Source organism: Chromobacterium sphagni, from assembly GCF_001855555.1.
GTDB classification, from domain to species: domain Bacteria; phylum Pseudomonadota; class Gammaproteobacteria; order Burkholderiales; family Chromobacteriaceae; genus Chromobacterium; species Chromobacterium sphagni.
Map to the genome: position 1 here is coordinate 1 of NZ_MKCT01000026.1, position 44,939 is coordinate 44,939.

Genomic DNA, 44,939 nt, shown 5'->3' on the forward strand with positions numbered 1-44,939 from the left:
AACACCTCCAGATAACGCGCCAGCGCCAAGTACGGCAAACCGGCGTCGGAAGCGTGGCAGTAGCTGTAATGCCGATCGTCGTCCAGCCAAACCACCGTCCTCATGCTGGCGCGCCAGCATGCAGGCCACCCGCTCGGCGGCGGCGTCGGCGTAATCGCCATCGCCGGTGGCGGCATGCAGCTCGCAAGCCGCCAGCAAGGCGCAGTAATCGTCGATCAGGTTTCCCGTCCATCGGCCAGATAAGACAAGCCATGTTCCTGCAAATGGACGAAGCCGAGGCGGGCGGCGCCGAGGCAGGCCTCGCGCGCGAACTCGCCATCGCGCGGCAGGCGGGATGCCGCGGCCAGCGCCGCCACCGCCATGCCGCCCCCTGGCGCCAGCCGGCCTGCGACGCCGGCGAGCGCAGTCCTGCTGGGTGGAATAGGCGCACAGGCTGCGCCGGGTTTCGTCCTTGCTCCAGCCGTCAAACAGCGTCTGATAGAAAAAGCCCGACTCATGCTGCATGCGCAATAGGAAGGCCGCGCCATGCAGCGCCTCGTCCACCATCCGCTCGTCAAACCACTTGGACTGCGCCGGCATGGCCTGGCGGGCGCGGGCAAGACTCCACACCAGCAGCGGGGTCTGCTGCGGATTGAGATGGTTGGCGTAGGACAGGTGGCTGAGGTATTTCGAACAATCGCCGGAGGCGTCGAACCAGCCGCCGCGGACATCGCGCCGCTCGTCCGTCCCTCCACCCGCGCCAGGCGGTCGGCCTGGTCGTACAGGCCGCTGCAGCGCTGCGACTTGAAATATGCAGCAAATCGGACAATAGCGGCGCGCCGAACAGGCTGTCCGCCACTTCGAACGGCGCGGACACCAGCGGCGGCGTACTGCCCTCCAGCCATAGCTGGTAGCGGCCCGGCGCGCGCAAGGCGCCGATGTCCGCCCGCCAGTAGTGCCAGTCGCGCCAGCCATCCACCCTGCCGGCCGCATGCAAGGGGCTGCGCAACACCAGCCGCCGCTCGGCGTCCAGCACCGCCACGCCGTCCACCACAGCCTCGGCCGGCCCTTGCAGCAACACCTGCTTGGCGGCGGCGGCCTCGAACCCCAGATGATTGAACAGGAACTGCAGCGTCATCATGCCCTCCTCTGCCGGATATCAAGAATGGTCGGCCGCGGTCGATTCCGCTCAGCCCCGGCCGTTTTCAGCAACACCTCGTACTGCGGATTGAACTCGTCGAAAATCGTCAAGGCGGCGGCGCCGAGCGCCACCACATCGCGGCCGGCGCTGCCCAAACGCAGGCGCTCGCCGTCGCGGTGCCGGGTGGAGACCGGCAAAGGGTGCAAGCGCCGCACCAGCTCCGCCATCCAGGCGGGCGGCAACAGGCCGCCGATCACCACCGCCTCGATGTCCAGCAGGCACTCGAGGATGTTCACCGCCTGTCGCAACGGCGCGGCCGCGCTGTCCAGCCAGGCCTCGCCCTCCGGCTGGACAGCCAACCGCGCCAGATGCTCTGGCGTGGCCCGCTCGCTGCCCGCCAAATCCAGCGCCTCGTACAGCGCCTGCAGCGACACATATCGCTCCAGGCAGCCCCGATTGCCACATTCGCACTGGCGCCCTCCGGGCGCCACGATCATGTGGCCGATCTCGCCGGCGTTGTGGCGGCCGCCGGCGTACAGCCTTCCATCCAGAAACAGGCCGGCGCCCAGGCCGGCGCCGATGAACAGATAGACGAAGTTCTGCAGCTGGCTGGCCATGCCGTACAGCCGCTCGCCTATCGCCGCGGCGGTGGCATCCTTCTCCAGCAGCACCGGCAGACCCAACGCCCTGCTCAGCGCCTCGCCATCCATCCCTTCCCAGCCCGGCAGCGTGGTCGGCCCCACCGAGGTCATGCCCTCGACGCCGAACGGACCCGGCATCACCAGCCCCATGCCCAGCAACCGGTTCCAGTTCAGCGCCGACTCGAGCCGCAGCCGCTCCACCGCGGCTGCGATCAAGGGCAAAGCCAATTCGGGCGTCGGGCGCTGCACAGCCAGCTCCACCCTGGAACGCACCTGGCCGGACAAATCCACCACCACCGCGATCAGCGTCTGCTGGTCCAGCTGCACGCCTATCGAATAGGCCCCATCCGGATTGATGCTGAGAGGGATGGCCGGCTGGCCGCGTGCGCCTTCGCGCAGGGGCTCCCCGCCAGCAGCATGCCGGCATCCAGAAGCTCGGCGGCGATATTGGACACCGTCTGCGGCGTCAACGCCGTCATCCTGGAGATGTCGGCCCGGGTAAGCCGCCGGTTGAGGCGTATGGTTTCCAGCACGGCCCGGCGGTTATGCGAACGCGCATGCTCGAGATTGGTTCCGGACACCATCAGCGGATCCGGCTTGGCGACGGGCAGTTTCATGAGGCGGGAGTATGGCGCGGCCCACGCCGCCAGACAAGCGTTTGTCATTAAAAGCCTTATTAAATAAATCAACTTGACGAAATAAATAACGAATGGTTTACTGCAAGCAATCCAAATGTCATTATTTATTTGCGAGGCGGCTTGCAAGCCACACCACCATGCTCACTCCCGTTCGATTCTTGATTGGCGTCGATGGCGGCGGCACCGGCACCCGGGTTCTCGTTGCCGCGGCGGACGGCAAGCCGCTCGCCCAGGCGGAAGGCCCCGGCTCGGCGCTGTCGCTGGGCATAGAAAAAGCCTGGCAAACCATCCTGAACACGCTCGGGCAAGCGTTTGCTCAATTGGATTCCCCCTGCCGCCATACGGCGACTGCGGGCTGGGAATCGGCCTGTCCGGCGTTCACAACAGCCAGTGGGCCCAACAATTCAAGTCGCTGTCTCCCGGCTTCGCCACGCTGAAGCTGGCCACTGACGGCTTCACCACCCTGCTGGGCGCGCACGGCGGCAAGCCCGGCGTGGTGGTGGCGCTGGGCACCGGCAGCATAGGCGAGGCGCTGTACCCGGACGGCAGCCATCGAGAAGTCGGCGGCTGGGGCTACCCTAGCGGCGATGAGGCCAGCGGCGCCTGGCTGGGACAAAGAGCCGCCCAGCTGACCCAGATGGCGCTGGACGGCCGCAACGCCCACAGCCCGCTGACGCGCGCGGTGCTGGAATTCGTCGGCGGCAGTTGGCAAAGCATGATGGGCTGGAACGGCCGCGCCACCCCGGCGCAATTCGCCCAACTGGCGCCGCTGGTGTTGGCCGCGGCGCCCACCGATCCGCAAGCCGACGCGCTGCTCCGCCAGGCAGGCGAGGACGCCTGGGCCATCGCCCGCGCGCTGGACCCGCAGGGAGAACTGCCTGCGGCGCTGTGCGGCGGCCTGGGACAGGCGCTGCACGACTGGCTGCCGCCCGGCTTCCGCCGCCAACTGGTGCCGGCGCAGGGCGACGCCACCCGCGGCGCGCTGCTGTTGCTGCAACGTTGAGAACCATAAGGAGAAGGCAACGATGAAACCGAACCGACTGGCGCTGGCCAGCCTTGCCCTGCTGGCCTGCGGCCTTGCCGGCCAGGCCCATGCCGACAGGATCAAGCTGGAATTCTGGACCGACTCGCTCAAGCCGCGCTTCGACGGCTACTTCGCCACGGTCAAGAAGAGCTACGAGGCGCAACACCCGGAGGTGGAAGTACAATGGGTGGACGTGTTCAACGAGAACTTCGAGACCAAGCTCAACGCCGCCATCGCCGCCGGCAAGCCGCCGACGCTGGTCAACCACGACGTGCCGCGGCTATTCAAGTACGCGCAGAAGGGCACGCTGATTCCGCTGGACAGCGCGCTGGGCGCGGACAAGGCCGCCTATTTGCCCAACGCCCTGTCCGACCTGAGCTTCGGCGGCAAGCTGTACGGCCTGCCCTGGTACAACAACGTCAACGTGCTGGTGCTCAATGGCGAACTGTTCAGGAAGGCCGGCCTGGACGCCAGCAAGCCCGTCACCAGCCTGGACCAGGAGCTGGCGTTGGCGAAAACCATCAAGGCCAAGACCGGTGTGGCCGGCCTGCTGCCGCAACTGGGCCAGATCGACGGCATCATGCTGGGTCAGGGCCTGCCGCTGTTGCAAAACGGCAAGGCGGTGTTCAACAGCCCGCGCCACGTCGCGCTGATCCGCAAGTTCGCCGACGCCTACCAGGCGGGCGCGCTGGCGCGCGACAGCCTGTTCGCCGACGACAACTACCAGGACAGCATCAAGCTCTACAACAGCGGCCGGCTGGCGATGATGGAAACCGCGCCCACCGCCGCGCAAAAAACCCAGGAGGACGCCCACCGCATCTACGCCGCCACCGTGGTGCAGCCGGCGCCGCTGGGGCCCACCCGCATCGTGCAGGGCGGCTATCTATTCAGTTGGGCGATATCCAAGGGCCTGCCGGCACGGACTCAGCTGGAGGCGGTGAAGTTCGCCCGCTTCCTCACCAGCGACAGCCAGCAGCTGGCTTTCGCCAAGGTGACCGGCGCCACCTTCCCCTCCACCCACGCGGCGCTAGCCGACAGCTATTTCGTCAAGACATCGACGGGCGGCGGCGCCATCGAAAGCTCGCGCATAGAAGGCGCCAAGGTGGCGCGCAATATCCGCACCTTGGTGCTGACCGGCGTGCCCAATGTCGCCGATCTGAAAAAGAGCCTGGTGGACAATGTGGAAGCCGCCGTCACCGGTAGGAAAGACCCGCAGAAAGCGCTGGACGACGCCGTCGCATTCTGGAACCGGCAGTTGAAGTAACAACGGAAGCCGACGCCACCCCGTCCTCGCCCCTGCCGGCACGCCGGAAAGGGGCGCTTTTCAGCGCATACGGAAAGTATCATGAAATCGTCGGAACGCAACGCCTGGCTGTTCCTGGTCCCCGCCCTGCTGCTGATGGGAGTGTTCACCTTCTGGCCGCTGCTGTTCGGCAGTTTCATCGCTTTCACCCGTTATGACCTGGTGTCGCCGCCCCAATGGGTGGGCATGGACAATTTCCGCTATCTGCTGGACGACGTGGTGTTCTGGCAGGCGCTGGCCAACTCGCTGAAATACCTGCTGGTGGTGCCGGCCATCCAGCTGTCCGGCATCGCGCTGGCTGTGCTGGTGAACCGCAAGCTGGCCGGGATCAGGCTATTTCGCGCCGCCTTCTACCTGCCGGTGATCACCACCGTATCGGTGGTGGGCATCATGTGGAACTGGATGTACGCCGACTACGGCGTGCTCAACAGCGCGCTACATTACCTGAAGCTGCTGGCGGTGGAGCGCGACATCGGCTTTCTCAGCGACGACAGCCTGGCGCTGTATTCGGTGATGTTGGTCACTTACTGGCGCGGCCTGGGTTACTACATGGTGCTGTACCTGGCCGGCCTGCAATCGATACCGGCCGAGATGCAGGAAGCGGCGCGGCTGGACGGAGCCAATGGCTGGCAGCGCTTCTGGCGCATCACCCTGCCGATGCTCAAGCCCACCATCCTGTTCTGCAGCCTGATTTCCACGCTGGACGCGCTGAAGGCTTTTGAAGAAGTGCTGGTGATGACGCGCGGCAGGCCGCTGAACTCCACCTACACCGTGCTGTATTACGCCTTCCACCAGGGCTTCAACCAGCTGGACTTCGGCCGCGGTGCCGCCGCCGGCCTGGCGCTCACCGGTGTCTGCCTGCTGCTGGCCTGGCTGAACTTCCGCCTGATCCGCGCCGACCACCGCTGAGGACGCCATGACCGCCGCCGCCCTGCTCCGCCCCGCCGTCCGCCGCCGCGCGCTGCGCCATCTGCCCGACTACCTGTTGCTGCTGGCGCTGTCCATCGCCTGCTGCTACCCCTTCATCTGGACGCTGGGCATCGCCTTCGGCAACGGCGAGCAGGTGTTCGACTTCCCGCCGCCCTTGTGGCCGCGCGACGCCGGCTGGCGGCACTTCATCGCAGTGTGGGACAGCATTCCGCTGGCGCGATTCTTCTGGAATTCGCTGTGGATCTCAGGGCTGACCACCATCGGCACGCTGGCGGTATCCGCCCTGGCGGCGTTTCCGCTGGCCAAGCTGAGATTCCGCGGCCGGCGACTGGTGTTCTACGCCATCATCGCCACCCTGCTCTTGCCCAGCGAGATCAACTTCATCAGCAACTACGTCACCATCTCGCGACTGGGGCTGGACGATACCCGCCTGGGCGTGGTGCTGCCTTCGCTGGCCGGCGCCTTCGGCATCTTCCTGATGAAGCACGCCTTCGAGGAGATTCCGGACGAGATCGTCGACGCGGCGCGGATGGACGGCGCCAGCGACTGGCAGGTGTTCTGCCGCGTCTGCCTGCCGCTTTCCCTGCCCCACCTCGCCACGCTGGGCATCTTCACCCTGGTGTGGTCGTGGAATGTCTATGTCTGGCCCAGCGTGGTCTTGAAGACGCCCGAGCTATACCCGCTGTCGGTGGGCGTGCTGTACCTGAAAGGCGCCTTCGCCACCTCCACCCGCATGGTGGCGGCCGGCGCGGTGATCACCATCCTGCCGGTGCTGCTGGTTTTCGTCTGCTGCCAGCGCTTCTTCATGCGTGGCATGGACGGCGCGGTGAAGTGAGGGCGAATCAGTTGTATTGTCAGACAGCAGTGGCTCATTTACTCTGGCCGCAGCAGCCGATATTCAAAAACCATATGGTCTGCGCATAACTAGACATAGAGGAAAGCCACCGATGGACAACCGCACCCTTACCCTTCCCTCAGCTCGCCCGCTAGGGCGCCAGGACTACAAAACCCTGGGGCTGGCCGCGCTGGGCGGCGCGCTCGAGTTCTACGATTTCATCATTTTCGTGTTTTTCGCCGTGGTGCTCGGCAAGCTGTTCTTTCCTCCCGCCATGCCCGACTGGCTGAGCCAGCTGCAAACCTTCGGCATTTTCGCCGCCGGCTACCTGGCGCGGCCGCTGGGCGGCATCGTGATGGCGCATTTCGGCGACCTATTGGGCCGCAAGCGGGTGTTCACCCTCAGCATCCTGCTGATGGCCCTGCCCACCCTGGCGATGGGCATGCTGCCCACCTATCACGACATCGGCATTCTGGCGCCGCTCTTGCTGCTGGCGCTGCGCATTCTGCAGGGCGCGGCGATAGGCGGCGAAGTGCCGGGCGCCTGGGTGTTCGTGGCCGAGCATTCGCCCAGCCGCCACACCGGCTTCGCCTGCAGCGTGATTACCTCCGGCCTCACCGCCGGCATCCTGCTGGGTTCGCTGATCGCCACCGCCATCAACCTGGCCTTCACCCCGCAGCAGATCGCCGACTGGGCCTGGCGGCTGCCTTTCCTGATCGGCGGCGTGTTCGGGCTGGTGGCGATGCAGCTGCGCCAGTGGCTGCATGAAACGCCGGTGTTCGCCGAGTTGAAGGCGCGCAAGGCGCTGTCCGAAGAGCTGCCGCTGAAAACGGTGCTGAAGAAGCACAAGACCGGCGTGGCGTTGTCGATGTTCGCCACCTGGTTTCTTGCCATCGCCATCGTGGTGGCCATCCTGATGGCGCCCGCCTATCTGCAGAAACAGTTCAACATCCTGCCGGTGGACGCGCTGCGCGCCAACAGCCTGGCCATCGTGGCGCTGACCCTGGGCTGCCTGGTGGCTGGCCTGCTCTCCGACCGCATCGGCAGCGGCCTCACCTTCATCGGCGGCAGCACGCTGCTGGGCGCCAGCAGCTATGCCTTTTATACCGTCCTGGCCAAGGACAGCAGCCAGCTCTACCCGCTATACGCGCTGCAGGGCTTCTGCGTGGGCATCGTCGGCGCGGTGCCGCTGGTGATGGTGCGCGCCTTTCCGACGGCGGTGCGCTTCTCCGGACTGTCGTTTTCCTATAACGTCGCCTACGCCTTCGCCGGCGGCCTGACGCCGGTGATCCTGTCCATCTGGCTGAAATACGATGCGATGGCGCCGGCCTATTATCTGCTGCTGCAATGCCTGATCGGCCTGCTGGTGGGCTGCTATCTGCTGGCGCAGGAGAAAAGTGCCAAGCGGGAGGCGCTAGCTCAGTGATCGGGCGGCGGAGGCGGCGGCAACAGGTCCGTCTCCGCCACCTCGGGCAGACGCGCGGCCGGGTCCTGCTTGTAGAACAGGCTCAGTTGCCGGTACAAAGCCGGGTAATCGCGCCGCACCAGATGGGGTATCTCGAAAAAAGCTTCGCTCAGTACCGCGAAGAACTCCGCCGGATTCTCGCTGGCATACGGGTCCAGCCAGCCGTCCACTCCGGCGTCCACCGCCCGGCAGAACTGGCGGTAGGCCTGGTTCCAGGCGCGGCTCCACAAGGCGCGGTCCATGCCCTTGTGCAAGGGCGGCGCGCCGTTGGCCGGACCGTCCAGCATGTCGAACTGGTGGGCGATCTCATGCAGCGCCACGTTCCAGCCGTCCAGCAGCGGCGACTCGTTGACATCCGGCCACGACAGCACCAGCGGCCCCTGATAATGCGCCTGGCCTATCAGCACCTGCTCGGCCTCGTGGGTCAGCCCCATGCCGTCCTGCCAGCGGTTGCGCACCACGAAGGGGGCCGGATACAGCACCACCTCGCGCCAGTTGCCATAGGCGCTCATGCCCAAATTCATGCCGGGCAGGGCCAGCTGCAGCGCCACCCGGCAACGCATCGCGTCGTCCACTGCCATGTCTTCCAGCGCGGTGATGGTCTTGGCCAGCAGCAACTCGCCGGCCAACTGTAGCAGGCGGCCGTTTTCCTCAGCCGACAAGCCGATCAGCAAAGGCATCGCCGCCGCTTCGTTCCGCAGTTTTTCCAGCAACCCGGGCGGCACCCGCTTGCCGCCCAGGCGGCGCATCCAGTCTAGCAGCATGAACTCTTGGCCTTGAATCGCGTCAGTCATAGATACCTTTGGGCGCGGCGGCGCAATTCAATGGCCTCCCCGCCCTGCACCACAGGAGAAAATCATGACCGTCCCCATCTGGCACGATCTGATGCTGAACCCGCTGGCGGCGTTCGGCATCTTGCTGGCCCTGGGCGTGATAGGCGGCCAGATCGCCGTCCGCGTCGCCCGCCTGCCAGCCATCACCGGCTACATCCTCACCGGCCTGGTCATCGGCCCGCATAGCCTCAATCTGCTGGACCAGCAGCTGCTGAACGAGGCCTCGCTATTCGTGCAGCTGGCGTTGGGCATCGCGCTGTTCGAGGCCGGCCGCCGCGTCGACCTGCGCTGGCTGAGAGTGGAGAAAACCCTGCTCGCCACCACCCTGCTCTACTGCCTGCTGGTGTTCGGCGGGCTATATGCGCTGCTGAGCGGCAGCGGCTTCGGCGCCGCCGCCAGCCTGATGCTGGCCGCGCTGGGCATGGCCACCTCACCCATCGTAGTGCTGGAGATCGTGCGCGAATCGCGCGCCGACGGCCAGGTGAGCGAGCGCCTGCTCGCCGCCACCGCGCTGTCCAGCCTGCTGGCGATGATAGGCTTCGCGCTGGCGCTGTCCTACAGCCATCTGTCCGCCAACCACAGCGTGGAGGACGGCATCCTGATGCCGGGCTGGCTGATTCTGGGCTCGATCGCGCTGGGCCTGGCGGCCGGACTGGTCACCACCCAGCTCAACCGCTGGCTGGGCGGCCGCCAGCGCGACGCGCAGCGGGTCATGCTGTTCGGCCTGATCGCGCTGATCGTCGGCCTGGCCGACATGCTGCAGCTGCTGGCCCTGCTGGCGCTGCTGGTGGCCGGCATGAGCACCCGCAGCCTGCGCCACGGCTATACCGTCAGCGAGCCCGGCATCTTGTCGTTGAGCCATGTTTTTACCGTCGCCTTCTTCGTCGCCGCCGGCGCGCAACTGGCGCCGCAGGCGCTGGCCTCCCACTGGCAACTGGCCTTGCTTTGTCTCTTGCTGCGCAGCGGCATCGGCATGCTGGTCTGGTGGCTGGCGGCGCGCGGCAATGGCCTGTCGCGGCAACAGGGCGCCTGGCTGGGCCTGGCGCTCAGCCCGCTCACCGGCGGTTCGGCGCTGCTGCTGGGCCTGGGCATGGTGTCGTTGGGCACGGCCGCAACCACGTTCAGCGCGGCGCTGATGGCCGCCTTGCTGATCAATGAAATCGTCGCCCCCATCCTCACCCGACTGGCCCTGCGCCTGGCCGGGGAAACCGCAGGAGCCAGCCATGCTTGAATTCAACCAAAGCCAGCCGCTTACTCTGGGTGTGGAGCTGGAGCTGATGATACTCAACCGCCGCGACTACAACCTGACGCGCGGCTCCGACGACCTGTTGCTGCAGATCAACCGCAAGCCGCACGGCTTCGACATCAAGCCGGAAATCACCCAGGGCATGATAGAGATAGGCACCGCCATCCACCATGACGTCAACCAGATGCTGGAAGAGCTGCTGGCCATCCGCAAGCTACTGGTGGACAGCGCCCACAAGCTCAACCTGGGCCTGGCCGGCGGCGGCGCCCATCCGTTCCAGCACTGGGACGACCAGCGCATCTACCCCAAGGAGCGCTACCAGCTGGTGTCCGAACTGTACGGCTATCTGGCCAAGCAGTTCACCGTCTACGGCCAGCACATCCACATCGGCTGCCCGGACGGCGACGCCGCGGTGCGGCTCACCCACTATCTGGCGCGCTACATTCCCCACTTCATCGCGCTGTCGGCGTCGTCGCCGTTCTATCAGGGTGTGGACACCTCGTTCCAGACTTCGCGGCTGACCAGCGTCAACGCCTTCCCGCTGTCCGGCTGCATGCCGGTGGTGGATAGCTGGGACGGCTTCAACGAATACTTCCAGCGCATGGCCTCGCTGGGCATCGTCGCCAGCATGAAGGACTTCTATTGGGACATCCGCCCCAAGCCGGAATACGGCACAGTGGAGATCCGCATCTGCGATACCCCGCTGGCCATAGACACCCCGGTGCTGCTGGCCGCCTACGCCCAGATGCTGGCGCGGCGCTGCTTTGCCGAAGACTGGCGCGATATCAGCGCCGAGCCTTATCTCACCTACAGCTACAACCGCTTCCAGGCCTGCCGCTTCGGCTTCGATGGCGTGCTGGTGGACGCCCGGTCCAACCGCCAGCAGGGCCTGCAGGAAGACCTGCTGGACACGCTGCGCGAACTGGAAGAACACGCCGAGACGCTCAACTGCCAGGCGCAACTGGCCCAGTTGCGCCAGCGCGCGCTCAAACGCCATAGCGACAGCCAATGGCTGCGCCAGGTCCACGACCAGAGCGGTTCGCTCAGCGAGGTGGTGCGGCGGCAAAGCGAACACTGGATGTACGCTGGAGCCGGAGTGGGCGTAAACTGAGCGCTTCCCATCATGACTTTCGCATCATGTCTTTCGAACTCCCGCAACATCCGGCGCCGGAACTGCCCGAGCGCTGGTGCATTTTCGATGGTTCCCGGCTGTGGCTGCGGCACAAGACTCTACCGGAATCCGCGCCGGCCGGTTGCGCGCTGACCGGTCAACGCTTCCTCGGCATTCATGAGCAACACAATCTGTTCATGGCGGATCTGGTGGGCGCGCCGCCGACCGGCGGCGAATGGCTGGCGCTGCGCCCCGCGCTGCTGGCCCTGCCCGCCACTCAGGTCCAGGCGGTGGCGCGCGCCGCCCAGCTGCGGCAGTTTTTCAGCAGCCACCGCTTCTGCGGCCACTGCGCCACGCCTTTGCAAACCAATAGCGACCAATTGGGCAAGCACTGCCCCAGTTGCGGCCAGATCTACTATCCGCGCATCTCGCCGGCCATGATGGTGCTGGTCCACCGCGGCCGCGAACTGCTGCTGGCGCGCAGCCCGCACTTTTCGCCTGGCGTGTACAGCGCGCTGGCCGGTTTCGTCGAACCCGGCGAGACGCTGGAGGAATGCGTGCACCGCGAAACCTGGGAGGAAGTAGGCGTGCGGGTGAAGAACCTGCGCTACGCCTTCTCGCAATCCTGGCCCTTCCCCCACTCGCTGATGCTGGCCTTCATTGCCGAATACGATGACGGCGACATCCGTCCGCAGGAAGGCGAAATCGAAGACGCCGGCTGGTTCGACATCGATGCCCTGCCCGCTCTGCCAACAGCCATCTCCATCGCCAGCCACCTGATTGCGCATGGCCGCGAGCTAATCCGAAACAGATAATTGTGAATAAGGCCAGTTATTATTAAATTTTAGTTAAAACAACAATTCGGTAAACCAGACCGACTATTGCTCCGTTCTGTAGCATGCACCCCGCCAAAACGCGCGGGAATCCTCCGATGTTTGCCAGAACGGAACGCAAGATGAAACTGAAACACGCCCGCGAACTCACCCTGACTCTATGCCTGGGCGCGGCATGCGCCACCGCGCAAGCCGCCGCCATGACCGTGGATAGCATGAACGGCCCGGTCACCCAGAATGAAATCCAGTCCTTCGTAGACTTCGCCCAAGGTCTGCAGCCCGCTGTTTCCGGCGCAGGCGAGGAATGGGCGCAAGGCAACAGCGGCGTGGACATGAAGGCGCTGGCGCTGGTTTACGACATCGCCCCGCGCCAGGCACTGTTGGACAAGATGGTGTCCTTCTGCGATACCCTGCTGTCGCAGCGCAACGACATCCTGCCGGCCCCTGCCGGCCGCCGCGTGATCTGGACCGGCCGCGTGGACCCGGTATGGCCCAACAAGCCCGACATCAGCCCGATCCAGACCGGCGGCGAACAGGGCGACCCGGTGGGCCACCTGGGCAGTTGCGCCCGCCAGATACTCAAAACCACCGCCGTCTACAACCAGAAAGTGGCCGGCGGCGACCCTTTCCACTTCGGCGCCACCTATCTGCAACGCGCCAAGACCTATCTGAGCGAAGCCGACAAGACGGTTGATCAGCACATCCTCAAATCGTTGCTCAACCTGAGCGACGGCAACCACATGTACTTCGCCGTCAATTCGCCTTACCAGGGCGGCAAGCCGGTGCCGTGGAACCAGCAGATGATGTTCGACTACGGCTTTCTCAATCTGGCCCAGGCCCATGAACTGCTGAAGGACGACCCCGCCCGCGTCAAGCGCTACGACCAGATCGTGCAAGCCAACCTCGACTGGTTCTTGCAGTCCGGCCTGACCCGCTACACCGACAAGGCCGGCCGCCCGGCGTACAACTGGGCCTACGCCATGCCCGCCATCACCGGCGAAGACAGCAACCACGGCAGCCTGGACGTCCCCGGCTTCTACCGCCTGTACCTGAGCGGCCGCTACGGCCTAGCCGCCAAGCAGATAGAGCCCTTTGGCGACACCGTGTTCGACGTGATGCGCCTGGGCAACCGCGACTACTCCGGCCGCGTGGACGGCACCAGCGACAACGACAGCAAGCACGGCGGCGAAACCAACTACCTGCGCAACGGCTTCCTGGTCACCGCGCTGTCGCGCCCAGATGCCTACTACGCCATGATGAGCGACGCCGGTATCCAGGACGGCGCAAGCACCAACGCGCCAGAGGCCTATTCGAACTTCCTGCTGGTAAAATCGCAACGCGCTGAAGCCGCCAGCGCCAAGAAGAAAAAGCAACGCTGACCCACTCAACCACGAGTCGAATTAAGAAACCGCGCAGCCTGGGTTGCGCGTTTTTTTTGCGCCGCGGCGCAGGCGACATTTTCCCCGCCCCCCGACAGGGTCAAATAGAATGGGAAACCGGGGCTAAATATTACAATCAGATTCTCGCGACACCCTGCCAACCATGTTTCCGGATGAGAGACTCGACAATGAAACAGAAAACCCTGCTGCAATCGGCCTTGGCGATTGGCCTGGCCGTCGCTTGCGCAAGCGCGCAGGCCGCCGCCATGACCGTGGACAGCCTGGACGGCCCGGTCACCCAAAATGAAATCCAGTCCTTCGTCGACTTCGCGCAAGGTCTGCAAGCCGGCGCCTCCAATGTCGGCAACGAGTGGGCGCAAGGCCACAGCGGCGAAAACCTGAAGGCCATGGCGCTGGTTTACGATATCGCTCCGCGCCAGGCGCTGTTGGACAAGATGGTGTCCTTCTGCGATGCGCTGCTGTCCGAACGCAACGACATCCTGCCCGCCCCCGCCGGCCAGCGCGTGATTTGGACCGGCCGCGTCGATCCGGTATGGCCGAACCAGCCCGACGTCAGCCCGATCCAGACCGGCGGCGAACAGGGCGACCCGGTGGGACACCTGGGCAACTGCGCGCGCCAGATCCTCAAAACCACCGCCGTCTACAACCAGAAAGTGGCCGGCGGCGACCCGTTCCGCTTCGGCGCCACCTATCTGCTGCGCGCCAAGACTTATCTGAGCGAAGCCGACAAGACGGTTGACCAGCACATCCTCAAATCTCTGGTCAAGCTGAGCGACGGCAACCGCATGTACTTCGCCGCCAACGCGCCCTACAAGGGCGGCCTGCCGGTGCCATGGAACCAGCAGATGATGTTCGACTACGGCTTCCTCAACCTGGCCCAGGCCCATGAACTGCTGAAGGACGACCCCGCCCGCGTCAAGCGCTACGACCAGATCGTCCAGGCCAACCTCGACTGGTTCTTGCAGTCCGGCCTGACCCGCTACACCGACAAGGCCGGCCGCCCGGCCTACGACTGGGGCTACACCATGCCCGACACCTCCGGCGAAGACAACAGCCATGGCAGCCTGGATACCGCCGGCCTGTACCGCCTGTATCATAGCGGCCGCTATGGCCTGCAGGCCGCGCAACTGGTTCCCATCGCCAACACCGTCCTCGACGTGATGCGCCTGGGCGACCGCCACTACGCCGGCCGCCTCAACGGCACCACCGGAGCCGGCAATAGCAAGGACACCAACTACCTGCGCAGCGGCTACATGCTGACAGCCCCGTTCCAGGCCGCCGCCTACTACACCATGATGAGCGACGCCGGCATCCAGGACGGCAGCGCCACCAGCCGCATCGACGCCTACTCCCGCTTTCTGGAAGTCAAGTCGGTGCGCGCCGCCGCCAGCGCCAATAAGCCAGGACAGCGCTGACGCCGCCGACATGCCCAAAGCAAACCGCACAGCCGTAACTGTGCGGTTTTTTTACGCCGAAAGCGGATACGCCCTGGCTATCGGTCCAGATCCCGCAAGATGTGCAGGCTCCAGGCGCCGGCGGCGGATCACCATCCAGCAAAGCGTCGGCGCTACAAGCGGAAACTGGAAACCGAATCCTTGAACTGCCGGGCCAGATCGGCCAGCGCGTCCACGTCGCCATTCGCGGCACACGCCGAGGCCTGCGACTCTCCGACCATCCGCGCAATCGACTCGACATTCTCCGCCACGCTGCGTCCCACCTGCCGCTGCTCCACCACCACTCTGGACATGTCGCGTATCTTGTCCAGCGCCAGCGCCGCTCCCTGGTTGATCTCGCGCAGCGCCACCGCCGCCTCCCGCGCCCTATCCACACCCTGCAATACCAACGGCCTCACCTCGCTCATGCTGCCGACCACCGAATCGGTGTCCACCTGTATCCTCTCAACCATCCCGGCAATCCGCTGCGTGGCCTCGGTGGTGCGCTCGGCCAGCTTGCGCACCTCGTCCGCAACCACCGCGAAGCCCCGGCCGGTTTCCCCCGCCCGCGCCGCCTCAATCTCCGCGTTCAAGGCCAGCAGATTAGTCTGGTCGGCGATTTCCTTGATTTCCATCGCCAAGCCGTCGATCTCGCGCGAGCGCTGCGCCAGGCTGCCTATCAGATTGGAGGCGCCCTCTATCCGTCCTGAGACCCGCTGCATCTCTTCCGCCGCCTGGTTGACCAGCGCCTCCCCCTCTCCGGCCAGCTTGCAGGAGCGTAGCGAATTGTTCTCCGTCTCCTCCGCGCAGACCGTCACCTGGCTGGAACAAGCCGACATCGACTCGATCTCCATGCTGGTGGCGCTGGTTGCCTGCGTCGATTGCAGCGCCGCATCGTTGATCCGCCGCATCTGGCCGCTCAATCCGTTGACCGATTGCGCCAGATTCATTGCGCCGTCCTGCAAGCGCTCTATCATGTCGCGCAAACTGCCCTGCATGGCGGCAATCGCCCCCATCAGGCTGTTCCGATCGCAATTATGGATATCCAGGGTCAGGTCTCCCGCCGCAATCCCCAGCGCCGTGCTCGAGGCCTGATCGGGCTCGCCTCCTATCACCCGGTAGATGGAGCGCGCCACCAGCCAGGCCAACGCCGTCGCCACCGCCAGGATAGCGAAACCGATCAACAGCAAATTCAACGCCAGGCTGTCGAACGCCTGGTCGATATCGTCGAGAAACACGCCGGTCCCAATCGTCCAATCCCAGCCGGGAACACGCATCACCGCATTGAGCTTGGGTAGCGGCACGCTGCCGTTTGGCCGGCGGGTGCATATCTGCACGAAACCGAAATCCGCATCCCGCAGCACATCATGATAAGCCTGCACCAGGGTACGGCCGTCCGGCAGGGTTTCTCCAGGGTCGGCTTTGCCCAGCTTGCGCTTGTCCGGATGCACCAGCACCAGATTGTTGCCATCGCGGGCAAACACATAAACGTTCTTGTCGCGCAAGCCGCTCATCGCCTCGATTGCGCGCCGCTGCGCCTCGGCGCGAGTCAGCCTGCCGCCTTGCTCCTGATCCTGGAAATGGGCAACCTGCTTGCCGGCCAGCGTCAGCAGCGTTCGAATCTGGCTGCGATGATTTTCCATCAGGGAAACGTGCAGGCTGTACAAGGCCGCGCCGGCCATCAACGCCAAGCCCAGCCCCGCGTTCAACACCAGAATGCCCAGACGGGTGGAAAGCTTCATTCCTGCCGCTCCTCATCCAGCGCCGCGGTCGCGGCGGCCTCAACGCTCGGCGAAACCGCATCCGGGAAAACTCCCCGAAAACGCCCGGGCCAGGCAGGTCGCTGGCCCTGTGCCGCACTCATGCTAATATAGGCAAATATGGAGTGCGACCCTGGTCGTTTTATCCCACCACCATTTCAAGCCAATATGAAACTCATTAAACTCATCAGCCCGCTGATCGCAATCGGACTGGCCCTGTCCAGCCCGCTGAGCCACGCCGAACCGGAAGACCAGCCCCTGCCCGGCGACTTCCAGCCGGTACCCACCGCCAAGCCTCTACACCAACCGCACGCAAGCAAACCCGCCAAAGCTCAGCCTGCGCGCAGCAAATCGGGACACGCCAAGCCCGCCCGCCCGCACCATCAAAAATCCAAAGCCAGCCATGGCAAGGCCAAGCCCGGCAAAACCCATGCCCATGCCGCCAAGCACCGCCACGCCGGCAAGAAACATACGAAGAAACCGCATAGCGCGCATTCCCCTGCCAAGAAAGCCCACAAACCGACCAAGGCGCATAGGAACAAACACCATAAAAACAAAAAGCTAGCCAAGAAGCATCACGCCAAGCACAAAAAAACGCATTGATACTCTTGTCACATAAAGGGAAGCCGGGCATAATGGCCATCTCTTCGCCGGTGTAGCTCAGTTGGTAGAGCACCTGACTTGTAATCAGGGGGTCGCGAGTTCGATTCCTGCCGCCGGCACCAAGATTCATTCCCAGAAGCTCCAGGAAATACCGAAAAAGCCCGCAGACATTAGCTCTGCGGGCTTTTTCATTTCCAGGACCGTCCAAGGCCGTCTCATGGATTCCAGCGCAAAATCGGGGTATATTTCGGGGTATAACCCAGTTCGATTATTGAGATACCCCGATGGCCCTGACCGCCCAGACCGTGAAGCACATCCAACCCGCCGAAAAACTTACCAAGAAAGCCGATGGCGGCGGGTTGTTCCTCTGGGTCTACCCTAACGGCGCAAAATACTGGCGCTGGCGCGGCTACTTGGCCGGCAAAGAAAAATTGCTCGCCATAGGCGTCTACTGCGGGCCGGCTCAGTACGACGAAAAAGGCGCGCTACAGCCGTCAGCCATCCAAATGGGTTTGAAAGAGGCGCGAGAAGCCCGAGACGCAGCCAAGCGATTACTGGACGAGGGCAAAGACCCAGGCAAAAAAAGGGCCGAGGCCAAAAAACTGGCTCATGTCTCGACTGAAAACAACCTAGAGGCCGTGGCAAGGGAATGGCACCACAAGAGCCTGGCCAAGTGGGTTCCAGATCATGCAAACCGGATACTCCGCCGGTTCGAGATGGATGTATTTCCCCACATCGGGGCCGAGCCGGTTGATGCCCTCAAGACCCACCACCTACTAGACATCCTGCGCAAAGTCGAAGCGCGTGGCTCTCTCGACGTCGCCAGCCGACTGCAACAGCACCTTGTCGCTGTGATGCGCTACGCCGTACAGACTGGCCGCATCAGCACCAACCTGGCGCTTGACCTGCAGGGCGCGCTGATCGTACCGGAGAAGCAGCACCGCGCAGCCTTACCCTTGAACCAGCTTCCAGAGCTGATAGACCGCATAAACAACTACCATGGCCGCCTACTGACCCGCGCAGCCCTGCGGCTTACTCTGCTGACCTTCCTGCGCTCCAGCGAGCTGCGCATGGCCAGGTGGGGGGGGAAATCGACTTCGAGCGCGGCATCTGGACTATCCCCCCACGCGCGAAGCCATCGAGGGCGTGCGCTACTCCAATCGCGGCACCAAGATGAAGACCGCGCATGTTGTTCCCTTGTCCCGCCAGGCGCTGGCCGTGCTGCAAGAGATTCACCCGCTGACAGGCCGCTTTGAGCTGATTTTTGCCGGCAATAGCGATGTCACCAAGCCCATGAGTGAGAACACGATAAACAAATCCCTGCGCAATCTTGGCTACGACACGCAGGCCGATGTCTGTGGCCACGGCTTCCGCACCATGGCTTGCTCAGCACTGAATGAATCCGGCCTGTGGTTCAAGGATGCGATTGAGCGTGCGATTGAGCGCCAGATGAGCCACGTCGAGCGCAACAGCGTGCGTGCCGCCTACATTCACAAAGCCGAATATCTGTCCGAGCATCGATTGATGATGCAATGGTGGGCAGACTTCCTGGATGCCCAAAACCCACACACCTATATTGAGCCATCAGAATTTGCCAAGCTCAGGAACGATAGCGCAGTGATTTTGCGGTAGACTGTTCTCGGCCAGTTCCAGCCGTTCTCGGACTCAATAAAGGGCACCTCGAAAACCCTTAACCTTCAAAAATTCCACATAACAAAACCAATGGCTTACGCAGTAATTTTTGGCGACACGTTCACTACAGCAACGAGTTAGAGTTTTTCTCTGCAGCGTTCGTGGTATCTTTCATCAAATTTCCGAAAAACAGTCGCTACATAGACCTCGTCTTTCTCCTTAACCAGCGCCATAACATATGCGCTACCACTGCCGTTCTTTCTCTTGAAAGCATTATAAAAGAAGAAGCCAACATTTCCATACTCGTCTTTGTTTGGAACAATGGATTTACATTTTAGATCTGATGCATAGTCGGAAAAATATTCCTTCATTGATGCAGCAAAACTCTTCAATTCAATTTCAGAACTGTCTCTTTTTGTTAAGGGTGATATTAGCTTAATGAGCTCATCATCTTGAGAGTTTTTGGCGGCATCTATAAATCTTCTTTCTACTTTTTCATATACACTCTCATCCCCTCGAATAAAAAAGGAATTTATGCCTGAATCAGCACCAGACATGGTCTTATCACTAGCTTGAGCGCTTGAGAAGCAACCTAATATTACCAGAATGACTGAGATTAGTTTTAGCATGTACAACCCTCAACAGTTTTTTATACAGGCACGTGGCTCGTATATCAATTGATATTGCAGACGTCCATTGTCACACCCAAACACCATATCTTCAACACGTTCGTCATAGTCTCGCCCATATAACAACCCCAAATTTACAGTTGCCATATACTTCACCGCCGTCGCTTCCTGATCCAAATTGATCACGACAGCTTCGGGTCGATACCTGCCCGCATGCGTACCAATGCTCAAGTGACACCCCCTACTTAGACCCGCTAACAAAACCTATCGATAAATCGCAGACAGATCAATGAGATAGCCAGTTTAAGCAAGGCGTAATGCGTATCCAGCCGCCGTTCAAAGCGGATGCGCAACTTGCCGAAGCCCGCTAGCCAAGAATGGGTATGTTCTACCACCCAACGGTGGCGACCCAGTCTCTCGCTGCTTTCCACTCCGCGACGAGCAATTCGCACCAAGATTCCTCGCCGGCTCAGGTATTCACGGCAACGGCGGTAGTCGTAGCCTTTGTCAGCATGCAGTTTGTAAGGCTTTCGCCTGGGTCGCCCTGGCAAACCAGGAACGGCAGGAATCGCATCGATCAAAGCTTCGAAGACCATGGAGTCGTGTCGATTGGCGCCGGTCATGCTCAGTGCCAGTGGTAGACCTCGGCGATCTACGATGATGTGCCGTTTGCTGCCGCATTTCCCTCGGTCGGTGGGGTTGGGACCGGTCTCTTGGCTCCCCGGGGGCTGGCAACGCTAGCCCCATCAATGCTGGCCCGGCTCCAATCAATTTGATCGTGTTGGCGCAGTTGTATCAGCAGAGCTAGGTGTAGGCGGTCCCAAATGCCTTGCGATTGCCAATCCCGCAGTCTTCGCCAGCAGGTCATCCCGCTGCCAAAACCGAGTTCCTGCGGGAGGTCCTCCCAAGGAATGCCGGTGGCGAGAACAAACAAGATGCCGTTGAGGGCTGCAAAATCATCCAGCCGTGGCCGCCCACCCCGGCGGGGGCGAGGTGGCGGAGGGAGTAGCGGCTGCAATGACTTCCAGAGCTTCTGACTGACGACTTTCCGTTTCATCTTCGCTAGATGCGGGCATACGTATCCGGCATCAAGAGGTTTCGTTAGCGGGTCTAAGTGTGGTTCCGCACAGACTACCATTGAGCAAGCATCGAATGCTTGGCTAGCTACGCTCGCAATGTGGCGATATGTGGCCTTTTGGGAGAATTGACCATGTACGGATGCACTGGACGGCGTATTCGCGTGCTCATTAATGATGACACTCTAGAACCGAAAAGTGAGGATATTGATGATGTATCAGGCATTTTCCGGTCTGAGGAAGAGCAAATGATGACTGAAAAGGATAATTGGTTTCGGCCATTTGTTCCTTTAGATTTTCAGGCGCTGGCACAAGAGGTGTTTGCGTATCGCCCCAATCATCGCGATGTTGCCTACCTAGCGGATTTGCTCCAGCCGTTGGTCAACGGGTCGCTTGCCGCGAATCGGGTCATTCCGGCAATACCGGAAGCGAGAACCGATGAGCCAGGTTCGCCGACATGGGTTGCGGGGCTACTGGACAAGGTAGGAGCCGATGCTCTGCTGTTCCAGGGCGATCAACTGGACATAGAGCGCCTGAAAAAGGTTTTACCCCAAGTGGACACGCCGCAGAGCCAAGTCATGGTTCCTAGTTTGTTTTATAAGGCCAATACCGGCCATACAGAAGGCAACACCTTCGAGTTATTGATGTCAGTCCCGGGCGGCAAGTTGTCGGGCGGCCTCTTCTGGTGACTTGGTACTGCCACACCGGTCCCAATCAACAGGACTTTATGATCTTCGAAGCTTTGATCGCTGCGATTCCTGCCATGCCAGGGCGTGCTAGGCAAAAGCCTTACAAACTGCATGTAGACAACGGTTATGACTACCACCGTTGCCATGACCATTAGAAAGACTTTGCCACACAAATCAGCAAGCCTGTACAGAGTTTTGTATAAACAGGCATTTGGCAGGAAACTGTCGCTTAGTCTGGAATCCACATGTCTACCAAGAAACATGCCATTCCGGATGAGCTGGTTGCCCTGCTACTGGGCAACTATCAGCAGCCTGCCGCCCCAGCTAAGCGGCGGCGAAGTAGTCCGTGGCTTTTTCCAGGATTTCTAGCTCCACTTTGAGCCTGGCATTCTCGGCTCTCCGGCTGGAGCGCTCCATCCGCTCCGGCATGATGGCTTTACCATTTCCGGCCGCTAATTTACCGGCCTTGCTGGCCTTGCGCCAGTTGCTGAATCTGCTCGGCAATGCCGAGATCTCGATCGACGTGGGCGGGAGACCTGCCTTTGGTCTCAATCAACCGGACCGTCTCTTGCTTGAACTCTGTGATATAGCTTTGCTTCGGGATTTTGTACATGGACACCTCCGCATATCAGTTTATCTGACTACGCTTGGTATCCGAAATTCGCGGTCAACCTCAATCAAAAGGGAGAGGCGATAACTGCCCCTCCCTTTCGAAAATCCCCGCCAAACGCGTACGGCTTACTTCTTGCGCCCTGCCTGCCACAGCACGTCCGGCACTCCGCCCTGACGATTCAGATAGCGCGCCAGCACAAACAGGAAGTCCGACAGGCGATTGAGGTAGCGGCGCAAGGCGTCAGAGATACCCTCCTCCCCCGCCAGCGTCACCACCGCCCGCTCCGCGCGCCGGCAAACCGAGCGCGCCTGATGCGCCAGCGCGGCGCTACGCAAACCGCCAGGCAGAATGAATTCGCGCAACGGTCCTAACTCTTCGTTCATAAAAGCCACCAGGCTTTCCAGCGCCTGGACATGGGAGTCGGAAATGGCCTGGTAGCCGGGTACGGCCAGCTCCGATCCCAGATCGAACAGATCATGCTGAACCTCCAGCAGCCACTGCGCCAACGGTTCTGGAAGCGCTTCCGCCAACAACACGCCCATCACCGAGTTCAACTCGTCCACATCGCCCAAAGCCTGGATGCGGGCGCTATTCTTGGCCACGCGGCTACCATCGCCCAATCCGGTGCTGCCATCGTCTCCGGTGCGGGTGACGATATTCGACAATCTGTCAGCCATGCCCATCCTCATCCTTCCTGGACGAACCAACATCGTCCAAAGCCTGACGCAGGCTTTCCTTCAGCGCGTCGCCAAACAACATTTCGTAGTCTTCCTTCAACTGATGCATCATCCCGGACAACATCTGCTTGGCCTGAACCTCCACCGCCTCCTGCAACCATAGCGACAGCTCCACTTTCATCCGCGGCAGCATCTGCTCGTACAGGGAGTTGAACAACGCCTGCTCGTCGAATGGGGAAGCCGCGCCCTGGATACGGCCTACGCTGCCGGCCGCCGCCATCGAAGCGATCTTCACCACCGAAACCGGGCCGGCATCCATGGAAGCGGCAGATTGCAGCGGCTGCTCTATCGCGGCAAGCGGCTCAAAGGCCCCATGCATGGACGCCGCCTTATTGCCCAACAAGCCTGACAAGGCCGGTAGATCCTCTTCCCCGGCGTGGCCGTCCAAAACACTCGGAACATGCTCAGGCGGCACCGGCGCGGATAATGCCGGCGCCATTGGCTGCTCAAGCGTTTCCTCTGCCTCAGGCGGCACAGCCACGGCTTGCGGAACCGTTTGATCCTCAAGCTCGACAACCGCATTTTCTGTCGTCAGGCTGGCAAAATCCTCCGATTCCGATACAGACTGAAGTTCGGCGGCGTCCGATACCGGCAGCTCCGCATCCATAACCGGGATGCCCGCCAACTCCGGCTCAATGGTCTGAACAGCCTGTTGCGGCTCAATCGCGGGCTCGAGCTCGGACAATGCGGCGGCATCTTCCGCCATTTGGCGGTCAAACTCTGCCAACTCCGGCGCAAGCTCAGGCTCGACAATCTCCAGCACCGGCAGCTCGTCATCCACAACCGGAATGTCCACAGACTCGGGATGGGCGGCCTCAGCGGCCAATTTCGGCTCAATCTCGGATTCGAACCCGACGGCATCTCCCACCATCTGACCGTCAAACTCCGCCGACTCCGGCGCAAGCTCAGGCTCGACAACCTCCAGCACCGGCAGCTCGTCATCCACAACCGGAATATCCACAGCCTCGGGATGGGCGGCCTCAGCGGCCAATTTCGGTTCAATCTCGGCTTCGGACCCGACGGCATCTCCCGCCATTTTGCGGTCAAACTCCGCCAACTCCGGCGCAAGCTCAGGCTCAACAACCTCCAGCACCGGCAGCTCGTCATCCACAAGCGGAACGTCCGCGATCTCCGGCCGGGCCGCTAGTTGCGACTCAATCGCAGGCTCGACCCCGGCAACCTCAGGCACTGGCAACGCATCATCCAAAACCGGAACGCCGGGCTCAAGCGGCAGATCGGCCTCGGCCTTCCATTGCCCCTGCTCCAACGATGGCGCTTCCGGTTTGGGCAGCGTGGACAGCCACCCCAGCCCGCTGTCAGCCTGCTCGGGTTCGCGGCCGACGCCGCCGCCCAGCACACCGCTGGGCAGGCTATCGATGGAGATGGAGGTAAAAACCGGAGGGGGCGGAGCAACTGGAACATTGGTCCGCTCCGGCAAACGCTCATCGGTCGACAGCGCAACCTGATCCAGAGCCATGGGCTCGGCAAGGGCGGATTCCGGCGCCTGCGAGGCCGCCACCACCACGTCTTCCCAGCTCAGATCCGACGATTCCGCCTGGGCGACAGCCGGCAACGCCGGCGCGTCGACAGGCTCGACCACCGGCTGCTTAACCTCCGCCGCGACAGCGCCTGCGACCGCCTCTTCATCAGCAGACGCCTGCGCCATGGCCATCAGCGCCGCCAACCCATCCTGATCGGACTCCGGCTCGGGCTGGACCGGTTCGCGCGGCTGCAGCACAAAATCCAGCCCGCCGGCCGGCTCCGCCAACAGATCGGCATCCGCCAATTCCAGCGAAGGCAAGGCGCTGATGAAGTCGAGCTCCGCAGTCGATGCGGGACCGGCCTCCTGCTCGCCGTCCAGCAGATCGGCCAGCGTCAGTTCCGGTATCTCCAATTCAGCCTCGTCATCCAGCTCGGCGGCCAGCACATCCAGTTCGGAAGAAAAGTCGAACTCGGGAATTTCCACCGCCGCGGCCGGCTCTTCTTCCGCCAGAACAGGCACGGCGGGCTCTTCCACCACATCGGTCAGAATCGGCAGATTCAGACCCGTCCAGTCATCGTCGTTGGCTTTCGGCGACTCAGTCATGATGGCGTTTGACTCATGTCGTGATGTTCGATCGCGCAGCCATGCTCACGGTAGGCACGGAAACGCTCGCGGGCGGTTGCCAGCGAGGCCGGATCCCGTCCCACGATCTCAAGAATGCGCTCAAACCGTTCAATTGCATAGGGCAGCTCCGGCCCCAGATTCAGCAGCACCGGGTGCGCCAGATCGTCCGGCAGGCGGGCGGTCAGCCAGACTGGCGTCACCCCCGCCTCCGCGGCCTCCAGCCGGCAATGCGGCACGAAACGGGTATCGCCGTGGCTCCACAAGCGGTTGCTGAACACTTCGACGCTGCGTTCGCTATCCAGCCAGATCAGCAACTGTTCCCGCTTGCGCTGCACCGTATCCGCCAATCTGCAGGCAAAAGCCTGCGGATCGGCGACGTTGGTGTAAAAATCAATCCTGGTCATCTTCTACCACTTCAGGCGTCTCGCGACGCGGCCGGCCTCGGCGCACCACATTGCCCAGCGCGATATCGGCGCGATCCTGCAGAAACTGCACCAGCAGAGGCACCGGACGCGCGGTGGCGCCCTTGTCCTTGCCACCCTTCCAGGCGGTGCCGGCGATATCCAGGTGCGCCCAGTCGTAGGCCTTGGCGAAGCGCGACAGGAAGCATGCGGCGGTGATGCTGCCGCCCGGCCGACCGCCGATATTGGCCATGTCGGCAAACGGGCTCTTCAACAGTTCCTGGTATTCGTCCCACAGCGGCATATGCCAGGCGCGGTCGGCCACCTCCTCGCCGGCGGCCAAGAGCTCACGCGCCAAGCTGTCCTGGTTGCTGTAGAGGCCGGTGGCGATATGGCCCAGCGCGATCACGCAAGCGCCGGTCAGAGTGGCGACGTCGATCACGGTGGACGGACTGAAGCGCTCGGCGTAAGTCAGCGCGTCGCACAGGATCAGGCGGCCTTCGGCGTCGGTATTCAGCACTTCGATGGTCTGGCCGGACATCGAGGTGACGATGTCGCCCGGCTTCACCGCGTTGCCGTTGGGCATGTTCTCGCAGGCCGGCACGATGGCGATGATATTAAGCGGCAGGTTCATTTCCACCGCGGCGCGGAAGGCGCCCAGCACGGTGGCGGCGCCGCACATGTCGTACTTCATCTCGTCCATGCCCTCGCCCGGCTTCAGCGAGATGCCGCCGGAGTCGAAGGTGATACCCTTGCCCACCAACACGATTGGCTTGTCGTTCTTGTCCTTGGCGCCCTGGTGCTTCAGCACGATCAGGCGGGCCTCTTCCACGCTGCCCTTGGCCACCGACAGGAAGGAATGCATGCCCAGCTCGGCGATTTCCTTCGGCCCCAGCACTTCAGCCGCGGAGCCGAAGGCCTGCGCCACCCGGAGCGCTTCCTCGCCCAGATAGGTCGGCGTGCAGACGTTCGGCGGCAGATTGCCCAAATCCTTGGCCAGCCTCATGCCGTTGCCGATGGCCAGGCCGCGCTGCAGGCCCTTTTCGCCATCCGCGAGGTCGCTGCGGCGCGGCACCGCCAGCGTCAGCTTGCGCGGCTCGCGCACCGGTTCGTCCGACTTGCTCTTGAAGCGGTCAAAGCGGTACAACACATCCAGAGTCACTACGGCGGCCTGTTCTATCATCCACTCGACATCATGTTTCTTGACAGTCAATTCGGACAGGTAGCTGACGGCCTCGCCGGCGGAAGTCTGGGTCAGCGCCTTGATCGAGCTGCGCACCGCCTCGCGGTATTCCTTGGCGCGGAAATCGCGCTCCTTGCCCAATCCCACCAGCATCACGCGGTCGCACAGCGTATGCGGGACCGAATGCAGCACCAGCGTGCTGCCCAGTTTGCCCTCCATATCGCCATGGCGGATCACATCGCTGATGAAGCCGTTGGAGATGCGATCAAGCAGGTCGGCGGCAAAGGTCAGCTTGCGCGATTCGTACACGCCTACGATCACGCAGGCCACGCGCTGCTTCTCCGGGCTGCCGCTTTTTATGTTAAATTCCATAAGTACTCCGCTGTAGAACGAGTGTCAGTTGCTCCACCTTAATGACGGCCGTCTAAGCTCGGGGAAGACGGGCGTTCAAGCCGCCGGTGAACGCAGGATTGTTGTAATGGTCCAAATTTGCCGGAAATGGCGTTTCAGAATTGTCTCATCGAATTATCACAATGCTTTTCATAAAAAGTCAAAAAGGCACTGAATAAATGGTTTTTCAAAAAAGCCTGACACGCGAATTGACTTTCACCGCGCTAGGTGTATTCGTCGTGTTGCTGGCCATCATCGTCTCCACTCAGGCAATCAACCTGCTGGGCCGCGCAGCGGAAGGCCAGATCGCCAACGAGGCGGTCACCGCGCTGATCGGCTTCTGGACGCTGGGCTTTTTCCCGGTGCTGATGATTCTTACCGTCTTCGTCAGCGTACTGGTGGTGCTCACCCGCAGCTGGCGCGATCATGAAATGGTAGTATGGCTGTCTTCCGGCCTGTCGCTGCGCGACTGGATCTGGCCAATCATGCGCTTTACCCTGCCGCTGGCGGTGCTGATCGCCGGCGTCACGCTGTTCGTCGGGCCCTGGGCCGACCAGCGCAGCCAGGATTACGCGGAAATCATCAAACGTCGGGAAGAGATCTCCGCCATCTCGCCTGGCGTGTTCAAGGAATCCGCCTCCTCCACCAAGGTTTACTTCATTGAAAATTATTCCGGCCTGCACAGCGCCGCCACCAATATTTTCATGCAGGACATGACCGACGGCAAAGTCAGCACCGTTTTCGCCAAGCATGGCTATATTTCCACCAAGCCGGACGGCGAACGGGTATTGGTGCTGGAAGACGGCCAGCGCTATGTCGGCGACCCCGGCAAAGCCGATTACCAGGTCAGCGAATTCAAACGCTATACCGCCAGCATAGGCGAAGGCCAGGCGATCACCGGGCCGGCCAGCAACCGCCAGTCCATTCCCAGCCGCCAGTTGCTGGGCAACAGCAATCCGGAATACCAGGCCGAGCTGGCGTGGCGGCTGTCGATGCCGATCAGTTGCATCATCCTGGCGCTGCTGGCGCTGCCGCTGTCCTACTACAACCCGCGCAGCGGCCATACCTACAACCTGCTGTTTGCGCTGTTGGCGTTCTTCATTTATCAAAACGGGCTGACTGTCGCTCGCAACTGGATCACGCAAGGCAAAACCGGCATATGGGCGGTGGCGGTGGTCCATTTGCTGATGCTGTTGCTGGCGGTGTTGCTGCTCAAGCACCGCGACCGGCCACAAGTTCCGTTTGGCCAGTCGCTGGGCCAGATGCTCGGTAAAAACTGACAGACCTTTCCGATGAAACTCATCCACCGCTACATCGTCAGCACGCTGACCCAGTCCACCCTGTTCACCCTGCTGGCCCTGCTGGGCCTGTACGGTTTTTTCGACCTGCTGGGCGAAGTGCCCAATCTGGGCACCGGCACCTACACCGTCAGAGTGATGGCCGGCTACGTGGCGCTGCTGGTGCCGGGCCACGCCTATGAGCTGATGCCGCTGGCGGTATTGATAGGCGGCATGGTGGCGATGACCCAGCTGGCCAGCTCCAGCGAATACACGGTGATCCGCACCTCCGGCGTCACCCTGAAGCAGATTGCCGCCACCCTGCTCAAATTCGGCCTGGGCTTCGCCGTGCTCACCATCCTGATGGGCGAATTCGCCGCGCCCTGGGCGATGCAGGAGGCGGAACGCATGAAGCTGTCGGCCACCCACTCTATGGTGGCTCAGGAATTCCGCTCCGGCATCTGGGTGAAAGACAATCAAAACTTCATCAACGTGCACGAGATGCTGCCGGACAACACCCTGCTAGGCGTGCGCATCTACACCTACGACCAGGACTTCAAGCTGGTGCGCACCCGGCTGGCCGAAAAAGGCACCTTCCTCAAGAACGAGCGCAGCTGGCAGCTGGAAAACGTCAAGGAAACCGAGCTGTCCCGCGACCACACCTCCAGTAGCACCTATCCGCTGCTGAAATGGAAGTCCATCGTCGAACCGGAAATCCTATCGGTGCTGCTGGTGGTGCCGGAGCAGATGTCGGCGCTCAACCTGCTGACCTACATCGAGCACCTGAAGAAAAACAAGCAACAGACGCAGCGTTATGAAATCGCGCTGTGGAGCAAGCTGTTCTACCCGCTGGCCTGCATTTCGATGGCGCTGGTGGCGCTGGCCTTCACCCCGCAGCAGCGCCGCCACGGCCAGCTGGGCATCAAGCTGTTCGCCGGCATCTGCCTGGGCGTCAGCTTCCACTTCATCAACCGACTGTTCGGCCACCTGGGCCTGCTGTACGACTGGAACGCCATCCTGTCGGCCACCCTGCCCACGCTGAGCTTCCTGCTGGCCGGCATCGCCATCATCGCCCGACAGGAAAGGCGCTGACATGACGCTTGCGGCCACGGCCCTTCCGCACTGGCGGCAGACGCTGGCCGACAAGCGCCAGCAACTGGCAGATCGCTATCGCTCCAGCCGCGATCCGCAGGCCTACCTGCGGCATTACAGCCAGGCGGTAGACGAGGTGCTGGCCGAGTTGTGGCGCGAGCAGGGGCTGGATGAAGCCGCCAGCCTGGTGGCGGTGGGCGGCTACGGCCGCGGCCAGCTGTTTCCCGGCTCCGACATCGACATCCTGATCCTGCTGCCCGACCCCACCCCCGGCGAAGTTGCCGACAAAGTCAGCCACTTCATCGGCCTGATGTGGGACATCGGCCTGGAAATCGGCCACAGCGTGCGCACCGCGAACGAATGCCTGAACGAGGCGCGCGGCGACATCACCATCGAAACCAATCTGCTGGAAAACCGCCTGCTGGCCGGCCCGGTCCAACCCTGGCAGTTGCTGATGCAAAAGCTGGAGGCCCAACGCGACCCGCTGGCCTTCTTCGAAGGCAAGACGCTGGAACAGCAGCAGCGCCACACCCGCCACTTCGGCGTCAGCAACAACCTGGAGCCAAACCTCAAGGAAAGCCCGGGCGGGCTGCGCGACCTGCACACCATCCTGTGGATCAGCAAGGCGACCGGCCTGGGCGACAACTGGGACGCGCTAGTGCGGCGCGGCATCCTCACCCTGGCCGAAGCCCGGCTGATCAAGCACAGCGAAGACCAGTTGCAGAAGCTGCGCATCGACCTGCACCTGTTGGCCAAACGCCGCGAAGACCGGCTGATTTTCGACTTGCAGCAGCAGGTGGCCCAGGCCTGGGGCCTACACGACACCCCGGCCAAGCGCGCCAGCGAACAGCTGATGCAACTGTACTTCCGCGCCGCCAAGACGGTGAACCAGCTCAATGGCATCCTGCTGCCCAATCTGCGCGGCCGCATCTACAGCCAAGTGCCGCGCGTCACCCAGCACATCAGCGGCTATTTCCATTCGGTCAACGGGATGCTGGGCATACGCGAGGCCAATGTGTTCGACAAGCATCCGCAGGCGGTGCTGGAAGCCTTCCTCACGCTGCAACGGCACCCGGAGCTGTCCGGTTTCGCGCCGCGCATGCTCAGGGCGCTATGGCACGCCCGCAGCCAGATCAACGAACGCTTCCGCCAGGACGCCCGCAACCGCCAGACCTTCATGCAGATCTTCCGCGAACCGGCGGGCCTCACCCGCACGCTGCGGCGCATGAACCTGTACGGCATCCTGGGACAATACCTGCCCAACTTCGGCCAGATCGTCGGCCAGATGCAGCACGACCTGTTCCACGTCTACACCGTGGACGAACACATCCTGATGGTGGTACGCAACCTGCGACGATTCGCCATCAGCGCCTACAACCACGAATACCCGTTCCTGTCGCGGCTGATAGGCGATTTCGAGCAGCCGGAAGTGCTGTATCTGGCCGGCCTGTTCCACGACATCGCCAAGGGCCGCGGCGGCGACCACTCGCAACTGGGCATGGCCGACGCCGAGGCCTTCTGCCGCCAGCACGGGCTGTCGGAAGAAAACAGCCAGCTGGTGAGCTGGCTGGTGGGCCAGCACCTCACAATGTCCAGCACCGCTCAGAAGCAGGACATCTACGATCCGGAAACGGTGCAGCGCTTCGCCGAACGGGTGCAAACCCCGCGCCGGCTGGCCGCGCTCTACCTGCTGACGGTGGCCGACATCCGCGGCACCAGCCCCAAGATCTGGAACGCCTGGAAAGCCAAGCTGCTGGAAGACCTGTATCACGCCACGCTCAGGGCGCTGTCGCGCGGCGGCGAAACCGACATCAACTCCGAGCTGGAGGCGCGCAAGAGCCAGGCACGCGCCCAGCTGCGCCTGCACGCGATACCCGACGGCGCCGAAGCCGGCTTGTGGGCGCAACTGGACACGGTGTACTTCCTGCGTCATGAGGCCAAGGAGATCGCCTGGCACGCCCGCGTGCTCAACCGCCAGCTGACCCCGGCGCAACCGATGGTGCGGGCGCGGCTGGCCGACGACCACGAAGGCATCCAGGTGCTGATCTATTCGCCGGACAAGCCGGAGCTGTTCGCCCGCGCCTGCGCCTTTTTCGGCCGCACCAACTACAGCATCGCCGATGCCAAGGTCTACACCACCCGCCACGGCTACGCGCTGGACACCTTCCATGTCTTCGTCCCGGAGCACCACGACGGCGACTACCGCGACATGATCAACTTCATCGAGTTCGAACTGGCCGCCAGCCTGGCGGAAGACAAGCCGCTGCAATTGCCGCCGCAGGGCCGCATCAGCCGCCATCTCAAGCACTTCCCCATCACGCCGCAGGTATCGGTGCGGCCGGACGACCGCGACAGCGCCTTCGTGCTGTCCATCGTCGCCGGCGACCGCCCGGGCCTGCTGGCCCGCATCGCCAAGGTGCTGGCCGATTACCGGCTCGACGTGCAGTCGGCCAAGATCATGACCCTGGGCAGCCGCGCCGAGGACTCCTTCCTGATTTCCGGCCCGGCACTGAAGGACGACAAGACCGTGCTGGCGCTGGAAACCGCGCTGATCGCCGCTTTGCGGCTGTAAAAATCCAGTTTGAATATTTCGTGTCAGTCGGTATTATTGCATTGCACAATGCAAGAGACATGACAATGAGCGACATCCTGCTGGACATCCCCGATCAAATCGAAAGCCGACGACTCATCATCCGCAGCCCGCTGCCCGGCGATGGCGCAGTCGTCCATGCCGGCGTGGTAGCCACGCTGGAGCAGTTGCGCGCCTGGCCGGCCTCTTTGCCCTGGGCCATGTTCGAACCTTCGCTTGAAGCCTCGGAAACCTTCTGCCGCCAAAGCCGGATCGACTTCCTGGCGCGCAAGGGGCTGCCCATGCTGCTGTTTCTGAAGGAAGGCGGCCACTTCGCCGGCGCCTGCGGCCTGCACGATCTCGACTGGAAGCACAAGCGGGCGGAAATCGGCTACTGGTGCCACCGCGAATGGCAGGGCCAGGGCCTGATAGGCGAAGCCGTGCAGACCCTCTGCGATTTCTCCCAACACCAGCTAGGGCTGCGGCGCATCGCCTGCCTGGCCGATGAGCAAAACCTGGCCAGCCGCCGCGTCGCCGAGCGCGCCGACTTCCGGCTGGAAGGCATCCTACGCAACGAGCGCATCGCACCGGACGACAGCCTGCGCGACACCGCCCTATACGCACGAACCAACTGAATCCTGAAATTTGACGATGAAATCGCACCCGCTCGCCCAACCCGCCGCCTATCTGCGCTATCACGACATCCCCGGCCAGGGCGCGCCGCTAGTCATGCTGCACGGCATAGGTTGCGCGTCCTCCTTCGACTACCCACGCCTGCTAGCCGAAACCGGGCTGGCAGGCCGCCGCGCTTTGCTTGTCGATCTGCTGGGCCACGGTTTCAGTGACAAGCCGGAAGATTTCAGCTAAACCCCGCGCGCCCAGGCGCAAGCGCTGGCGCAATGGCTGGAGGCGCTGGACTTGCGCGGCTTCGAGCTGTTCGCCCATAGCATGGGCGGCAGCGTCGCTATCGAGCTGGCCACCTTGCTATCGGACCGCATCCGTCATCTAGTATTGGCCGAACCGAATCTGGACAATGGCGGCGGCACTTACAGCCGCGCGCTGGCCGCCTGGAGCGAGGCCGACTATATCGCCCGCGGCCATCGGGAAACGATTCAAGCTTTTGGCGTGGACAGCCCCAACTGGGCCGGCAGCATGGCGGTCGCATCGCCATTGGCTGTGCATAGAGCGGCCAAAAGCTTGATCCAGGGCAGCTCGATTAGCTGGCGCGAACAATTGCTGGCGCTGACCATGCCGCGCTGCATTATCTTCGGCGAAAACTCGCTCCCCGACCCGGACACCGAATGGCTGCCGCGACATGGCATCGCCACTCGCATCGTCGCCAATGCCGGCCACTCGCTGCCCTGGGACAATCCCGCCGGACTGGCGGCGGCCATCGCCGGCGCCCTGGCCTGAGGCGCATAGGGATGCGCATAGCAAACCGCTCCGGCCACCGGCACGGACCATCCCGTTTTGACCAAGCCGGGCGCTGGCGCTATGCTGCAACTCTTGGCATTACGTTAACGTAAGTTCAGACATGATCTACTTTGAAGACTTGCAGTCCGGCCAACGCTTTTTCAGCCCGACCCACACCCTGGAGAAGGAAGAGATCATCGCCTTCGCCCGTCAATTCGACCCGCAACCGTTCCATACCGACTCGGAAGCGGCGAAAGACACCTTCTTCAACGGATTGGCCGCCAGCGGCTGGCATACCAGCAGCCTGAGCATGCGGCTGGTGGGAGGGTCGGAGCTTGGCCAGGCCGCCAACGGCCTGATAGGCATGCAGATAGACAAGATGCGCTGGCCTCAGCCTTCGCGCCCCGGCGACACCCTGCAAGTGGAAGTGGAAATCCTGGAGAAGCGCCGCTCCGCCAGCCAACCCGGCTTCGGCGTGGTGAAAGCGCGCTGGCTCACCCGCAATCAACGCGGCGAAACTGCGATGCAACTGGAGTGCGCGCTGTGGCTGCAGTGCCGCGACAATCAGGATCTGCCCGAGGTGGAAGCACCGCCGGCCGATACCCAGTAAACAGGCGTTCGGCGCGGCCTAAGTCCCTCCAAATCCAGCGGCTTGGCGGCGGCCTAATCTTGCCGACGGTCACTCGCCGCCATCCGGATAACTTCCGCCCCGGCGATAGCGGACGGCAAGCCCGACAACCGCCGCGGCCCGCGCGGGCTTAGCGGTTGACCTGGATCATCTCCACGTCACGCAGCGCGGCCAGAGTGCGGCCGCCGGCGTAGCTGATCGACGACTGCAGGTCCTCCTGCAGCTCGCGCAGCAGCTTGGGAATGCTGCCCTTGTACTCCACCAGGATCTTCTTGCCTTCCACGTTGACGTAGGCGCCCTTGTTGAACTGCGAGGCGCTGCCGAAGTATTCCTTGTAGTGCTTGCCGTTGATCTCCACGATCTCTCCGGCCGACTCGTCATAACCGGCGAACAGCGAGCCGGCCATGATCATGGCGGCGCCGCACACCATGGCCTTGGCCATGTCGCCGTGCTCGACGATGCCGCCGTCGGCGATCACCGGAATCTTCACCGCGCCGACACAGTCTTTCACGGTGGAGATCATCGGACGGTGGAAGCCGGTTTTGTTCTTGGTGATGCAGACGCGGCCGCCGGCTATGCCGGCCTTGATCGCGTCGCAGCCCCAGCTTTCCAGGTCGCGCGCGGCATCCGCGGTGGCGACGTTGCCTCCGATCAGGAAAGTTTCCGGGAAGTGGCGCTTGATGTGCTTGATCATGCGCTCCGCCTTCACGCACCAGGCGTTGGCGACATCCAGCGTCATGTATTCGGGCGATAGGCCTGCGGCCTTGAGGGCGTCCAGTTGCTGATAGGTGTCGTCGTTGACGCCCACGCTGATGGAGGCGAACAGGCCCTTGCCCTGCATGTCGGCGGTGAAGGCCACCGCGTCGACGTTGAAGCGGTGCATGGTATAGAACCAGCCCTGGCGGGCGAAGAACTCGCAGGTTTCGGCCGACACCACCGACTTCATATTTGACGGATAGATAGGCATGGCGAAACGGCGCGGGCCGAATTGCACGCCGGTGTCGCATTCCTTGCGGCTGTCGACAACGGTTTTCTTCGGCACCAGGTATACGTCGCCGTAGTTGAGTTCGGTCTTGATCATGCGTGTGCTCCCAAAACAGGTATGGATGAAAAAACAGGGGCCCCAAACAAAGACGGGAGCCCTATAGGCTCCCATTTGCACTTTCCCCTGCGACGCCTGTCTCGGCTCGCACGCAGTTACGAAGTGAAATTACGCCGCTTGATCCTTGGCGTCAAGTGTTTCGAAGTAAAAATATTTGCTATTTATCGCACCAGGCCTGCGGATCCTCGCCCAGCCAGCGCAGGATCGGCAACCAGGCTTCGCGCTCACGCGCGGTGCGCGAGGCCGGCAAATCAAACAGCGACATCCCGGCCGACGCGGCCTGCACGTAAAGCTGGGTGTCGCGCAGCCAGCTCAGCACCGGCACGTCGTGGCGCGCCAGAAAATGCTCCAGCTCGCGCGCCGAACGGGTACGCGGGTCCACCCGCATCCCCACCACCGCCATAAAGGCCTTCTGCTTGCGGATGGCCTTCTCCTCAAGCATCTGTTCGAAAAAGGCCTCGCTGGCCCACATGTCGAACGGCGAAGGCTGGATGGGAACAATCACATGCCCTACCTGCGACAACAGCGAAGTCAGCTTCTTGCCGTGCAGACTGGCCGGGCTGTCCAGCACCACCACCTCGGTGCCCTTGGGCGGACGCTTGGGCTCGTTAGGCGCCACTTCCCAGCCGGCGATGCCCGGCAGGCCGGCGGCGCGCTGCGCCAGCCAGTGCAGGGAGGTCTGCTGGCGATCGACGTCTCCCAACATCACCTTCTTGCCGCGGGAGGCGAAATAGGCGGCCAGATTGGTTGCCAGCGTGGATTTGCCGCTGCCCCCCTTGGGATTGGCTATCAGTACCGACTGCACATCTTCCTCCGCTGTCTGCTGAACCTTGCCACTATACCAGAGCGATGACCGCCGCCGCTGCCAAATGACAGCCGGCCCGCCTCGACAAGCCGGCCGGCTTGGCCGCACAATCGACGCAAAAGGATCAATCCGAGCAAGGGAAACACGATGCCACGCAGTTTCGACGCGCTGCTGTTCGACATGGACGGCCTGATGCTGGATACCGAGCGCATTTCCAACGAGACCTGGCGCCGCGCCGGCGCCGAACTGGGAATCGCGATCGAGGACGACATGCTGATGGCGATGGTGGGGATGTCGATGCCGCGCTGCGTGCGCTTTGTCGCCGAATACCTGGGCGATGCGCGGCAGGCCGATCTATTGCAGCAGGGATCGCACCGCCATTACTCGCATATGCTGCAGCACGAGGATATCCCGCTGAAAACCGGCATTCTGGAATTGCTGGGCTGGGTGCGCGAACAGGGCATTCCGCGCGCGGTGGCCACCTCGACCCGGCGCCAGATCGCCGATCTGAAGCTGGCGCGCAGCGGACTGGACGATTTTTTCCAGATCACCGTCGCCGGCGACGAGGTGGAACACACTAAGCCGGCGCCGGACGTCTATCTGGAAGTGTCAGCCCGGCTGAGGGTGGATCCTGGGCGCTGCCTGGTGCTGGAAGACTCCAGCTTCGGCCTGCAGGCCGGGGTCGCCGCCGGCGCCAGGGTGATCTTGGTGCCGGACCTGCTCACGCCCAGCGCCGAGGACCGCGCCAGCGCGCTGGCGGTATGCCGCGACCTGCATCAGGCGCTGCAGCTGATCCGCAGCCTGTAGCCGGTCAGCCCAGGCCGCGGATGCGGGCGAGCAGCTCGTCCAGCACGTCCTCGGCCCGGTCCGACGGCACCTGGCAGGTGCCGGCCGCGTCATGCCCGCCGCCGCCGTACTGCAGCATCAGCGCGCCGATATTGGTGCGCGCGCTGCGATCGAGGATGGACTTGCCGACGGCGAACACCGTGTTCTGCTTGTTCAAGCCCCACATCACGTGGATGGAAATATTGCAGTCAGGAAACAGCGCGTAGATCATGAAGCGGTTGGTGGGGTGGATGATCTCCTCGTGCAGCAGGTTCAGCACCACCACATTGCCGTGCATTCTTGAGCAGCGCAATATCTGCTCCTTGGCCTGCGCCTCGTGCTCGCGATACAGCGCCACCCGCTCCATCACGTCCGGCAGCGCCAGAATCTGTTCGATGCTGTGATTGCGGCAGTAGCCGATCAGATCCATCATCAGCTGGAAATTGCCCACCCGGAATTCGCGGAAGCGGCCCAGGCCGGTGCGGGCGTCCATCAGATAGTTGAGCAGCACCCAGCCCTTGGGATTGAGGATTTCCTCTGCGCTGAATTGGGCGGAGTCGGCCTTGTCCACCGCGGCCATCATCTCGTCGCTGATGCCGGGAAAAGCCTTCTTGCCGCCATAGTGGTTGTAAACCACCCGCGCCGCCGACGGCGCCTTGGGATCGATCACGTAGTTGTCGAGATCGGTGGCGTTGCGCAGTGTCTCGGACAGGTGGTGGTCGAACACCAGATGAGCCTTGGCGACATACGGCAGATTGGTGGTGATGTCGTCGGCGCTGATGTCCACCTTGCCGTCCTGCATATCCTTGGGGTGGGCGAACTTCACCTCGTTGATCAGCTTGAGCTCGTTGAGCAGCACCGCGCAGACCAGGCCATCGAAATCGCTGCGCGTCACCAGACGATATTGCTTCTGCGTCATTCCCATTCTCCCGTTTCTCCCGCATTGCCCTTCAGCCATCCGGCAGCAGCCTGACCGCACCGGACATCCTGTCTGTCAGCTGCGCCATCCCCGCGTCGCGGGCAGCCTCGGGCAGCTCGATGGTCAGCACCGCCTGCTCCGCATACTCCAGCGCCACCACCGGGAAACCCAAGTCCTGGCATAGATGGCGGAGCCTGGATTCGGCGGCGAAATCCACCGCCAGCCGCATGCGGCGCATCCGCACCACCGGAATCAGGCGGGCTTCGGCCAGCGCGGCGTTGACAGCTTGAGTGTAGGCCCTGACCAGCCCGCCCGCACCCAGCTTGATGCCGCCGAAATAGCGCACCACCACGGCAAGCACATTGGTGATTTCCTTGTGCTGCAATACGTTATACATCGGTTTGGCGGCGGTGCCGGATGGTTCGCCGTCGTCGTCCAGCATGGAGTCGCCCTCGCACAGCAAGACCGCGCAATAGTGGCGCGCATCCGGCCAGCGGCGGCGGATGTCCGCCAGCGCGCTTTCCGCCTCGGCGCGGCTTGCCGCCGGCAGCAGCACGCCGATGAAGCGGCTCTTGCGGATTTCGATTTCGGCGCTGGCGCGGGCCTGCAACTGGAACATTCGCGTCACTCCATGGTCTCAAACGGGCGGGCATTGTAAACCTGCTGCGGGCAATCGGGAAAAGCCGGCCGCCCATCCACGGTCTAGACTGGAAACAGGAACAGGCTTGCAAGGAGCGGCGTCATGAAAACCCTGCTGCTGTTGTGCGCGATAGTAGCCGTGGCCGGGCTGTGGCTGTACGTCAAGAAAATGTGGCTGGAAAGCGAAGACCGCACCCACCTGTCGCATCACCTGCCCGACCGCGACCATGTCTGAGGTTTGGCCATCCCCGTGCGGCCAGACCGAGAGGGGCGGCATGTCCGTTGTCATTTTCCCGGAATGACCGGACAATGCCTGTCATGGCCAACCAATGGGGATTCCATGTCGCAAGCCATTACTTTCTGGTTCGGTTGCGCGCTGGTCGCGCTGATACTCGAGTTCATGTCCGGCACCTTCTATCTGTTGATGGTCGCGCTGGCAATGAGTTGCGGCGGCATCGCCGCCTGGCTCGGCATGCCTGAGACCGCCCAATGGCTGATAGCCAGCGTGTGCGGGGGCGCCGGCGTGCTGCTGATCCGGCAGCGCAAGCGGCGCAAGATCGTTCCACCGCCCCCCGGCGACGACCCCGACTGGGGCCAGCAAGTGCAGATCCGCACCCTCACCTCGCCCGGCCACGCCCGCATCTTCTACCGCGGCGCCGAATGGGACGCGCAACTGCAGGACGAAAACCTGAACGCCGGCGATGCCGGCTACATCTGCGGCCGCGACGGCAACTTGCTGAAAATCTCCTCAAAACAACCGGAATAAAACTACCATGGAAATCGCCCTGATATTGTTTCTGGCCGTTGTCGTCTTCATTTTCAAATCGCTGGCGGTGGTGCCGCAGCAAAATGCCTTCATCGTCGAGCGACTGGGCCGCTACCACGCCACGCTGTCGCCGGGCCTCAACATCATTCTGCCCTTCATCGACCGCGTGGCCTACAAGCACAGCCTGAAGGAAATCCCGCTGGATGTGCCCAGCCAGATATGCATCACCCGCGACAATACCCAGCTGAAAGTGGACGGCATCCTGTATTTCCAGGTGACCGACGCCAAGCTGGCGTCCTACGGCACCAGCAACTTCATCGTCGCCATCACCCAGCTGTCGCAGACCACGCTGCGTTCGGTGATAGGCAAGCTGGAACTGGACAAGACCTTCGAAGAGCGCGACGACATCAACCGCACGGTAGTCGCATCGCTTGACGAAGCGGCGATCAACTGGGGCGTGAAAGTGCTGCGTTACGAGATCAAGGACCTGGTGCCGCCGCAGGACATCCTGCACGCGATGCAGGCGCAGATCACCGCCGAACGGGAAAAGCGCGCGCGCATCGCCCAGTCGGAAGGCGTGAAGATGGAGCAGATCAACCTGGCCACCGGCGCGCGCGAAGCGGCCATCCAGAAGTCGCAGGGCGAGATGCAGGCCACCATCAACAACTCCGAAGGCGACAAGCAGGCCGCCATCAACAAGGCCAAAGGCGAGGCCGAAGCGCTGCGACTAGTGGCCGATGCAACAGCCGACGCGCTCAACCGCATCGGCGGCGCGATCCGAAATGACGGCGGACTGGAGGCGGTCAACCTCAAAGTGGCCGAGCAATACATCGCCGCATTCGGCAAATTGGCCAAGGAAAACAATACCATCATCATGCCGAGCAACGTCGCCGACGTCGGCGGACTGGTCGCCAGCGCCTTAAGCGTAGTCAAACAAACTAACCGTTAATCTTGCCTCCAGGCCCCGGCGCAGCTTGAATCTGCGCCGGGCTGCCCCCATAATCACCCGCATGAAATTTTTTACCGATCTCCTTCCCGTCCTGCTGTTCTTCGGCGCTTATTGGCTGACGCGCGACATGTACGTCGCCACCGGAGTCGCCATCGTCGCCACCATCGTCATGGTGGCCTGGGCCTGGATCAAGCACCGCAAGGTTGACGCCATGCAATGGGTCAGCTTGGGCCTGATCGTGGTGCTGGGCGGCGCCACCCTGCTGCTGCACGACAAGCACTTCATCATGTGGAAGCCCACCGTGCTGTACTGGGTGATGGGCGGCGGCCTGCTGGTCAGCGACCTGGCCGGCAAGAACGGCCTGCGCATGATGATGGGCCAGCAGATCAGCATGCCCGACCCGGTATGGCGCAAGCTCACCTGGGCTTGGTGCGGCTTCTTCGCCCTGATGGGCGGCCTGAACTTGTTTGTCGCTTACCACTTCAGCGAAGACGTCTGGGTGAACTTCAAGCTGTTCGGCGGCATGGGGCTGATGCTGCTGTTCGTCATCGCCCAAAGCCTGTTCCTGGCCAAGTACATCGAGGAAAAAAAATAATGCTGTACATGATCATCGCTCAGGACAATCCGAACAGTCTGGCCCTGCGCCTGTCCGGCCGCGCCGAACACCGCGCCCGGCTGCAGTTGCTGCAGGATCAGGGACGGATGAAGTTGTCGGGTCCCCTGCCCGCCATCGACAGCCAGGATCCAGGACCGGCGGGCTATACCGGCAGTCTGGTCGTCGCCGACTTCTCCTCGCTGGAGGAAGCCAAGGCCTGGGCCGCCGCCGATCCGTATCAGGCGAACGGCGTCTATGCCGCCGTGGAGGTCAAGCCTTTCGTCCAGGTATTCCCCTCATGAGCACGACGGTACAACTGCTGGAAGCCGCGCTGCAGCGACTGGCCCCGGAACACCTAGACATTCAGGACGACAGCGCCCTGCACGCCGGCCATGCCGGCGCCAGAGACGGTGGCGGTCACTACACGCTGACGATCGTCAGCGCGAGCTTTGCCAATCTCAGCCGGGTGCAGCGCCACCGGCTGGTTTACCAAACTCTGGGCGAACTGATGACCGGCCGCGTGCATGCGCTGGCCATCCGCGCCCTGACTCCAGAAGAACTCTGAATTTCTACAAAGGGCTAAGCATGAAGCATTCCCGTATCGCGGCACTGCTGTTGGCTGCAACCATCAGCCTGCCGGCGGCAGCCGAATCCATCGCCGTGGTCAATGGCACCGCCATCGACAAGACCGAACTGGACGCCGCCGTAGCCAATGTGGTGCAAAGCAATGGCGGCAAGGTGCAGGACTCCCCCGAACTGCGCGAACAGCTGAAGAGCTCGCTGATCAACCGCGAAGTCATCCTGCAGGAAGCCGCCCGCCGCGGCCTGGACAAGCAGCCCGCCTTCACCCAGCGCCTGAACGAAGTGCGCGCGGAACTGCTGCGCGACGCGCTGTTCGGCGACATCGTCCAGAAGGCGAACATCAGCGACGCCCAGATCAAGGAACGCTACAACCAGCTGGTGGCCAAACAGGCAGAAGCCAAGGAGGTGGAGGTTCACGCCTACCAGATCACGCTGGCCAGCGAAGCCGATGCCCAGAAAGTGATCGCCGCGTTGAAGAAAGGCGCCAAGTTCGACGACCTGGCCAAATCCAAGTCCATCGACCCCAACGCCAAGCAAAGCGGCGGCGACATGAACTGGGGTAATCTGTCGCGCATGGACCCAAAGCTGGCCGAAGCGCTGAAGCAGATCGGCAAGAACCAGATCAGCAGCAAGCCGTACCAGTCGCAACTGGGCTGGCATGTGTTCAAGGTTACCGACATCCGCAGCGCCCAACTGCCGCCGCTGGAGCAGATCCAGCCGCAGATCGGCCGCCAGCTGCAGGAAGAGACGATCGCCAAGACGGTTGAAGACTTGCGCGCCAAGAGCAAGATTCAGTAATCCACCTACCCCCGACCCAGGAATAAAAGAAAATGCGTAAACTCCTGCTGACAACCGCCCTCGTCGCCGCCTTCGCCGGCAGCGCCATCGCCGTGGCCGGTCCCACCATCAATGGCCAGCAAATCACCGATGCCCGCATCGACGCCGTCGCCAAGATGATGGAAGCCCAAGGCCAGAACGTGACTCCGCAGGCCCGCGACCAGATCAAAGACCAGCTGGTCACCGCCGAGGTGCTGCGCCAGGAGGCCCTGAAAAAGGGCCTGGACAAGACCCCGGACTTCTCCGCCGAACTGGCCAATATGCAGGCGATGGCGCTGGCCAACCGTCTGATCAAGGACTTCGAGAAGGCCAATCCGATCAGCGACACCGAGCTGAAGGCCGAATACGACAAGTTGGTCGCCTCGGTTCCGGAAACCAAGCAATACCACGCCCGCCACATCCTGGTGAAGACCGAAGCCGAAGCCAAGTCCGTGATCGAAGCGCTGAAGAAGGGCAAGGCCTTCGACAAGCTGGCCAAGGAAAAATCGCAGGATCCGGGCAGCAAGGCCAATGGCGGCGATCTGGGCTGGCAGGAAGCCGGCACTTTCGTAGCGCCGTTCTCCGAAGCAATGAGCAAGCTGGCCAAGGGTGAAGTCACCGCCAAACCGGTGAAGACCGAATACGGCTGGCACGTGATCAAGCTGGACGACATGCGCACCCAGCGCAACGTCCCGGCGCTGGACGAAATCCGGCCGCAGCTGACCCAGCGCGTGATGGGCGCCCGCGTCGAGAAATACGTCGCAGATCTGAAGGCCAAGGCCCAGATCCAGCAGTAATCGCACCCGGCAAAAACAAGGGGACGCCTCGCCGTCCCCTTTTCCCTGCCCAGGCTTGACAGCCCAGCCCTCTGCGCTTACCTTCGCCGGCATTGCACCGGCGCCGCTGCCGCTCCTTGGCAGCCTGCATCCTCCCTTATCGTCGGCATGCCGTTCCGGGGCATACCGCTACCCGAATGGCCCGCAGACGGCCTTTCCCACACAGGAAACATTCATGACCATTACCGTCAACGGCGTTGAAATCAACGAAGAAATGATCGCTTCGCAACTGGAGCATTACAGCGATACCCCCAGCCCACGCGACACCGCCATTCAGCAACTGATCCTGCACACCTTGCTGGTACAACAGGCCAAAGCCGAAGGCATCGCCATTGACGACGAACAGCAAGCCATCCAGGCCTTGCTGGATCAGAAACTGCAAGTCCCGGCCGTTGACGAAGCCAGCTGCCGCGAATTCTACGAGCAATACCCGGATCGCTTCGTCAGCGGCGACAGCGCCGTGGCCAGCCACATCCTGCTGCCCAAGGGCGAAGGCCTGGAAGCTGGCCTGATCAAGGCCAAGGCCGAAGGCATCCTGGCCGAAGTGCAGGCCGCCCCGTCCCGCTTCGCCGACCTGGCCCGCGAACACTCCACCTGCCCGTCCGGCCAGCAAGGCGGCAGCCTGGGCCAATTCGGCCGCGGCCAGATGGTGCCGGAATTCGAACAGGCGGTGTTCAGCACCGCAGCCGGCGAAATCACGCCCGACCTGGTGGAAACCAGTTTCGGCTACCACATCATCCAGGTCAACGAGCGCGCCGAAGGCAGCAAGATCGGCTTTGACGAGATCAAGGACCGCCTGCAGCAGTACCTGACCGATCTGGCCTCCAACCAAGCCATGCACGAATACCTGAACAGCCTGGTCGGCGCCGCCGACATCAGCGGCTATTCGATGAGCGCTCAATAAGCGCCTACCGCTTCAGCCTCACCAGGCCGTCCGCACGGTGCGGACGGCTTTTTTCATTTTCGCCTGCGTCGCCGGCAGTTGATGCAGGCTGCCGGCCACAGGCTTGGAGAAGACATAGCCGTCGTGGCTGTCCCAGTTGATCGACCAGCTCATCACGCCGCGGAAGCTGGGATAAGCCTGAGCCGGCAGAATGGCGCCGCAGCTTTGCAGGCTGGTCAGGCAGGTGAGCGATCTGGCCACGGTGTCGGCGGTGACAAAGCCGGAGTTGGCGGAGCTGCGGCCGGACGGCACGCCGAAGGCCACCTGGTCCGGCCGCAGGCCCTTGAAGCTGCCGGACGCGCCGTTGCCCAGCGGAAAGCCCTCGATCAGCATCTTGCTGCCCGCCACCAGCATGTCTTCCGATCCTTCGGCCAGCGCGCCGTTGGAATACGGCGTGTACAGGCCGCCGTTGTTGTAGTACTGGACATGGATCACGCTCAAATCGTCGCGCAAGCCGTCGATGATGGGCAGATAGGCGCCCCAGTTGCCGCCGTAAGCGACGAACCCGCCCTGCACATACGGATGCTCCGGCGCCATGGACAGGTAGAAGTTGGATCCCACCTTCGCTTTTAGCTGCTTGACGCCGGCAATCAGGTTATTGATCACCGGCGCGCCCACCACGATGCCGCTGCCGCTCTCCAAATCCAGATCGATGCCGTCGAAGCCGTACTGGGCGATGATGGCCGCCAGGCTGTTGACGAAGTTCTGCACCTGGGAAGCATTGTTCAACGTCACCGAACCGTTCTGCCCGCCCAGCGACAGCACCACCTTCTTGCCCTTGGCCTGCTTGGCGCGGATGTCCTGAATGAATTGGGCGGCGCTGCCCGCGCTGGGGTCCAGCGTGAAGCTGACATTGCCGTTGCCGGCGTCGTCGGCGAAGGCCACCACGATCACATCCCAATCGTCGCTCACCTGCGCCAGCGGATAGGTGTTGCCGCTGGGATTGGCGAAGTTGTGCCAATAGCCTATCAGCGCATGCTTGGCGAAAGGCACGGTATTGCCGGGGGGCGCCGGCGGCACCGGAGGAGTGGGAGGAGTTGGCGGCGTAGGATCGCCGCCGGAGCAGCTGCCGCCCGCCGCCCACAATGTCGGCGTGCTGGCCGGGTTCCAGTTGGCGCCGACATAGGCGGTGTGCGCCACCAGCGCGGTGTAATTGGCGTTGCCGTAGCTGACCACGTCGCCCACCTTGTAGCTGGTGCCTTCCGCCCAATTGGGGCACGCCGCCATCGCCAAGTTGCCGTAGGCCAGCGCGATAGCCAGCGCTACGCCACTCAAGGTCCTGCTTACGCCATTATGCATTTGCCGTCTCCCTGTGCTCAGTCAACCACAATTGGTATTTAACTGGTATTTCAGACTATGCAATACAAACAAACTTGCAAGAGATAGATTCAAAATAAATATTCTATTCAGCAAATTAACAATTAAATAAACTCGTTTGACATCATTAAAGATACGGATACAATCTGCGATGGCCGCATCAAAACCCATCGCAAATCCGCCTCCGCCGCCAATTGACTCCAGACGCCTTTTCATGAGCCGTTGCGCATGCAC

General features: G+C 62.5%; 50 protein-coding genes, 1 tRNA gene and 1 pseudogene. 33 read left to right on the forward strand and 19 right to left on the reverse strand.

Annotated features, from left to right (window positions below; genetic code table 11):
- Nucleotides 1–215 precede the first annotated feature (215 nt).
- The 4 genes and pseudogenes from BI344_RS25285 to BI344_RS24855 form a co-directional block, all read right to left on the reverse strand.
- Nucleotides 216–362 carry a hypothetical protein gene (locus BI344_RS25285; protein WP_241499338.1) on the reverse strand — a complete coding sequence of 49 codons (147 nt, stop codon included), beginning with the start codon at nucleotides 360–362 and terminating at the stop codon, nucleotides 216–218.
- Between the two features lie 118 nt (nucleotides 363–480).
- Nucleotides 481–972, reverse strand: a pseudogene (locus BI344_RS25290) (hypothetical protein); the annotation flags it as partial.
- Between the two features lie 144 nt (nucleotides 973–1,116).
- Nucleotides 1,117–2,088, reverse strand: coding sequence for an ROK family protein (locus BI344_RS12375; RefSeq protein WP_071113249.1), 972 nt, complete (start codon nucleotides 2,086–2,088; stop codon nucleotides 1,117–1,119).
- A 2-nt stretch (nucleotides 2,089–2,090) separates the two neighbouring features.
- The gene (locus BI344_RS24855; RefSeq protein WP_206600382.1) at nucleotides 2,091–2,378 is read right to left on the reverse strand and encodes a helix-turn-helix domain-containing protein; all 288 of its coding nucleotides are present in this window, start codon (nucleotides 2,376–2,378) and stop codon (nucleotides 2,091–2,093) included.
- Between the two features lie 92 nt (nucleotides 2,379–2,470).
- On the opposite strand from BI344_RS24855, the gene BI344_RS25295 reads away from it, so the two are divergent.
- The 6 genes from BI344_RS25295 to BI344_RS12405 all read left to right on the forward strand — a co-directional run bounded on the left by BI344_RS25295 (nucleotide 2,471) and on the right by BI344_RS12405 (nucleotide 7,917).
- Nucleotides 2,471–2,836: a hypothetical protein gene (locus BI344_RS25295; RefSeq protein WP_241499335.1), complete on the forward strand. Its 366-nt coding sequence runs from the start codon at nucleotides 2,471–2,473 to the stop codon at nucleotides 2,834–2,836.
- Complete coding sequence (locus tag BI344_RS25300) at nucleotides 2,812–3,402, forward strand: glucosamine kinase nucleotide-binding domain-containing protein (protein WP_338152213.1); 591 nt, start codon at nucleotides 2,812–2,814, stop codon at nucleotides 3,400–3,402. Before BI344_RS25295 ends, BI344_RS25300 begins: the two co-directional genes overlap by 25 nt.
- A 22-nt stretch (nucleotides 3,403–3,424) precedes the next feature.
- Nucleotides 3,425–4,687 (forward strand): ABC transporter substrate-binding protein, encoded by a 1,263-nt coding sequence (locus tag BI344_RS12390; protein ID WP_071113251.1) that lies wholly within the window; start codon nucleotides 3,425–3,427, stop codon nucleotides 4,685–4,687.
- Between the two features lie 81 nt (nucleotides 4,688–4,768).
- Nucleotides 4,769–5,635, forward strand: a complete 867-nt coding sequence (locus tag BI344_RS12395) for a carbohydrate ABC transporter permease (RefSeq protein ID WP_071113252.1) — start codon at nucleotides 4,769–4,771, stop codon at nucleotides 5,633–5,635.
- 7 nt (nucleotides 5,636–5,642) lie between these two features.
- A complete protein-coding gene (locus tag BI344_RS12400) occupies nucleotides 5,643–6,491 on the forward strand; it encodes a carbohydrate ABC transporter permease (protein WP_071113253.1) in 849 nt (282 codons plus the stop codon).
- Nucleotides 6,492–6,603: 112 nt separating this feature from the next.
- Nucleotides 6,604–7,917, forward strand: coding sequence for an MFS transporter (locus BI344_RS12405; protein ID WP_071113254.1), 1,314 nt, complete (start codon nucleotides 6,604–6,606; stop codon nucleotides 7,915–7,917).
- On the opposite strand, the gene BI344_RS12410 is transcribed toward BI344_RS12405, so the two are convergent.
- On the reverse strand, nucleotides 7,911–8,750 hold the full coding sequence (locus tag BI344_RS12410) for a M90 family metallopeptidase (RefSeq protein ID WP_083339029.1): 840 nt from the start codon (nucleotides 8,748–8,750) through the stop codon (nucleotides 7,911–7,913). The genes BI344_RS12405 and BI344_RS12410 overlap by 7 nt on opposite strands.
- A 64-nt stretch (nucleotides 8,751–8,814) precedes the next feature.
- Here BI344_RS12410 and BI344_RS12415 point away from each other — a divergent pair, with 64 nt between their 5' ends.
- From BI344_RS12415 to BI344_RS12435, 5 genes are all read left to right on the forward strand, one after another.
- Nucleotides 8,815–10,020 (forward strand): cation:proton antiporter, encoded by a 1,206-nt coding sequence (locus BI344_RS12415; RefSeq protein WP_071113255.1) that lies wholly within the window; start codon nucleotides 8,815–8,817, stop codon nucleotides 10,018–10,020.
- Nucleotides 10,013–11,146 carry a YbdK family carboxylate-amine ligase gene (locus BI344_RS12420; protein WP_071113256.1) on the forward strand — a complete coding sequence of 378 codons (1,134 nt, stop codon included), beginning with the start codon at nucleotides 10,013–10,015 and terminating at the stop codon, nucleotides 11,144–11,146. The genes BI344_RS12415 and BI344_RS12420 overlap by 8 nt, the downstream gene beginning before the upstream one ends.
- Nucleotides 11,147–11,172: 26 nt before the next feature.
- Nucleotides 11,173–11,961 (forward strand): NAD(+) diphosphatase, encoded by a 789-nt coding sequence (nudC, locus tag BI344_RS12425; protein WP_071113257.1) that lies wholly within the window; start codon nucleotides 11,173–11,175, stop codon nucleotides 11,959–11,961.
- Between the two features lie 140 nt (nucleotides 11,962–12,101).
- Nucleotides 12,102–13,358: a hypothetical protein gene (locus tag BI344_RS12430; RefSeq protein WP_139166991.1), complete on the forward strand. Its 1,257-nt coding sequence runs from the start codon at nucleotides 12,102–12,104 to the stop codon at nucleotides 13,356–13,358.
- A 188-nt stretch (nucleotides 13,359–13,546) separates the two neighbouring features.
- Nucleotides 13,547–14,794, forward strand: a complete 1,248-nt coding sequence (locus BI344_RS12435) for a hypothetical protein (protein ID WP_071113259.1) — start codon at nucleotides 13,547–13,549, stop codon at nucleotides 14,792–14,794.
- Between the two features lie 152 nt (nucleotides 14,795–14,946).
- On the opposite strand, the gene BI344_RS12440 is transcribed toward BI344_RS12435, so the two are convergent.
- Nucleotides 14,947–16,554: a methyl-accepting chemotaxis protein gene (locus BI344_RS12440; protein ID WP_071113260.1), complete on the reverse strand. Its 1,608-nt coding sequence runs from the start codon at nucleotides 16,552–16,554 to the stop codon at nucleotides 14,947–14,949.
- Between the two features lie 186 nt (nucleotides 16,555–16,740).
- On the opposite strand from BI344_RS12440, the gene BI344_RS12445 reads away from it, so the two are divergent.
- The 4 genes from BI344_RS12445 to BI344_RS24860 all read left to right on the forward strand — a co-directional run bounded on the left by BI344_RS12445 (nucleotide 16,741) and on the right by BI344_RS24860 (nucleotide 18,807).
- Nucleotides 16,741–17,175, forward strand: coding sequence for a hypothetical protein (locus BI344_RS12445; protein ID WP_071113261.1), 435 nt, complete (start codon nucleotides 16,741–16,743; stop codon nucleotides 17,173–17,175).
- 46 nt (nucleotides 17,176–17,221) lie between these two features.
- A tRNA-Thr gene (locus tag BI344_RS12450) sits at nucleotides 17,222–17,297 on the forward strand.
- A gap of 162 nt (nucleotides 17,298–17,459) precedes the next feature.
- The gene (locus tag BI344_RS12455; protein WP_206600384.1) at nucleotides 17,460–18,431 is read left to right on the forward strand and encodes a tyrosine-type recombinase/integrase; all 972 of its coding nucleotides are present in this window, start codon (nucleotides 17,460–17,462) and stop codon (nucleotides 18,429–18,431) included.
- Nucleotides 18,394–18,807 carry a tyrosine-type recombinase/integrase gene (locus BI344_RS24860; RefSeq protein ID WP_241499337.1) on the forward strand — a complete coding sequence of 138 codons (414 nt, stop codon included), beginning with the start codon at nucleotides 18,394–18,396 and terminating at the stop codon, nucleotides 18,805–18,807. Before BI344_RS12455 ends, BI344_RS24860 begins: the two co-directional genes overlap by 38 nt.
- A 137-nt stretch (nucleotides 18,808–18,944) precedes the next feature.
- Here BI344_RS24860 and BI344_RS23940 read toward each other — a convergent pair whose 3' ends face one another.
- Both BI344_RS23940 and BI344_RS22980 read right to left on the reverse strand, forming a co-directional pair.
- Nucleotides 18,945–19,436, reverse strand: coding sequence for a hypothetical protein (locus tag BI344_RS23940; protein ID WP_139166992.1), 492 nt, complete (start codon nucleotides 19,434–19,436; stop codon nucleotides 18,945–18,947).
- Nucleotides 19,437–19,690: 254 nt separating this feature from the next.
- Nucleotides 19,691–20,493 (reverse strand): IS5 family transposase gene (locus BI344_RS22980; RefSeq protein WP_095210821.1). Its coding sequence is split into 2 segments (ribosomal slippage): nucleotides 19,691–20,166 and nucleotides 20,166–20,493, totalling 804 coding nucleotides; the frame shifts between segments, so codons are not numbered across the junction.
- Between the two features lie 153 nt (nucleotides 20,494–20,646).
- Between BI344_RS22980 and BI344_RS12460 the strand changes: the two genes are divergently transcribed.
- Complete coding sequence (locus BI344_RS12460) at nucleotides 20,647–21,201, forward strand: hypothetical protein (RefSeq protein ID WP_139166993.1); 555 nt, start codon at nucleotides 20,647–20,649, stop codon at nucleotides 21,199–21,201.
- A gap of 457 nt (nucleotides 21,202–21,658) precedes the next feature.
- Here the strand turns inward: BI344_RS12460 and BI344_RS24390 are convergent, their stop codons facing one another.
- The 5 genes from BI344_RS24390 to BI344_RS12480 all read right to left on the reverse strand — a co-directional run bounded on the left by BI344_RS24390 (nucleotide 21,659) and on the right by BI344_RS12480 (nucleotide 26,614).
- On the reverse strand, nucleotides 21,659–21,814 hold the full coding sequence (locus BI344_RS24390) for a hypothetical protein (protein ID WP_158021065.1): 156 nt from the start codon (nucleotides 21,812–21,814) through the stop codon (nucleotides 21,659–21,661).
- A gap of 125 nt (nucleotides 21,815–21,939) precedes the next feature.
- Nucleotides 21,940–22,491, reverse strand: a complete 552-nt coding sequence (locus tag BI344_RS12465; protein WP_071113286.1) for a cob(I)yrinic acid a,c-diamide adenosyltransferase — start codon at nucleotides 22,489–22,491, stop codon at nucleotides 21,940–21,942.
- Nucleotides 22,484–24,637, reverse strand: coding sequence for a hypothetical protein (locus BI344_RS12470; protein ID WP_071113263.1), 2,154 nt, complete (start codon nucleotides 24,635–24,637; stop codon nucleotides 22,484–22,486). Before BI344_RS12470 ends, BI344_RS12465 begins: the two co-directional genes overlap by 8 nt.
- Nucleotides 24,634–25,062, reverse strand: a complete 429-nt coding sequence (locus BI344_RS12475; RefSeq protein ID WP_071113264.1) for a DNA polymerase III subunit chi — start codon at nucleotides 25,060–25,062, stop codon at nucleotides 24,634–24,636. The genes BI344_RS12470 and BI344_RS12475 overlap by 4 nt, the downstream gene beginning before the upstream one ends.
- A complete protein-coding gene (locus tag BI344_RS12480) occupies nucleotides 25,049–26,614 on the reverse strand; it encodes a leucyl aminopeptidase (protein ID WP_071113265.1) in 1,566 nt (521 codons plus the stop codon). The genes BI344_RS12475 and BI344_RS12480 overlap by 14 nt, the downstream gene beginning before the upstream one ends.
- Before the next feature lie 197 nt (nucleotides 26,615–26,811).
- On the opposite strand from BI344_RS12480, the gene lptF reads away from it, so the two are divergent.
- The 7 genes from lptF to BI344_RS12510 all read left to right on the forward strand — a co-directional run bounded on the left by lptF (nucleotide 26,812) and on the right by BI344_RS12510 (nucleotide 33,593).
- Nucleotides 26,812–27,912 carry an LPS export ABC transporter permease LptF gene (gene lptF, locus BI344_RS12485; protein WP_071113266.1) on the forward strand — a complete coding sequence of 367 codons (1,101 nt, stop codon included), beginning with the start codon at nucleotides 26,812–26,814 and terminating at the stop codon, nucleotides 27,910–27,912.
- Between the two features lie 12 nt (nucleotides 27,913–27,924).
- Entirely contained in the window at nucleotides 27,925–29,001 is a 1,077-nt protein-coding gene (gene lptG, locus BI344_RS12490) for an LPS export ABC transporter permease LptG (RefSeq protein WP_071113267.1), read from the forward strand.
- A gap of 1 nt (nucleotide 29,002) precedes the next feature.
- Nucleotides 29,003–31,573: a [protein-PII] uridylyltransferase gene (locus tag BI344_RS12495; RefSeq protein WP_071113268.1), complete on the forward strand. Its 2,571-nt coding sequence runs from the start codon at nucleotides 29,003–29,005 to the stop codon at nucleotides 31,571–31,573.
- Between the two features lie 65 nt (nucleotides 31,574–31,638).
- Complete coding sequence (locus tag BI344_RS12500) at nucleotides 31,639–32,205, forward strand: GNAT family N-acetyltransferase (protein WP_071113269.1); 567 nt, start codon at nucleotides 31,639–31,641, stop codon at nucleotides 32,203–32,205.
- Between the two features lie 16 nt (nucleotides 32,206–32,221).
- Complete coding sequence (locus BI344_RS24865) at nucleotides 32,222–32,437, forward strand: alpha/beta fold hydrolase (protein ID WP_204378096.1); 216 nt, start codon at nucleotides 32,222–32,224, stop codon at nucleotides 32,435–32,437.
- A gap of 51 nt (nucleotides 32,438–32,488) precedes the next feature.
- Nucleotides 32,489–32,983 carry an alpha/beta fold hydrolase gene (locus tag BI344_RS24870; protein ID WP_206600386.1) on the forward strand — a complete coding sequence of 165 codons (495 nt, stop codon included), beginning with the start codon at nucleotides 32,489–32,491 and terminating at the stop codon, nucleotides 32,981–32,983.
- Nucleotides 32,984–33,104: 121 nt separating this feature from the next.
- Complete coding sequence (locus BI344_RS12510; RefSeq protein ID WP_071113270.1) at nucleotides 33,105–33,593, forward strand: MaoC family dehydratase; 489 nt, start codon at nucleotides 33,105–33,107, stop codon at nucleotides 33,591–33,593.
- A gap of 148 nt (nucleotides 33,594–33,741) precedes the next feature.
- Here the strand turns inward: BI344_RS12510 and BI344_RS12515 are convergent, their stop codons facing one another.
- Entirely contained in the window at nucleotides 33,742–34,692 is a 951-nt protein-coding gene (locus tag BI344_RS12515; protein WP_071113271.1) for a GMP reductase, read from the reverse strand.
- Nucleotides 34,693–34,870: 178 nt separating this feature from the next.
- Nucleotides 34,871–35,518, reverse strand: a complete 648-nt coding sequence (locus BI344_RS12520) for a ParA family protein (protein WP_071113272.1) — start codon at nucleotides 35,516–35,518, stop codon at nucleotides 34,871–34,873.
- Between the two features lie 147 nt (nucleotides 35,519–35,665).
- On the opposite strand from BI344_RS12520, the gene BI344_RS12525 reads away from it, so the two are divergent.
- Nucleotides 35,666–36,325, forward strand: coding sequence for an HAD family hydrolase (locus BI344_RS12525; RefSeq protein WP_071113273.1), 660 nt, complete (start codon nucleotides 35,666–35,668; stop codon nucleotides 36,323–36,325).
- Nucleotides 36,326–36,329: 4 nt separating this feature from the next.
- On the opposite strand, the gene BI344_RS12530 is transcribed toward BI344_RS12525, so the two are convergent.
- Nucleotides 36,330–37,262 carry an exopolyphosphatase gene (locus tag BI344_RS12530; protein ID WP_071113274.1) on the reverse strand — a complete coding sequence of 311 codons (933 nt, stop codon included), beginning with the start codon at nucleotides 37,260–37,262 and terminating at the stop codon, nucleotides 36,330–36,332.
- Between the two features lie 31 nt (nucleotides 37,263–37,293).
- Nucleotides 37,294–37,881, reverse strand: a complete 588-nt coding sequence (locus tag BI344_RS12535; protein WP_071113275.1) for an IMPACT family protein — start codon at nucleotides 37,879–37,881, stop codon at nucleotides 37,294–37,296.
- Nucleotides 37,882–38,004: 123 nt separating this feature from the next.
- Here BI344_RS12535 and BI344_RS25820 point away from each other — a divergent pair, with 123 nt between their 5' ends.
- The 9 genes from BI344_RS25820 to BI344_RS12575 all read left to right on the forward strand — a co-directional run bounded on the left by BI344_RS25820 (nucleotide 38,005) and on the right by BI344_RS12575 (nucleotide 43,349).
- Nucleotides 38,005–38,136 carry a hypothetical protein gene (locus BI344_RS25820; RefSeq protein ID WP_277620449.1) on the forward strand — a complete coding sequence of 44 codons (132 nt, stop codon included), beginning with the start codon at nucleotides 38,005–38,007 and terminating at the stop codon, nucleotides 38,134–38,136.
- A gap of 105 nt (nucleotides 38,137–38,241) precedes the next feature.
- Nucleotides 38,242–38,667, forward strand: coding sequence for an NfeD family protein (locus BI344_RS12540; protein ID WP_071113276.1), 426 nt, complete (start codon nucleotides 38,242–38,244; stop codon nucleotides 38,665–38,667).
- Between the two features lie 7 nt (nucleotides 38,668–38,674).
- A complete protein-coding gene (locus BI344_RS12545) occupies nucleotides 38,675–39,616 on the forward strand; it encodes an SPFH domain-containing protein (RefSeq protein WP_071113277.1) in 942 nt (313 codons plus the stop codon).
- 61 nt (nucleotides 39,617–39,677) lie between these two features.
- Nucleotides 39,678–40,211 (forward strand): septation protein A, encoded by a 534-nt coding sequence (locus BI344_RS12550; protein WP_071113278.1) that lies wholly within the window; start codon nucleotides 39,678–39,680, stop codon nucleotides 40,209–40,211.
- On the forward strand, nucleotides 40,211–40,513 hold the full coding sequence (locus tag BI344_RS12555; RefSeq protein WP_071113279.1) for a YciI family protein: 303 nt from the start codon (nucleotides 40,211–40,213) through the stop codon (nucleotides 40,511–40,513). The genes BI344_RS12550 and BI344_RS12555 overlap by 1 nt, the downstream gene beginning before the upstream one ends.
- Nucleotides 40,510–40,776, forward strand: a complete 267-nt coding sequence (locus BI344_RS12560; RefSeq protein WP_071113280.1) for a BolA family protein — start codon at nucleotides 40,510–40,512, stop codon at nucleotides 40,774–40,776. The genes BI344_RS12555 and BI344_RS12560 overlap by 4 nt, the downstream gene beginning before the upstream one ends.
- A gap of 20 nt (nucleotides 40,777–40,796) precedes the next feature.
- Entirely contained in the window at nucleotides 40,797–41,591 is a 795-nt protein-coding gene (locus BI344_RS12565; RefSeq protein WP_071113281.1) for a peptidylprolyl isomerase, read from the forward strand.
- A 32-nt stretch (nucleotides 41,592–41,623) separates the two neighbouring features.
- Nucleotides 41,624–42,406: a peptidylprolyl isomerase gene (locus BI344_RS12570; RefSeq protein ID WP_071113282.1), complete on the forward strand. Its 783-nt coding sequence runs from the start codon at nucleotides 41,624–41,626 to the stop codon at nucleotides 42,404–42,406.
- A gap of 214 nt (nucleotides 42,407–42,620) precedes the next feature.
- A complete protein-coding gene (locus tag BI344_RS12575; RefSeq protein WP_071113283.1) occupies nucleotides 42,621–43,349 on the forward strand; it encodes a peptidylprolyl isomerase in 729 nt (242 codons plus the stop codon).
- An 18-nt stretch (nucleotides 43,350–43,367) separates the two neighbouring features.
- Here the strand turns inward: BI344_RS12575 and BI344_RS12580 are convergent, their stop codons facing one another.
- Entirely contained in the window at nucleotides 43,368–44,687 is a 1,320-nt protein-coding gene (locus tag BI344_RS12580; protein WP_071113284.1) for a chitinase, read from the reverse strand.
- A gap of 21 nt (nucleotides 44,688–44,708) precedes the next feature.
- Nucleotides 44,709–44,939 (reverse strand): hypothetical protein (locus tag BI344_RS23945; RefSeq protein WP_206600387.1); only part of this gene is annotated, 231 nt, incomplete at its 5' end.

Excerpts from the sequence above, each read along its gene's own strand:
- BI344_RS25285 (WP_241499338.1), bottom strand. The coding sequence starts at position 362 with ATGGCGGTGGCGGCGCTGGCCGCGGCATCCCGCCTGCCGCGCGATGGC.
- BI344_RS24855 (WP_206600382.1), bottom strand. The coding sequence starts at position 2,378 with ATGAAACTGCCCGTCGCCAAGCCGGATCCGCTGATGGTGTCCGGAACC.
- BI344_RS25295 (WP_241499335.1), top strand. The coding sequence starts at position 2,471 with ATGGTTTACTGCAAGCAATCCAAATGTCATTATTTATTTGCGAGGCGG.
- BI344_RS12390 (WP_071113251.1), top strand. The coding sequence starts at position 3,425 with ATGAAACCGAACCGACTGGCGCTGGCCAGCCTTGCCCTGCTGGCCTGC.
- BI344_RS12395 (WP_071113252.1), top strand. The coding sequence starts at position 4,769 with ATGAAATCGTCGGAACGCAACGCCTGGCTGTTCCTGGTCCCCGCCCTG.
- BI344_RS12400 (WP_071113253.1), top strand. The coding sequence starts at position 5,643 with ATGACCGCCGCCGCCCTGCTCCGCCCCGCCGTCCGCCGCCGCGCGCTG.
- BI344_RS12405 (WP_071113254.1), top strand. The coding sequence starts at position 6,604 with ATGGACAACCGCACCCTTACCCTTCCCTCAGCTCGCCCGCTAGGGCGC.
- BI344_RS12410 (WP_083339029.1), bottom strand. The coding sequence starts at position 8,750 with ATGACTGACGCGATTCAAGGCCAAGAGTTCATGCTGCTAGACTGGATG.
- BI344_RS12415 (WP_071113255.1), top strand. The coding sequence starts at position 8,815 with ATGACCGTCCCCATCTGGCACGATCTGATGCTGAACCCGCTGGCGGCG.
- BI344_RS12420 (WP_071113256.1), top strand. The coding sequence starts at position 10,013 with ATGCTTGAATTCAACCAAAGCCAGCCGCTTACTCTGGGTGTGGAGCTG.
- nudC (WP_071113257.1), top strand. The coding sequence starts at position 11,173 with ATGTCTTTCGAACTCCCGCAACATCCGGCGCCGGAACTGCCCGAGCGC.
- BI344_RS12430 (WP_139166991.1), top strand. The coding sequence starts at position 12,102 with ATGAAACTGAAACACGCCCGCGAACTCACCCTGACTCTATGCCTGGGC.
- BI344_RS12435 (WP_071113259.1), top strand. The coding sequence starts at position 13,547 with ATGAAACAGAAAACCCTGCTGCAATCGGCCTTGGCGATTGGCCTGGCC.
- BI344_RS12440 (WP_071113260.1), bottom strand. The coding sequence starts at position 16,554 with ATGAAGCTTTCCACCCGTCTGGGCATTCTGGTGTTGAACGCGGGGCTG.
- BI344_RS12445 (WP_071113261.1), top strand. The coding sequence starts at position 16,741 with ATGAAACTCATTAAACTCATCAGCCCGCTGATCGCAATCGGACTGGCC.
- BI344_RS12455 (WP_206600384.1), top strand. The coding sequence starts at position 17,460 with ATGGCCCTGACCGCCCAGACCGTGAAGCACATCCAACCCGCCGAAAAA.
- BI344_RS23940 (WP_139166992.1), bottom strand. The coding sequence starts at position 19,436 with ATGCTAAAACTAATCTCAGTCATTCTGGTAATATTAGGTTGCTTCTCA.
- BI344_RS12460 (WP_139166993.1), top strand. The coding sequence starts at position 20,647 with ATGTACGGATGCACTGGACGGCGTATTCGCGTGCTCATTAATGATGAC.
- BI344_RS24390 (WP_158021065.1), bottom strand. The coding sequence starts at position 21,814 with ATGTACAAAATCCCGAAGCAAAGCTATATCACAGAGTTCAAGCAAGAG.
- BI344_RS12465 (WP_071113286.1), bottom strand. The coding sequence starts at position 22,491 with ATGGCTGACAGATTGTCGAATATCGTCACCCGCACCGGAGACGATGGC.
- BI344_RS12470 (WP_071113263.1), bottom strand. The coding sequence starts at position 24,637 with ATGACTGAGTCGCCGAAAGCCAACGACGATGACTGGACGGGTCTGAAT.
- BI344_RS12475 (WP_071113264.1), bottom strand. The coding sequence starts at position 25,062 with ATGACCAGGATTGATTTTTACACCAACGTCGCCGATCCGCAGGCTTTT.
- BI344_RS12480 (WP_071113265.1), bottom strand. The coding sequence starts at position 26,614 with ATGGAATTTAACATAAAAAGCGGCAGCCCGGAGAAGCAGCGCGTGGCC.
- lptF (WP_071113266.1), top strand. The coding sequence starts at position 26,812 with ATGGTTTTTCAAAAAAGCCTGACACGCGAATTGACTTTCACCGCGCTA.
- lptG (WP_071113267.1), top strand. The coding sequence starts at position 27,925 with ATGAAACTCATCCACCGCTACATCGTCAGCACGCTGACCCAGTCCACC.
- BI344_RS12495 (WP_071113268.1), top strand. The coding sequence starts at position 29,003 with ATGACGCTTGCGGCCACGGCCCTTCCGCACTGGCGGCAGACGCTGGCC.
- BI344_RS12500 (WP_071113269.1), top strand. The coding sequence starts at position 31,639 with ATGAGCGACATCCTGCTGGACATCCCCGATCAAATCGAAAGCCGACGA.
- BI344_RS24865 (WP_204378096.1), top strand. The coding sequence starts at position 32,222 with ATGAAATCGCACCCGCTCGCCCAACCCGCCGCCTATCTGCGCTATCAC.
- BI344_RS12510 (WP_071113270.1), top strand. The coding sequence starts at position 33,105 with ATGATCTACTTTGAAGACTTGCAGTCCGGCCAACGCTTTTTCAGCCCG.
- BI344_RS12515 (WP_071113271.1), bottom strand. The coding sequence starts at position 34,692 with ATGATCAAGACCGAACTCAACTACGGCGACGTATACCTGGTGCCGAAG.
- BI344_RS12525 (WP_071113273.1), top strand. The coding sequence starts at position 35,666 with ATGCCACGCAGTTTCGACGCGCTGCTGTTCGACATGGACGGCCTGATG.
- BI344_RS12530 (WP_071113274.1), bottom strand. The coding sequence starts at position 37,262 with ATGACGCAGAAGCAATATCGTCTGGTGACGCGCAGCGATTTCGATGGC.
- BI344_RS12535 (WP_071113275.1), bottom strand. The coding sequence starts at position 37,881 with ATGTTCCAGTTGCAGGCCCGCGCCAGCGCCGAAATCGAAATCCGCAAG.
- BI344_RS25820 (WP_277620449.1), top strand. The coding sequence starts at position 38,005 with ATGAAAACCCTGCTGCTGTTGTGCGCGATAGTAGCCGTGGCCGGGCTG.
- BI344_RS12540 (WP_071113276.1), top strand. The coding sequence starts at position 38,242 with ATGTCGCAAGCCATTACTTTCTGGTTCGGTTGCGCGCTGGTCGCGCTG.
- BI344_RS12545 (WP_071113277.1), top strand. The coding sequence starts at position 38,675 with ATGGAAATCGCCCTGATATTGTTTCTGGCCGTTGTCGTCTTCATTTTC.
- BI344_RS12550 (WP_071113278.1), top strand. The coding sequence starts at position 39,678 with ATGAAATTTTTTACCGATCTCCTTCCCGTCCTGCTGTTCTTCGGCGCT.
- BI344_RS12555 (WP_071113279.1), top strand. The coding sequence starts at position 40,211 with ATGCTGTACATGATCATCGCTCAGGACAATCCGAACAGTCTGGCCCTG.
- BI344_RS12560 (WP_071113280.1), top strand. The coding sequence starts at position 40,510 with ATGAGCACGACGGTACAACTGCTGGAAGCCGCGCTGCAGCGACTGGCC.
- BI344_RS12565 (WP_071113281.1), top strand. The coding sequence starts at position 40,797 with ATGAAGCATTCCCGTATCGCGGCACTGCTGTTGGCTGCAACCATCAGC.
- BI344_RS12570 (WP_071113282.1), top strand. The coding sequence starts at position 41,624 with ATGCGTAAACTCCTGCTGACAACCGCCCTCGTCGCCGCCTTCGCCGGC.
- BI344_RS12575 (WP_071113283.1), top strand. The coding sequence starts at position 42,621 with ATGACCATTACCGTCAACGGCGTTGAAATCAACGAAGAAATGATCGCT.
- BI344_RS12580 (WP_071113284.1), bottom strand. The coding sequence starts at position 44,687 with ATGCATAATGGCGTAAGCAGGACCTTGAGTGGCGTAGCGCTGGCTATC.